The sequence below is a fragment of the Nonomuraea sp. ATR24 genome, assembly GCF_041950485.1.
Lineage (GTDB): Bacteria > Actinomycetota > Actinomycetes > Streptosporangiales > Streptosporangiaceae > Nonomuraea > Nonomuraea ceibae.
In genome coordinates, this window is sequence record NZ_JBGNUU010000003.1 from 55,522 (window position 1) to 111,570 (window position 56,049).

Sequence of the window (56,049 nt, forward strand, 5' to 3'; positions counted from 1 at the left end):
GGCTGGAGCCGGTCGAGCCCGGCGTGGTGCACGTGCCGCTGTGGCGGCCGGAGCAGCCGGTCGAGCTTCCCCTCACGCTGGGCGGCGTCTGCATCGCGGGCGGCGTGGCCCGCAAACCCTGACCGCGCCGCCGGTGACGCGGCCGTAATCGAAACGACGCTTGACGAGACTGGTTGTTAACGTTCACAGTCTTCCCAAGCCCGGAAAGGAGCACGGCTGTGGCATCCATCCAGGGGCGCCGCCCGCCTGTCATGGCCGACGTGGCCAGGGAGGCGGGAGTGTCCCACCAGACGGTCTCCCGCGTGCTGAACGAGCATCCCAACGTGCGCGGCGAGACCCGCACCAGGGTTCTGGAGGCGATCGACAAGCTGGGCTACCGCCGCAACCTCGTCGCCCGCGCGCTGGTCACCAGGCACTCGCGCACGCTCGGCGTGGTCAGCTTTGACACCACCCTGTACGGCCCCGCCAGCACGGTCTACGGCATCGAGCAGGCGGCCCGGGCGGCCGGTTACTTCGTCAGCATCGTCAGCCTCAAGTCCATCGACAGGAGCGGCGTCCGCGACGCCCTCGACTACCTGGCTGACCAGGGCGTCGACGGGATCGTGGTGGTCGCCCCGCAGCGGTCGGCCGCCCAGGCGCTGGCCGACCTGCCGCTCGACATCCCGGCCGTCGCGGTCGAGGGCGGCGAGGCCGGCGACGTGCCGGTGGTCTGCGTGGACCAGGTCGAAGGGGGCAGGCTCGCCACCGAGCACCTGCTCTCGCTGGGACACGAGACGGTCTGGCACGTCAGAGGGCCGTCCGACTGGCTGGAGGCCGAGGGCCGGGTCGCCGGGTGGCGGGCCGCGCTGCAGGCGGCCGGCCGGGAGACGCCGGAGCCGCTGGCCGGTGACTGGAGCCCGCGTTCCGGTTACGAGGCCGGTCGCCGCCTGGCGGCCATGCGCGACGTGAGCGCGGTCTTCGTCGCCAACGACCAGATGGCGCTCGGCGTGCTGCGCGCCTTCACCGAGCAGGGGGTGAGAGTGCCCGGTCAGGTGAGCGTCGTCGGCTTCGACGACATCCCCGAGTCGGAGTTCTTCTCACCGCCGCTCACCACTGTCAGGCAGGACTTCGGCGCGGTCGGCAGGCACAGCATCGGCATGCTGCTGCGCCAGATCGAGGGCGGCGGCGAGCATGAGCGGCTCGTCGTGCCCCCGGCCTTCGTCCGGCGCGCGAGCACCGCTCCGCGCTGACGGGCGGAGCGGCCGGACGGTGAACGCCGTCCACAGAATGTTAACGCTCACAAATTTCAGAAAGGACACCCCCCACGTGTTGAAGAAGATCTCTGTGCTGGTGGCGGCCGTCGTCGCCCTGGCCGGATGCGGTTCGAACAGCGGCTCGACCGGCAGTGACCCGGCGGGCGGCGCGGGCGACTCGATCACCATGGGCTTCTCCCAGGTCGGCGCCGAGAGCGGCTGGCGCACCGCGAACACCAAGTCCGTGCAGGAGTCGGCCAAGAGCGCCGGCATCGAGCTGAAGTTCTCCGACGCCCAGCAGAAGCAGGAGAACCAGATCAAGGCGCTCCGCTCGTTCATCCAGCAGAAGGTGGACGTGATCGCGTTCTCGCCGGTGGTGGAGTCGGGCTGGGACACCGTGCTCAAGGAGGCGCAGAACGCCAAGATCCCGGTCATCCTGACCGACCGCGCCGTCGACTCCAAGGACACCTCGCTCTACAAGACCTTCCTCGGCTCCGACTTCGTCGAGGAGGGCAAGAAGGCCGGCCAGTGGCTGGTGGAGGAGTACAAGGACGAGTCCGGCCCGGTCAACATCGTCGAGCTGCAGGGCACCACCGGCTCGGCCCCGGCCAACGACCGCAAGGCCGGTTTCGCCGAGGTCATCGGGGCCGACCCCAAGTTCAAGATCATCGCCTCGCAGACCGGCGACTTCACCCGGGCCAAGGGCAAGGAGGTCATGGAGGCGTTCCTGAAGTCCAACCCGGACATCGACGTGCTGTACGCGCACAACGACGACATGGGTCTGGGCGCGATCGAGGCCATCGAGGGCGCGGGCAAGACGCCCGGCACCGACATCAAGATCATCACGGTGGACGCCGTCAAGGACGGCATGCAGGCCCTGGCCGACGGGAAGATCAACTACATCGTCGAGTGCTCCCCGCTGCTCGGCCCGCAGCTCATGGACCTGGCCAAGAAGGTCGTCGCGGGCGAGCAGGTGCCGCCCCGCGTGGTGACCGAGGAGACCACGTTCACCCAGGAGCAGGCCAAGCAGGCCCTGCCCAGCCGCCAGTACTGATCCCAAGGGGCCGGGCCGCGGCCCGGCCCCGCCACCGGAAGGGGATGGCGATGGCCACACCCGCGCCGGTCCTGCGGATGAGCGGGATCGGCAAACAGTTCCCTGGCGTGCGCGCGCTGGACGGCGTGGACCTGAGGCTGCTGCCCGGCGAGGTGCACGCGCTCATGGGCGAGAACGGCGCCGGGAAGTCCACCCTGATCAAGGTGCTGACCGGCGTCCACCAGGCCGACGAGGGCGCGATCGAGCTGGCCGGCCGGCCTGTCGCGTTCGGCAGCCCGCTGGAGGCCCGCCAGGCCGGCATCAGCACCGTCTACCAGGAGGTCAACCTCTGCACCAACCTGTCGGTCGCGGAGAACATCCTCATCGGCCGCGAGCCCCGCAGGTGGGGCCGCATCGACTGGAAGCGGATGCGGGCCCGTGCCCGCGAGCTGCTCGCCAGGCTGGAGCTGGACCTGGACGTGTCGGCGCCGCTGTCGGCCTACTCGCTGGCGATCCAGCAGATGGTGGCGATCGCCCGCGCCCTCGACGTCGAGGCCCGGGTGCTCATCCTGGACGAGCCCACCTCCAGCCTGGACGCCGACGAGGTGGGCCAGCTCTTCCAGGTGATGCGCAGGCTCAAGGACGACGGCATCGCGATCCTGTTCGTGTCGCACTTCCTGGACCAGGTGTACGAGATCTCCGACCGGATGACGATCCTGCGCAACGGCCGGCTCGTCGGCGAGTACCCGACGCGCGAGCTCAGCCAGGTCGACCTCGTCGCCAAGATGATCGGCCAGGAGCTGGCCGCGCTCGACCGGCTGCACGGCGAGGCCGCGGCCTTCGACCGGCCCCTGGTGGAGGCCCGCGAGCTGGGCCGCGCCGGGGCGATCGAGCCGTTCACGCTCACGATCCACGAGGGCGAGGTCGTCGGGCTCGCCGGGCTGCTCGGCTCGGGCCGCACGGAGGTGGCCCGGCTGCTGTTCGGCGCCGACCACGCGGGCGGCGGCCGGGTGGCGGTCGGCGGCGCGCCCGCGTCGCTGCGCACCCCGCGCGCCGCGATGGGCCACGGGATCGCGTTCTGCTCGGAGAACCGCAAGGCCGACGGCCTCATCCCGGACCTGACCGTCCGCGAGAACATCATCCTCGCGCTCCAGGCGACGCGGGGCTGGACCAGGCCGGTGCCGCGCGAGCAGCAGGACGAGCTGGTCGAGCGCTACGTCAAGGCGCTGCGCATCAGCCCGCCCAACCCCGAGCACCTGGTGCGCGACCTGAGCGGCGGCAACCAGCAGAAGGTGCTGCTGGCCCGCTGGCTGATCCTGGAGCCGCGGCTGCTCATCCTTGACGAGCCCACCCGCGGCATCGACGTGGGCGCCAAGACCGAGATCCAGCGCCTGGTCGCCGAGCTGTCCGGCGGCGGCATGGCGGTGCTGTTCATCTCCGCCGAGCTGGAGGAGGTGCTGCGGCTCAGCCACAAGGTCGCCGTGCTGCGCGACCGGCGGCTGGTCGCCGAGCTGCCCAACGGGCCCGAGCTCACCACGGACGTGCTGATGGAGACGATCGCGAGCGGAGGCCGTACGTGATGGCGGCGATGCGGCGGCTGATCTGGCCGCTCCTGATCCTGGCCGCGCTGTTGCTGGTCAACGTGGCCTTCATCCCCGGCTTCCTGTCGGTGGAGGTGCGTGAGGGGCACCTGTACGGGAGCCTGATCGACATCCTGCGCTTCGGCGCGCCGCTCATCCTGGTCTCGCTCGGCATGACGCTCGTCATCGCGACCGGCGGCATCGACCTGTCGGTGGGCTCGGTGGTGGCGATCTCCGGCGCGCTGGCGTGCCTGCAGCTCAGCCAGGACCAGGGCGTGTTCACCGCGATCGTGCTGGCGCTCGGGCTGAGCACGCTGCTGGGCGCCTGGAACGGGTTCCTGGTGGCCGGGATCGGCATCCAGCCGATCATCGCGACGCTGATCCTCATGGTCGCCGGGCGCGGCCTGGCCCAGCTCATCACCGACGGGCAGATCATCACCGTCAACGACCCGGCCTACAAGCTGATCGGCGGCGGCTACTGGCTGACCGTGCCGTTCGGCGTCCTCGTGGTGCTGGCGGTGCTGGCGATCACCGCGTTCCTGACGCGGCGGCTGGCGCTGGGCCTGCTCATCGAGTCGGTCGGCGGCAACGCCGAGGCCAGCCGCCTGGCCGGCATCCGCGCGCGCGGGATCATCGTCATGGTGTACGCGTTCGCGGCCCTGTGCGCGGGTGTCGCCGGGCTCATGATCAGCTCGAACGTGTCGAGCGCCGACGGCAACAACGCCGGGCTCTGGATCGAGCTGGACGCCATCCTGGCCGTGGTCATCGGCGGCACGTCGCTGGCCGGCGGCCGGTTCTCGCTCGGCGGGACCGTGCTCGGCGCGCTCATCATCCAGACGCTGACCACGACGATCTACTCCGTCGGCGTGCCGCCCGAGACCACGCTGCTGTTCAAGGCGCTCGTGGTGGCGGCGGTCTGCCTCGTGCAGTCGCCGGCGTTCCGCGAGAAGGTGTTCCACCGCCGGCGGCGGCCGTCCTCCGCCCGTCCGGCCGAGGAGAAGGTGCGGGTGACGGCATGACGACGCTCTCCCTGGGCGGCGGGCGGGCCGTCCCCGCCAGGTATGTCCCGGTCCTGGTGACGGGGTGCCTGTTCGTGGCCATGTTCGTGGTGGGCGGGATCCGCTACGAGGGGTTCGCCAGCGGGCAGGTGGTGCTCAACGTCTTCATCGACAACGCGTTCCTGCTGGTCGTGGCCGTCGGGATGACGTTCGTGATCCTGACGGGCGGCATCGACCTGTCGGTGGGCTCGGTGGTGGCGCTGTCGACGATGATCTCGGCGAGCCTGATGGCCGGGCCGGGCTGGCCGCCGTACGTGGTGGTGCCGCTGGTGCTGCTCGTGGGGTCGGGCCTGGGCCTGCTCATGGGCTGGCTGGTGCACGCCTTCGACATCCAGCCGTTCATCGTCACGCTGGCCGGGATGTTCCTGGCCAGGGGGCTGTGCTACACGATCGGCACGGAGTCGATCCCGATCGAGGACGCCACGTTCACGGCGTTCGCGCAGACCAGGATCGACCTGTTCGCCGATCTGTGGATCTCGCCGAGCGTGGTGATCGCGGCCGTGGTGGTGCTGGCGGCGGCGTACGTGCTGCACTACACGCGGCTGGGCCGGGCCGTCTACGCCACCGGGGGCAGCGAGCAGTCGGCGCTGCTCATGGGGCTGCCGGTGGGCCGGACGAAGGTCGCCGTCTACACGATCTCCGGCTTCTGCTCGGCGCTCGGCGGGGTCCTGCTGTCGTTCTACATGCTCTCCGGGTACGGCCTGCACGCGGTGGGCATGGAGCTGGACGCCATCGCGGCGGTCGTCATCGGCGGCACGCTGCTGACCGGGGGCACCGGGTTCCTGTTCGGCACCGTGCTGGGCGTGCTCGTGCTGGGGCTGATCCAGACGATCCTCAGCTTCGAGGGGACGCTCAGCTCGTGGTGGACGAAGATCTTCATCGGCCTCCTGCTGTTCGCCTTCATCCTGCTGCAGCGGCTGTTCTCGGCCCGGAGACGCCCCTGACCTGGCCACCTGTGGTTACCGGACCGTTTCCGGGAGGTTACCGTCGTCCATTGACACCAGCGTTGTTAGCGATAACAATCAGCCCAGACGTAATGCGAACTTTGTTCCGGTTTATCACGGTTTAGCACCGCAACCCCCATACGAGGAGAGTCAAGGATGAGGTTGGGACGAATCGGGGGCGTGGTGTCCGCCATCGCGCTCGCCGCGACCATGACGGCCTGCGGCTCCGCCCAGAAGACCATCGACGCCGAGGCGTCCGAGGCCGCCGCGGGCGGCAACGCCGGCGCCCTCGTCGGCGTCACCATGCCGACCAAGTCGTCCGAGCGGTGGATCCACGACGGCGACAACGTCAAGAAGCAGCTCGAAGCCCTCGGCTACAAGGTCGACCTGCAGTACGCCGAGAACGACATCCCCACCCAGGCCAACCAGATCGAGAACCAGATCACCAAGGGCGCCAAGCTCCTGATCGTCGCCTCGATCGACGGCACCGCGCTGACCTCCCAGCTCCAGCAGGCGGCCGACAACAAGATCCCGGTCATCGCCTACGACCGGCTCATCCGCAACAGCCCCAACGTCGACTACTACGCCACCTTCGACAACTTCAAGGTCGGCGTCCAGCAGGCGACCTCGCTGCTGCAGGGCCTCGGCGTCGACAAGGGCGAGAAGGGCCCGTTCAACGTCGAGCTGTTCGGCGGTTCGCCCGACGACAACAACGCCACGTTCTTCTGGAACGGCGCCATGTCGGTGCTCCAGCCGAAGATCGACGACGGCACGCTGAAGGTCAAGAGCGGCCAGACCGACTTCAAGACCGCCGCCATCCTCCGCTGGGACCCGGCCACCGCGCAGAAGCGCATGGAGGACATCCTCACCAAGACCTACACCGGCGGCGCCGAGGTCGACGGCGTCCTGTCGCCCTACGACGGCCTGTCCATCGGCATCCTGTCGGCGCTCAAGAGCAGCGGCTACGGCACCAGCGGCCAGCCCTACCCGGTCGTGACCGGCCAGGACGCCGAGCTCGCCTCGGTCAAGTCGATCGTCGCCGGCGAGCAGTACTCCACCATCTTCAAGGACACCCGCAAGCTCGCGGAGGTCACGGTCAAGATGGCCGACGCCGTGCTCAAGGGCGGCAAGCCCGAGGTGAACAACACCAAGGACTACGACAACGGCACCAAGGTCGTCCCCTCGTACCTGCTCGACCCGGTGATCGTGGACGAGAGCAACTACAAGGACGTCATCATCGGCGGCGACTACTACACCGAGGACCAGCTCAAGTAGGAGCGCGCTCCGGGGGCGGCACGCCCCCGGGGCCCTCCCGGGCGAGGGGCTTGAGACATGACCGACCACATCTTGCGGATGAGCGGGATCACCAAGACGTTCCCCGGCGTGAAGGCGCTGCAGGACGTCACCCTGTCGGTGCGACGGGGCGAGATCCACGCCATCTGCGGCGAGAACGGCGCCGGGAAGTCGACGCTGATGAAGGTGCTGTCCGGCGTCTATCCGCACGGCACGTACGAGGGCGAGATCCACTTCGACGGCGAGCGGGGGGAGTTCGGCGGCATCCGCGACAGCGAGCGCGCCGGCATCGTCATCATCCACCAGGAGCTCGCGCTCAGCCCGCAGCTCTCGATCGCCGAGAACATCTTCCTCGGCAACGAGCGGGCCAGGCGCGGCTTCATCGACTGGAACCGCACCAACTACGAGGCCGCCCAGCTCATGGCGCGCGTCGGCCTGCGCGAGAACCCGACGACCGTCGTCTCCGACATCGGCGTCGGCAAGCAGCAGCTCGTCGAGATCGCCAAGGCGCTGTCGAAGGAGGTGAAGCTGCTCATCCTCGACGAGCCGACCGCCGCGCTCAACGACGACGACTCGGCCCACCTGCTCGACCTGCTGCGCGGCCTGCGTGACGAGGGCATCACCTGCGTGATCATCTCGCACAAGCTCAACGAGGTCACCGCGATCGCCGACTCCGTCACGATCATCCGCGACGGCCGCACGATCGAGACCCTCGACATGGCCACCGACGCGGTGACCGAGGACCGGATCATCTCCGGCATGGTCGGCCGCGCCCTCGACAACCGTTACCCGCCGCACGAGCCGACCATCGGCGCGGAGGTGCTGCGCATCGAGGACTGGACCGTGCACAGCCCCAGCCAGCCGGGCCGCAAGGTCGTCGACGGGGCGGCGCTCACGCTGCGCCGCGGCGAGATCGTCGGCCTGGCCGGGCTCATGGGCGCGGGCCGCACCGAGCTGGCGATGAGCCTGTTCGGCAGGACGTACGGGGTGAACATCTCCGGCAGGGTCTTCAAGGACGGAAAGCCGATCGAGATCCGCACCGTGCAGGACGCCATCCGGCACGGCATCGCGTACGCCACCGAGGACCGCAAGCGCTACGGCCTCAACCTCATCGAGGACATCAAGCGCAACGTCTCGGCCGCCGCGCTGTCCGGGCTGTCGCGCCGGGGCTGGGTCGACGAGCACGAGGAGTACGCGGTCGCCCAGCGCTTCCACAAGAGCATGAACATCAAGGCGCCGAGCGTGTCGAGCGTCGTCGGCAAGCTGAGCGGCGGCAACCAGCAGAAGGTCGTGCTGTCCAAGTGGATCCTGACCGAGCCCGACGTGCTCATCCTCGACGAGCCCACCCGGGGCATCGACGTCGGCGCCAAGTACGAGATCTACACGATCATCAACAGGCTCGCCGACGAGGGCCGGGCCGTGCTGGTGATCTCGTCGGAACTGCCCGAGCTGCTCGGGCTGTGCGACCGCATCTACACCCTCTCCGAGGGCCGCATCACCGGTGAGGTGCCGCGCCGGGAAGCGACGCAGGAACGCCTCATGCATCTCATGACCAAGGGACAGGAGTAGCTCCAATGAGCAGCATCACGCCCGCCGGCGTCCAGGCCGGCACTCAGGGCGGCGGGGGAGGGGAGCCGCGGCGGCCCGGCCGGGTGTCACTCGGCGGCCTGTCGCTCAACCTGCGGGCCAGCGGCATCTACATCGCCTTCGCGCTCATCGTCGTGTTGTTCTCGGTGCTCACCGACGGGGCCCTGCTCACGCCGCAGAACATCTCCAACATCATCGTCCAGAACTCCTACGTGCTGATCCTGGCGATCGGCATGATCCTGGTCATCATCGCCGGGCACATCGACCTGTCGGTGGGCTCGGTGGTCGCGGTGACCGGGGCGCTGGCCGCGGTGCTCATGGTCAACATGGGCCTGCCGTGGCCGCTCGCGCTGGCGCTCACCGTGCTGGCCGGCGGGCTCATCGGCGCCTGGCAGGGCTACTGGATCGCCTACTTCGGCATCCCGGCGTTCATCGTGACGCTGGCGGGCATGCTGCTGTTCAGGGCGCTGACGCTGACCGTGCTCGGCAACCGCGGCATCGGCCCGTTCCCCGACCAGGTCCGCACCCTGGCCAACGGCTTCACCAGCGGCTACCTGGGCAACGTGGGCCTCGGCGCGCTCGGCGGCGCCGACCTGTTCAGCCTGCTCATCGGCGTCGTCGCCATCGCCGGCATGGTCACCGCCCAGTGGCGCTCGCGCGCCGCCCGGGCCGGCTACGGCCAGAGCGTCGAGCCGATGGCGCTGTTCGCGCTCAAGATGGCCGCGGGCGCCGCCGTCATCCTCTTCCTGGTCGTGCAGCTCGCCCGCTTCCACAACCTGCCCTGGGTGCTGGTGCTGCTGGCGATCCTGGTGCTGGCGTACTCGCTGATGGCCAACCGCACGGTCTTCGGCCGGCAGATCTACGCGATCGGCGGCAACCTCCAGGCGGCGGTCATGTCCGGCGTCAAGGTCAAGAAGGTCGTCTTCTGGATCTTCGTCAACATGGGCGTGCTCTCGGCGATCGCCGGCATCATCTTCGCCGGGCGCCTCAACCAGGCGGGCCCGACGGCGGGCAACAGCTTCGAGCTCGACGCGATCGCGGCGGCCTTCATCGGCGGCGCGGCCGTGCAGGGCGGCGTGGGCAAGGTCGTCGGCGCGATCACCGGCGGCCTCATCATGGCCGTGATCAACAACGGCATGTCCCTGATCGGCTCCCCGAGCGAGCGGGTCATGCTCGTCAAGGGCGCCGTCCTGCTGGCCGCCGTCGCCTTCGACGTGTGGACCAAGCGCAGGGCCGGCGCCGCGGGCTGACGGCCGCGCACTACGATCTGCTAGCCGACGGAAGGAGAGAGCGTGGGAGCGATCCCCAGGCGACGCCTGCCTGTCATGGCCGACGTGGCCAGGGAGGCGGGCGTGTCGCACCAGACGGTCTCCCGCGTGCTCAACGACCATCCGAACGTCAGGGCCGACACCCGCGCCCGCGTCGAGGCGGCCATCACCCGGCTCGGCTACCGGCGCAACCTGACCGCCCGCGCGCTGGTCACCCGGCGCTCGCGCACGCTCGGCGTGATCAGCTTCGACACCACCCTGTACGGGCCGGCCAGCACGATCTACGGCATCGAGCAGGCGGCCAGGACGGCGGGCCACTTCGTCAGCATCGTCAGCCTGAAGTCGATCGACGCCGACAGCGTGCGCGACGCCATCGCCTACCTGACCGACCAGGGCGTCGACGGGATCGTGGTGGTCGCGCCGCAGCACTCGGCCAGCCAGGCGCTGGAGAGCCTGCCGATCGGCACGCCGGCCGTCGCGGTCGAGGCCACCCACCGGGCCGACATCCCGGTGGTCCGCATCGACCAGGCGGAGGGCGCCGGGATGGCCACCCGCCACCTGCTCGACCTGGGCCACGAGACGGTCTGGCACGTCAGCGGCCCGGCCGGCTGGCTGGAGACCGAGGGGCGGCTGCGGGGCTGGCGCGAGGCGCTGGAGGAGGCGGGGCGGCCGGTGCCGGAGCCGCTGACCGGCGACTGGAGCCCGCGCGCCGGCTACGAGGCTGGCCGGCGGCTGGCCGCGACGGCCGGGGTCACGGCCGTCTTCGCCGCCAACGACCAGATGGCGCTCGGCGTGCTGCGCGCGCTCTCCGAGGAAGGAGTGAAGGTGCCCGGCCGGATCAGCGTCGTGGGCTTCGACGACATCCCCGAGTCGGCGTTCTTCTCGCCGCCGCTCACCACCGTCAGGCAGGACTTCGACGTCGTGGGCCGCCACTGCATCGAGATGCTGCTGCGGCAGCTCGACGCCGGGCCCGGCCCGTACGAGAGGCTGGTCGTGCCGCCCGGCTTCGTCGTCAGGTCCAGCACCGCACCGCCGGCCGCCGCCGCAGGGTAGGAACCACGTGGCGGCCGTCCCCATCGAACCCCCATGGAGTCACATGTGAACGCTAACAAGTTCGTGGTCGGCGTGGACTTCGGCACGCTCTCCGGACGCGCCGTGGTGGTCCGCGTGTCCGACGGCGCCGAGCTGGGCAGCGCCGTCCACGAGTACGCCCACGGCGTCATCGAGCGCGAGCTGCCCGGCTCGGACGTCCGGCTCGGGCCCGACTGGGCGCTGCAGTCGCCGCAGGACTGGATCGACGTGCTGCGCGTCGCCGTCCCCTCGGCCGTCGCGGCGGCCGGGGTGTCACCCGCCGACGTGATCGGCATCGGCACCGACTTCACCGCCTGCACCGTGCTGCCCGCCACGGCCGACGGCACGCCGCTCTGCTTCGAGACCCCCGAGCTGCCGCACGCCTGGCCCAAGCTGTGGAAGCACCACGCCGCCCAGCCGCACGCCGACCGCATCAACGCGCTGGCCGCCCGGCGCGGCGAGAGCTGGCTGCCCCGCTACGGCGGCAAGATCTCCTCCGAGTGGGAGTTCGCCAAGGCCCTCCAGGTCCTGGAGGAGGACCCCGGCACGTACGAGCGCGCCGAGCGGTGGATCGAGGCCGCCGACTGGATCGTCTGGCAGCTCACCGGCGTCGAGAGCCGCAACATCTGCACCGCCGGCTACAAGGGGATCTTCCAGGACGGCGGCTACCCGTCCGAGGACTTCCTCGCCGAGCTGAACCCCGCGTTCGCCGGCTTCACCGGCAAGCTCGCCACCGGCCAGGTCGGCGAGGACGCCGGCAAGGGCGTCCGGCTGGCCGCGCTCGGCGCGCCCGCCGGCACCCTGTCCGCGCGCGCCGCCGCCTGGACCGGGCTGCCCGAAGGCGTCGCCGTCGCCGTCGGCAACGTGGACGCGCACGTCACCGCCGCCGCCGCGGACGCCGTCGCCCCAGGCCGGATGGTCGCCATCATGGGCACCTCCACCTGCCACATCATGCCCAGCGACCGGCTCGCCGAGGTGCCCGGCATGTGCGGCGTCGTCCGCGACGGCATCGTGCCCGGCCTGTGGGGCTACGAGGCCGGGCAGTCGGCCGTGGGCGACATCTTCGCCTGGTTCGTCGACGCGTTCGTGCCCGCCGCCTACACCCGGCGGGCCGCCGAGCAGGGCGTCAGCGTGCACGCCCACCTGACCGCGCTGGCCGCCGAGCAGGCCGTCGGCCAGCACGGCCTGGTCGCCCTCGACTGGTTCGGCGGCAACCGGTCCGTCCTGGTGGACCACAACCTGTCCGGCGTCGTCCTCGGCCAGACCCTCGCCACCAGGCCCGAGGACGTCTACCGGGCCCTCATCGAGGCCACCGCCTACGGCGCGCGGACCATCGTGGAGACGTTCGAGAAGTCCGGCGTCCCCGTCGAGGAGTTCGTCGTCGCCGGCGGCCTGCTGAAGAACCCCTTCCTCATGCAGGTCTACGCCGACGTGCTGCGCCGCCCGCTGTCGGTGATCGGCTCCGACCAGGGCCCCGCCCTCGGCTCGGCCATCCACGCCGCCGTCGCGGCGGGCGCCTACGACGACATCCAGGCCGCCGCCGCGGCCATGGGCAAGCGCACCGAGGCCGCGTACGTGCCGGACGAGGCCAGGGCCGACGCCTACGACCGGCTCTACGCCGAGTACCGGGACCTGCACGAGCACTTCGGCGACGGAAAGGCGCTGCACCGGCTGCGCGCGATCAGGAACGAGGCCAGAGCATGAGGAAGACCGTCAGCGACCTGCACGCCGAGCTGGTCCGCTACAACCTGGTGGCCTGGACGGCGGGCAACGTCTCCGGCCGCGTCCCCGGCGAGGACCTGTTCGTCATCAAGCCCTCCGGCGTCTCCTACGACGAGCTGTCGCCGGAGAACATGGTGGTCTGCGACCTCGACGGCAACCTCGTCGAGGGCGCGCACGCGCCGTCCAGCGACACCGCCGCGCACGCCTACGTCTACCGCAACCTGCCCGAGGTCGGCGGCGTGGTGCACACCCACTCCACCTACGCCTCGGCGTGGGCGGCGCGCGGCGAGGCCATCCCGTGCGTGCTGACCGCGATGGCCGACGAGTTCGGCGGCGAGATCCCCGTCGGGCCGTTCGCGCTGATCGGCGACGACTCCATCGGCCAGGGCATCGTCGAGACGCTCAAGGGCCACCGCTCGCCCGCCGTGCTCATGCGCAACCACGGCGTGTTCACCATCGGCAAGACGCCCGAGGCCGCCGTCAAGGCCGCCGTGATGTGCGAGGACGTGGCCCGTACCGTGCACGTCGCCCGCCAGCTCGGCGAGCCGCTGCCGATCGCCCGCGACGACGTCGACCGCCTGTACGACCGCTATCAGAACGTCTACGGACAGAGGAGCCCGCGTTGAACATCTGGTTTCTGACCGGCAGCCAGGGGCTGTACGGCGAGGACACGCTGCGGCAGGTCGCCGAGCAGTCGCGGCGCATCGCCGAGGCCCTGCCGGTGGCCGTCGAGTGGAAGCCCGTGCTCACCGACGCGGCCGCCATCCGGCGCGTCATGCTGGAGGCCAACGCCGACGACTCCTGCGCCGGCGTCATCGCCTGGATGCACACCTTCTCCCCGGCCAAGATGTGGATCGCCGGGCTCGACGCGCTGCGCAAGCCGCTGCTCCACCTGCACACGCAGGCCAACGTGGAGCTGCCGTGGAGCTCCATCGACATGGACTTCATGAACCTCAACCAGGCCGCGCACGGCGACCGCGAGTTCGGCCACATCCAGACGCGGCTCGGCGTGCCCCGCAAGACCGTCGCCGGGCACGTCAGCGACCCGGCCGTGGGCGAGCGCATCCTGGCCTGGGAGCGCGCCGCCAAGGGCGTGGCCGAGGTGCGCACGCTGCGGCTGGCCCGGTTCGGCGACAACATGCGCGACGTGGCCGTCACCGAGGGGGACAAGGTCGAGGCACAGCTCCGCTTCGGCGTCTCCGTCAACACCTACGGCGTCAACGACCTGGTCGAAGCCGTGGACTCCGCCTCCGACGCGGACGTGTCGGCGCTGGTCAAGGAGTACGCCGAGCTGTACACCGTGGCCCCCGAGCTGCTCGGCGAGCGCAACGAGTCGCTGCGCTACGCGGCCAGGATCGAGCTGGGCCTGCGCCGCTTCCTGGAGGACGGCGGGTTCCGGGCGTTCACCACGAACTTCGAGGACCTCGGCGGCCTGCGCCAGCTCCCCGGCCTGGCCGTGCAGCGGCTCATGGCCGACGGCTACGGCTTCGGCGGCGAGGGCGACTGGAAGACCTCGGTGCTCCTGCGCACGCTCAAGGCGATGTCTGACAAGGAGCGGCCCGGCGGCACGTCCTTCATGGAGGACTACACCTACGACCTGACGCCCGGCGGCGAGCTCATCCTGGGCGCGCACATGCTGGAGGTGTGCCCGTCGATCGCGGCCGGCACCCCGTCGTGCGAGATCCACCCGCTCGGCATCGGCGGCCGGGAGGACCCGGTCAGGCTCGTGTTCGACGCCGAGCCCGGCCTCGGCATCGTCGTCGGCCTGGCCGACATGGGCGACCGGTTCCGCCTGGTCGCCAACGAGATCGACGTGGTGACGCCGCCCCAGCCGCTGCCCAAGCTGCCGGTGGCCCGCGCCGTGTGGCGCCCGCGCCCCAACCTGCGCACCTCCACCGAGTCGTGGCTCACCGCCGGGGCGCCGCACCACACGGTCCTGTCCACGGCCGTCGGCCGCGAGGAGCTGACCGACCTGGCCGAGATGCTGGGCGTCGAACTCGTGATCATCGACGCGGAGACCACGACCGAGCGGTTCACCAAGGAACTGCGCTGGAACCAGGCCTACTACCGCCTGGCCCAGGGGTTCTGACCGTGTGGGAAGGTGGGGCCGTGACGCTGACGAACTGGGCTGGAAACACCACGTTCCGGGCAAGCCATCTGCACCGTCCCACCTCCCTCGACGAGCTCCGGCGTGCCGTCACCGGCGCGCCCCGGGTGCGGGCGCTGGGCAGCGGCCACTCGTTCAACGACGTCGCCGACACCCCCGGCGAGCTGGTGTCCCTCGACCGGATGCCGTACCTGGTGGAGATCGACGAGGCCGCGCGCCGGGTGCGGACCGGGGCGAGCACCACCTATGCCGCGCTCGCGCCCGAGCTGCACGCGCGCGGGCTGGCGCTGGCCAACCTGGCCTCGCTGCCGCACATCTCCGTCGCCGGCTCGGTCGCCACCGGCACCCACGGCTCCGGCGTCGCCAACGCGAGCCTGTCGGCGGCCGTGTCGGAGCTGGAGCTGGTCACGGCCGACGGATCGCTCGTCACGCTGCGGCGCGGCGACGACGGCTTCCCCGGCGCGGTCGTGGCCCTCGGCGCGCTCGGCGTCGTCACCGCGCTCACGCTCGACCTGGTGCCCGCCTTCGAGCTGCGGCAGTACGTACGCGAAGGCGTGCCCGCCGACGCGCCGTTCGGCGAGCTCATGGCCGACGGCTACAGCGTCAGCCTGTTCACCGACTGGCGCGACACCCGCGCGTGGGTCAAGCGTGACGCCGAACTCAGCGGCGACTGGTTCGGCACCACCGCCGCCGGCGGGCCCCGCCACCCGGTGCCCGGCATGCCGCCCGGGAGCTGCACCGGGCAGCTCGGCGTCCCCGGGCCGTGGCACGAGCGGCTGCCGCACTTCCGGGCCGACGCGCCGCCCAGCAGCGCGGGCGACGAGCTGCAGTCGGAATGGCTGATGCCGCGCGAGCACGCCGCCGACGCGCTGCGCGAGCTGCGCGCCGTGGGTGGGCGGATCCGGCCGGTGCTCCAGATCGCCGAGGTGCGCACGGTCGCCGCCGACGACCTGTGGCTCAGCCCCTCCTACGGGCGCGACAGCGTCGCCGTGCACTTCACCTGGGTCAAGGACCCCGCCGCCGTGCTGCCCGTGATCGAGCTGGTGGAGGACGTGCTGGCGCCGTTCGGCCCGCGGCCCCACTGGGGCAAGCTGTTCACCCGCCTGCCGGCGTGTCCCGAGCGGTTCGGCGAGCTGGTGCGCCGCTACGACCCGCACGGCCGCTTCGCCAACGACTTCACCCGCCGGCTGCTGGGGGAGTAGCGCCCCGGCTACTGCCGGGGGAGTAGCGTGCGCGGCCGGGCTTGCGTCCGGCGGCGTACGGCGGGACCGGTCCGGCGGACGATGCGCCGGGGCGGCCGGCGGGCGATCGTATAGGGCATGATCCCCCATGCCTTCCGGTTCGGCGTCGTCGCCGGCCGCTCGCCCGACTGGGCCGGCCTCGCCCGGCGCGCCGAAAGCCTCGGCTACTCGACGCTGCTGGTCCCCGACACGCTCGGCACGCTGGCGCCGTTCGCCGCCTGCGCCGCCGCGGCGACCGCCACCACCACGCTGCGCGTCGGCACGTACGTGCTCTGCGCCCCGCTGCGCCACCCGCAGGCCGTCGCCTGGGAGGCGGCCACGCTGCGCGAGCTCAGCGGCGGCCGCTTCGAGCTCGGCCTGGGCGCCGGCCGGGCGCACGCCGAGGCCGACGCCGCCCGGCTCGGCCTCTCCTTCGGCACCCCCGGGCAGCGGATCGAGCAGGTCGCCGCCACCGCCGACGCCGTCGAGGACGTGCCGGTCCTCATCGCCGCCGCCGGCTCCCGGCTGCTGCGCGTCGCCGCGGCGCGGGCGGCCACGGTCGCGGTCGCGCTGCCGCCCAACGGCACCGAGGCGCAGCTCGCCGCCCGCCTCGACGAGCTGTACGAGCTGGCCGGCGACCGCTTCGACGACCTGGAGCTGAACGTCAACGTCGCCGCCGTCGGCGAGGAGCTGCCCGCCTGGCTGACCGCCCGGTTCGGCCCGCCCGGCGACGACGCCGTCGGCGTGCTGCCCGGCGGCCCTGACCAGATCGTCGAGACGCTGACCAGGCGAAGGGACAAGCTCGGCGTGTCGTACGTGACCGTCCCGGCCGACCGCATCGACGCCTTCGCGCCCGTCGTGGAACGCCTCGCCGGTACCTGACCGGATCTGACAGGTATGACCGGCATGCTGGGCGCATGATCGCACAAGGACCCTTCGACACCGCCGGCTGGAACGCCGAGCCGCCCTTCGACGACCGCGACGGCGTCTCGCTCGGGCGCGTCTCGATGAGCAAGACTTTCCACGGCGACCTGACCGCCACCAGCGTCGTCCACCTCACGGTGGTTTCCACGCCGGTGGCGGAGTCGAAGGCGTACGTGGCCGTCGAACGCGTCGACGGAGTCCTGCACGGCCGCAAGGGCTCCTTCGTCGTCCAGCACAGCGCCGCCGACGACCGGGGCGCCCAGTCGCTGCGGGTCAGCGTCGTCCCCGACTCCGGCACCGGCGAGCTGGCCGGGCTGCGCGGCGAGATGACGATCGGCATCGCGCCCGACGGCGCCCACTCCTACACCTTCGACTACACGCTGGCAGGCTGAGCCGCCCCCGCCGTCAGAGCCCTTCGGGGACCGTGGTCAGGCGATTGAGCAGGGGGACGAGCTGCTCCTCCTCGTAGTCGAGGTGCGCCTCCAGCTCGGTGGCCAGCCGGTCCAGCTCCTCCCGGACGCCGTCACCGGCGCCGCTGAGGGCGCGGACGCGGGCGAGCAGCCCGGCCACCACGTGATGTTCCGCCCGCAGCCGCGCCAGCACCTCCGCCAGCTCGGGGTGCTCGCCGTCCAGGTGCGGGAACAGCACCGAGTCCTCGCCCTCGTGGTGCGCGTGCAGCGCGTCGCAGAACGCCAGGCAGTGCTCCCGCAGCTCCGGCGCCCCCTGAGTCCCTTGGCGCAGGGCGGCGAGCTGCCGCCGGAACCCGTCGTGCAGCTTCACCAGCTCATCACCCAGCGCGACCATCCGCTCCGTCATACTGCCCCTTCCGTCTATTTTTTATACGCGTATAGAAAGTAGCATCCGGGAGAACCGCTCGCCACGCCCCCTCCGGCGTGAAACGGCCGAGACCTGATGATTCGGTGGACAGAAGCAGGACGACAATGCGAAGCGGCCTGGCGATCGGCCGCCGGAGCGCGACCACCCGCCCGCATGGCGCCGGCCTGCGACCGGACGAACGCCGCCACCGCCTACCGGCTGGCCTGCGAAGGCACCGCCCTGCTCTGGCGGGGCGACTTCCACAACGCCCGCCAGCTCCTCGGCGCGCTCGGCCGCCGTCTTCTCCCCGGTACGCGGCGAGTACGTGAACCTGGTCGCCGAGGCCCCCTGCCGTCCGGACGCGCCGCTTCCGACATTGGCACCGGCACCGGCGTGCTGGCGGCCCTCCTGGCCCGTCGCGGCGTCCGGCACGTCGTGGCCACCGACCTCGACCCCCGCGCCGTCGCCTGCGCCGGCGAGAACGCCGACCGCCTCGGACCCCAGGGACCTCTCAGAGCCGACCGCTCAGAAGGGACCACCACCCTCTGGCGCCTCACCGACGGCTGACACCATGTGCGCAGCCGTCACGGGATGAGCCGATACAGGCCACGGTCGACCCGTTCCAGGTCGTCGTAAGTCCTCGCCGCGTTGTCCGGCGCGTTTCGGCACATGTGCCCGGTGACCATGGTCCGGATGGTCGTATCCGCGTACCGAGTGCCGCGATCTTTCATCTCACTGAGGACCTGGGCCGGAGTGAAGGAGGCGCCTCCGCTTCGGGTGAGCAAGGCGCGGATCGCCATGAGAATCTCCTGCCGCACACCCTCCCGGCTCCCGGCTGACATCTCGTGAGGTTGTACGAGCGCAGGCATCGGGTCGTCGGAAGCATCGTCGGCGGCAAGGCTCGCGGAGGCCGGATCCGGAGGCGCCCCCAGCGGATCCACCTCGTACACGGCCAGCCGTAGCTCGTCATCCACCTCGATCAGCACGTCGCGCCACGCCTGGACGTGGTGGGCGGCCAACTCGGTGCCGATGATCTGGGCAGCGGTCGTCGGCAGCTTCGCCGTGTCGGCCGGGCGCAGGCTGATCCGCTCGCCTTCGATGGCCATGCCGTACCGCCGCGCGGCGCCGGTCATGTATCGGCGCAACCGTGCCGTCTCCACGTAGACGAAGAGACGCTTCGCAACCCCTGGGAACGCGGCGAGCCGATAGAAGTCCTTGAGCGCCTCGCCCAGCGCCATGGTCCACGCCGCGTTCTTCTCGTGCGGTTCCCGTGGGAACTTGAACTCGATCACGACGGGCGGATGATCGTCGACCACCAGATCGATACGCGAGCCCTTGAGCGCCGGATGGGGCCATTCCGCGTGAAGGGCGGCAGGGGCGACGCCCGCGTCGGCCAGAGCCCGTGCCGAGGCGAACCGGACGGTGTCCTCCGTCAGCAGCGGGCCCAGGCCATTGTGCCGATGAGCACGAAGCTCGGCGGCGACCGCCTCCCAAACTGGGCGGGCGATGCTCTCGTTCACCGGGCTCATCTACGCGTCGATCTTGAAGTATTGGGTGGCCTGCTCGATGCTGAACTTCGACCGGAGTCTGCAGGCTGAATTCTGGTTGGCGAACATGCCGGGCTTCCACAACGCCTGGGCGCGTGGAACCGTCGCCTGCCAGTCCACTGGCACGACCCACTCACGGCGATCTTGCCCGTCCTGGGGCGCCTCGGTGTGGACGTAGCTGCCCGCCAGGTCGAGTTCCTCCATCCTCCGGGTGACTCCGCCCGTGCTGAGAAGGGCCTCCGGGTAGGGACGTGCCTCAGCCGTGACGGTTCCGACGCCGACGTACCCTGACTGCGGTATGTGGACGAACACCCGGGCGCCGACGGGCAGCGCCCGCAGGGTTCTCGAGTAGAAGTCTCCGCCGCCGGCGGAGACGAAGCCGTAACGGCGCGCGTCTTCCCAGTTGCGTCCCCCCGGCTCGTCACCGAAGGCGACGTACCAGTCCTGCCCGTTCCAGGGCTCCTTCTTGCCGCGGCTCGTGGAGTTGGCGGCCGGGCTGGCGGCTTTGACGTCGTCCATCAGCCAGGTGCGCGCCAGGTAGGACCGCCCATCGTCTTCGAAGTAGCGGAAGAACAGCACGTTGACCGGAACCTGGTGCTCCGTGGCCAGATAGGTGACGATTCGCTCGGTAGCTGCGTCAATCTCACTGGCGACGACCGTCAGCGTGTGACCGGTGTTCAGCGATTCGGGAGGATTTGTGCCGAACCATTCCGCAAAAGCCTGATCGAACACGCCGCTGTGTCCTCGTCTTCTCGCGTAGTCATCGTAGATGGCGCGGATCTCCTCATTGGTCAGGTTCCGCACCCACGAGCCGTAATCCAGAACCTGCGCCACGACATCCCGCGGAGTCCGGTCGCGCTTCAGTTCCAGGACGTGCAGCGCCCCCTCGGCGTCGATGCCGAGGAGGTCGATGAACTTGCCGTGTGCCGTCGGGACCTGCCTGCCGATGAGGAGCACGGGCAGCCCCAGGATGCCCGGGTCGGTCTCCAGCAGCTCTTCCAGCCGTGATTCCCGGGGCATCTTCGACGTCCCCACCTTGACCGGCTTGCCATCGACCCGCCACAGCCCGATCTCCAACGGCACGGCACGCACCTCCAACGCCCTGGACCGAAACCTGGCCCCGATCGAGGCGGAGCAGGCAATGGCGTCGATACCCCCGTCAAGGGCGAGGAGTGTTTCCGTCTGGCGATCGTCATCAAGTCGCAAGCAACTCCGATGGGCACCACCCGTGTCAAGAAAGCGGGGTGCGGGGGGTGAAGGTGCGGCGGTAGGCGGAGGGGGTGGTGTGCATGGCCCGGGTGAAGTGGTGGCGGAAGGTGACCGGGCTTTCGAAGCCTACGGCGGCGCCGACCTCCTCGACCGGGGCGGCCGTGGACTCCAGGAGGGGGAGGCTGGCGGCGATGCGCTGGGCGATGACCCAGCGGAGCGGGCTGGTGCCGGTCTGACGCTTGAAGTGCCGGATGAAGGAGCGTTCCGAGAGGCTTGCCGCTCTGGCCAGGTCGGCGACGGTGATGGGGTGGGCCAGGTGGGCCAGGGCCCAGGACATGGCGCGGGACACGGCGTCGTCGCCGCCGACCGGCGTCACCGCCGCCTCCACGTACTGGGCCTGGCCGCCTTCCCGGTGCGGGGGGATGACGAGGCGGCGGGCGACGGCGTTGGCGACGCGGGGGCCGTGGTCGGCGCGGATGAGGTGGAGGAGCAGGTCGAGGCCGGCGGCGCTGCCGGCGCTGGTCAGCACGTCGCCGCCGTCCACGTACAGGACCGAGGGGTTGACCTGGACGGTGGGGAAGCGTTCGCGGAGGAGGGGCGCGTACTTCCAGTGGGTGGTGGCCTCGCGTCCGTCGAGGAGGCCGGCGGCGGCGAGGGCGAAGGCGCCGGAGCAGATCGACACCATGCGCGCGCCGCGCTCGTGGGCCTGGCGCAGGGCGGCGACGAGGGGCGCGGAGACGGGGCCGCGGACGTCGGCGACGCCGGGCACGATGACGGTGCCGGCCGAGGCGAGCGTGTCGAGGCCGTGTTCGGCGTGGAGGGTGAAGCCGCCGACGGCGCGCAGCGGCCCGGCGGTCTCGGCGCACACCTTGAGGTCGTACCAGGGGACGCGGAGCTCGGGCCGGGGCAGGCCGAAGATCTCCACCACGCAGCCGAGCTCGAACGGCGACATCCTGTCGAAGGCGAGGACGGCGACCGTGGGAGGCGGAGCGGGCGGGGGCATGTCCGGATGTTAGCCCGCGCCTCTCAGCGGCAGAGAACTGGTCATGTACATACAGGGCGTGCAGACCGTTCTGCCGGACCACCGCTACGAGCAGGAGGAGATCACCGAGGCGTTCTCCCAGCTCACGGCGGCGGACGGGGAGCTGCTCAAGCGCTTCCACAGCGCCACCGGCGTCACCGGGAGGAACCTGGCGCTGCCGCTCGAGGACTATCCGAAACTCGACTCGTTCGAGCGGGCCAACGAGATGTACGTCGAGATCGCCCTGGACCTGGGGGAGCGGGCGATCGCGGGGGCGCTGGAGAGGGCGGGGCTGCCGCCGGAGAAGGTCGACCATCTGGTGTTCTGCTCCACGACGGGGCTGGCGACGCCGTCGCTGGACGCGCGGCTGGCCAAGCGGGCGGGGTTGCGCGCGGATGTGAAGCGGGTGCCGGTGTTCGGGCTGGGCTGCGCGGCGGGGGCGTCCGGGCTGTCGCGGTTGCACGACTATCTGCGTGGCTGGCCGGAGCAGACGGCGTTGCTGGTGTGCGTGGAACTGTGCTCGCTGACGATCCAGCGGGACGACACCTCGATCGCGAACCTGGTCGCGAGCGGGCTGTTCGGCGACGGGGCGGGGGCGGTGGTCGCGACGGGGCACGGCGAGGGCCGGGAGGTCGTGGCGACGCGCAGCAAGCTCTATCCGGACACCGAGCACCTGATGGGCTGGGAGGTGGGCGGTCACGGCTTCCGCATCGTGCTGGACGCCGAGCTGCCCGCGTTCGTGGAGTCGGTGCTGGCGGGGGACATCAGGACGTTCCTCGCGGATTACGGGCTGACGCCCGACCAGGTGGGCACCTGGATCTGCCATCCGGGCGGCCCCAAGGTGATCGACAAGATCGTGGCGAATCTGGCGCTGCCGCCGGAGGCGCTGGAGGTGACCTGGCGGTCGCTGCGCGAGCACGGCAACCTGTCGTCGGTGTCGGTGCTGCACGTGCTGCAGGAGACGCGCGGCCGCACGGGGGAGCCGGCCGTGCTGCTCGCCCTGGGGCCGGGGTTCTCCGCCGAGCTGCTCCTGCTGCACTGGTGAGCGCGTACCTGGTCCTGATCGGGCTGGTCGTCGTGGAACGGCTGGCCGAGCTGGTGGTGGCCCGCCGCAACCTGGCGTGGGCGCGCTCGCGGGGCGGGGTCGAGCACGGCGGGCGGCACTATCCGTGGATCGTCGCGGCGCACGTGGGCCTGCTGGTGGCGGCGCCGGCGGAGGTGTGGCTGCTGGGGCGGCCGTTCCTGCCGGCGCTGGGCTGGCCGATGCTCGCGCTCGTGCTGCTCGCCCAGGCGTTGCGCTGGTGGTGCATCGCCAGCCTGGGCAGGCGCTGGAACACGCGGGTGGTCGTGCTGCCGGGCGTGCCGCTCGTCACGTCGGGGCCGTACCGGTGGCTGCGCCATCCCAACTACGTCGCGGTGGTCGTGGAGGGGATCGCGCTGCCGCTGGTGCACACCGCGTGGCTGACCGCGCTCGCCTTCACCGTGGCGAACGCGGCCCTGCTCACGGTGCGGATCAGGGTGGAGGAGCGGGCGCTGGCCTGATCAGGGCTTGGAGACGGGGATCCGTTCCAGGCCCTCGGGCTCCTTGCCGGGGTACGTGCCGGTCAGGAGGGTGCTCACCGTGTAGAGGTGCCAGGCGGTGGCGGGCTTCTTGACCACCGGGTCGGCGAACAGGGCGCGCACCTCGTCCGGGTTCACGACGGTGGTGAGCGCGTCGAGGTGGCCGAGCACCTGCTGCCGCAGCACGTCGGTGAGGTCGGGGCCGGGGCTGGTGCGCCAGCTCCAGCCGCCGCCGGTCTTGGTCGTCGGCATGTGGGGCGGCGGCACGTGGGTCCGTTCCCACCAGCGGGGCGGCTTCATCCCTTCGACGAACCGCCACGGCTTCCCTTCGATGGGGACATCCCGCAGCTCGGGGGCGAATCTCAAAATAAGCGAATAAATCACCTCTTCCGAGAGTCGCCAGCCCTGGTCCAGCGCCAGCGCGGCCCGTACCACCCGGTTGTCCAGGAACGGCCGGACCGGGTCACCCCGCCGCAGCGACCCCGCGCGGGCGCTGGCCTGCCAGCGGCCGACCTTGTACCAGATGTAGATGTGGTCCAGCGCCTCCAGTCGGTTCTTGCGCGCCTGCCACGGCTTGGCGAGGGCGCGGGCGTGCTCGTTCGCCTCGGTGGTGAACAGCTTCTCGTCCTTGTAGAACGTGTTGTTGATCCGGCGCAGCAGGGCCTTGTCGCTCAGGTCGGTCTGGAGCAGGTTCAGGCTGCCCGCGCGCAGGGTCTCACCGCTCTGCCCGGACATGGTGGGCTTGCCGGAGTAGGGGAGGTAGCTCACGATCGTCTCGTACGCCGACGTCATGCCCTCGCAGGTGCGCAGCGTCTCCCACGCCCGGCTCAGCGGGTGCTCCACCAGCACGGCGTCCCGCTCGGCGGTCTGCTGCGGGGCGATCACCGTGTGCTCGACCTTGAGCTGGGTGGCGATCTGCCGGGCCAGGATCACGTCCGGATGCGTGTCGAGCCCGTTCGTGGTCACCCGGAACGGCACCCGCGCGGCGTGCAGCAGCGCGGCCAGGATGCGGGTGTCGCGCCCGCCGGTCAGCGCCAGGTTGACCGGCTCGCCCAGGTCGCGCAGCGGCGCGACGGTCGCCAGCAGCGCGTCGGCCAGCTCGCCGATCGCCGCCCGCTTGCGCCGCGCCGTGTCCGGCGCGCCCGCCGCCTCCGGCAGCGGCGTCTCGGTGATCGTCCGCTTCCCGTCGCGCACGTCGATCCGCGAGCTCGGGCGCAGCGCCGTCACTCCCCGGTACGGCGTCTCGTCCGACAGGAAGAAGCCCTGGCGGATCATCGTCTGGAGGGCGAGCACGTCGTGGTCGATCCGGTCGGCCTGCTGCGCCGCCAGGTGCACGAGGAGCGCCCGGCTGCCCACCACGTGCAGCTCGGGCGTCTCGGCGTAGAAGACCGGGCAGACGCGGTTGATCGCGGTCGCGGCCGACAGCTCGCCGTCGCGCGCCACCCAGGCGGAGAAGCAGCCGCCCACGTCGCCGGCCGACGGGTCGCCGAGCAGCCGGTTGGCGTCGGCCGGGTCGGCCAGGTGGCCGTTCAGCCCGAGGACCCGCCCGCCGCTCTCGGTGAGCAGCGGGGGCTGCCGGGAGTCGTCGGGCTCGTTCGACCAGCCGAACAGCGACACCCCCCGGCCGTGCCACTCGCCGCCCCGGATCACCTCGGGAGGCACCGGGAAGGCGGTCTCGATAACGGATCGGACCTTGTCCAGGACACGGGCGGGGATCTCGTGGCCCTTCGCGGCCAGCCCCAAATAGACGCGCACGACGACCATGCCTACCGGATATCACCGGTTCACCACAATCGATCACGTGTGGATCGCGGTTTGCCGTCGCTTGCGTCACCGGCCCGGCCACACCGGGGATCGGAGCCGTCATACGGCCTGGAGGTGGCAAAAGCGATGAAATTCCGTCCGTTAATGGCAACTGTCGGAATCGCCGGGCTGCTCGCGCTCGCCGCATGCGGCGGCCCCGGAGGTCAGCCCAGCGCCGGCGAGCGAGCGGCCCCCCAGGAAGCCCCCCGGGCCACGGCCCAGGCCGAGGACCAGACAGGGCAGGACCGGACCGGGCAGGACAAGGACGACCGGAAGAACGAGGAACAGGACACGGCCCAGGCGCAGATCTCCACGTTCGCCCTGGACGTGGACACCGCCTCGTACGCCTACACGCGCCGCGTCCTCCAGGAGGGCCGCTGGCCCGAGCCCGCCCGGATCCGGCCCGAGGAGTTCGTCAACTCCTTCAAGCAGGACTACGCCGAACCCCCGGACGACGGCTTCACCGTTCACACCGACGGCGCCCGCCTCGACACGCCGGGGCAGGCCGTCCTGCGCGTCGGCCTGCAGACCCGCCGCTCCTCCGCCGAGGCCCGGCGCCCCGCCAACCTCACCTTCGTCATCGACGTCTCCGGCTCCATGGCCGAGACCGGCCGCCTGGACCTGGTCAAGCAGGCCCTGCACACGCTGCTCGACCAGCTCGCCCCCGGTGACCAGGTCTCCGTCGTGGCCTTCAGCGACCAGGCCAGGGTGCTGGCCACGATGACCCCGCTCACCGCCAGGGACGACCTGCACCGGGCCGTCGACCAGCTCACCACCGAAGGCGGCACCAACCTGGAGGCGGGCCTCGTCCTCGGCTACCGGGAGGCCGCCGCCGCGCACCGCCCCGCCGCCACGAACCGCGTCATCCTGCTCTCCGACGGCCTGGCCAACCAGGGCAGCACCGCCTGGCAGGCCATCCTCGACCGGGTCAAGGAGCACGCCGGGCGGCGGATCACGCTCCTGACCGTCGGCGTCGGCCGCGAGTACGGCGACGAGCTGATGGAGCAGCTCGCCGACAACGGCGACGGCGCGGCCGTCTACGTCTCAACCCAGGAGGAGGCCGACAAGATCTTCGCCGCCCAGCTGCCCGCCAGCATCGAGCTGCGCGCCCGCGACGCCAAGGCGCAGGTCGTCTTCAACCCGTCGGTGGTGGAGAGCTACCGGCTGCTCGGCTACGAGAACCGCGCCCTGGCCACCGAGGAGTTCCGTGACGACTCGCGTGACGGCGGCGAGATCGGCCCCGGCCACGCGGTCACCGCGCTGTACTCCGTACGCCTCAAGGCCGGAGCCGAAGGCCAGCTCGCCACCGCCACCGTGCGCTGGCAGGACCCCGACACCCGCGCCCCCAGCGAGGCCACCGGGGCGGTGACCGTCGCCGACCTGGCGGAGACCCTGTGGCAGGGCGCGCCGCTGCGGCTGCAGGTCGACGTGCTGGCCGCCGCGTTCGCCCTCCACATGCGCGACGGGGAGGCGTTCGGGCTCGGCCTGCCCGCGCTCGGCGAGCACGCCAGGCGGCTGGCGGGCGCGGCCGAGGACCCGATGGTGGGCGAGCTGGCCGATCTCATCGCCAAGGCGGGCGCCGTGACCTCCTGAAACGCCGTCCGGCGGCGCGCGGGCCGGGCGCGCCGCCGGATAAAGGCGTACAGAGGGGTGGCTGGAGTCCGTTAGACTGATGCACGCATCGCAAGGGGCTATGGCGCAGTTGGTAGCGCGCCTCCATGGCATGGAGGAGGTCTGGGGTTCGAATCCCCATAGCTCCACCCCTCATCGCGGCCCTCTCGGGGCCGCCGTCCGTCACAGACCCAGAGAGGCGAGTTCCGCCCTGGTCGTGACGCCCAGCTTGGGATACGCCTTGTAGAGATGGTGCCCGACGGTGCGCGGGCTCACGAACAGCCGCTCGGCGATCTCCCTGTTGCTCAGCCCGGTCGCCGCCAGCCGCACGCTCTGCAGCTCCTGCGGGGTGAGCCGGTCGGCCAGCCCCGCCGCGTGGTCGCGCGCCGCACGGGTCTCCCCGGTGGCGCGCAGCTCGGCCCGCGCCCGCTCCGCCCAGGGACGCGCGCCCAGCCGCTCGAACGTCTCGGCCGCGCCGCGCAGGTGCGCGCGGGCGTCGGCGGTGCGCCGGTCACGCCGCAGCCGCTCGCCGTAGAGCAGCGCGGTCCGTGCCTGCTCGAACGGGTAGGTCCGCATCCGTACGGCCTGCTCGAACAGGCCGGCGTCGTCGGCGATCAGCGCCCGGCAGCGCAGCGCCACGGCCTCGGCCCATGGCTGCGCGACCCGGCCGGCCCAGGACGCGAACAGCCGGGTCGCGGCCTCGGCAGGCCCCCTGCGCCCGAGCCGCACCGCCGCCTCGACCAGGATCGGCAGGTGCCCCATCACCCCCATCGGCCGCGAACCGGACACCACCGACTCCATCCGGTCCAGCGCCGCCTCGTGCCGCCCCAGGCCCAGGTCGAGCAGGCTCAGCGCGACCACCGCGTGCACCGCGCTCGGCGCGAGGTCACGCTCGATCGCCTCGGCCGCCAGCTCCCGGCAGCGCTCCTCGTCGCCCTCGACGGCGGCCAGCTCCGCCAGGGTCACCGACAGCTCGATGCGCGGCATGCGCTGGCAGGTGTCGGCGGCGATCTGCAGCCCGTCGGCCAGCGTGGCACGCGCGTCGGCGTGGCGGCCGGTGAACAGCAGGGTCCGCGCCAGCACGGCCTGCACGGCGGGCAGCACGCCGAGCGCCCCCCGCGCCCGGCACTCCCGCTCCAGCGCGGAAGCCAGGCGTATCGCGCCCTCCATGTCGCCGATGACCAGGTGCAGCCGGGCGAACAGCAGCCGGTCCTGGAGGTCGTCGTGCGGCGGCCCGGCCAGCAGCTCCCTCAGCGTCTCGATGCCGCCGTCGTCGAGCCGGTTGGTGGCCAGCGCCGCCGTGGCCAGCCGGTGCACGTCGGAGTCAGGCGGCACGCAGGCGGCGATCCGGTCGAGCGCCGCGAAGTCGTTGGCCCGCCAGGCCGCCCGCGCGGCGCCGCGCAGCAGGGCGGGCAGCTCCGCCGGGGTGACCTGCCCGGCCGACTCGAACAGCAGGGCGTGCGCCTCCTCCGTCCGGCCCAGCCCGTCGGCGATCACCGCCTTGAGCGCGGCGGCCTCCGCCGAGGCGCCGACCTGGCCGGTCAGGCGGTCGGCCCGCTCGAACTGGCCCGCGTCGGCGGCGGCGCGGGCCGCGGCCAGCAGCCTGCGCTCACGCGTGACCGGGTCGGGGGTGAGGGCGGCGGCGCGTTCGTAGGCGGCGGCGACGGCCGCGTGGCCGCGCCGCTCCCCGGCCCGCAGCGCCGTGCTCTCCAGAGCGGCGGCCACCCGCTCGTCGGGGCCCGTCGCCGCCGCCGCGAGATGCCAGGCCCGCCGGTCGCCGTCCAGGACCTCCGCCAGCGCGCGGTGCGCCTCGGCCCGCCGGCTGGCCGTCGCCCCCTGGTAGGCGGCGCTCCTCATCAGCGGATGGCCGAAGACGAGCCGGTCGCCGTCGATCCGCAGCAGCCCGGCCGCCTCCGCCGGGTCGAGGTCGGGCAGGCCCGCGCCCAGCCGCCCGGCGGCCCGCAGGACGGCGGCCGGCTCGCCGGTGTCGTCGGCCGCCGCCACCAGCAGCACCGTCCGCGTCGCCGCGGGCAGCTCGCCGATCCGGTCGCCGAACGTCCGCACGATCCTGTCCTGTACGGGGACGGGCCCGGGACCCGGCGTGATCCCGCCCGCGTCACGACCCCGGCGGGCCCGGGCCAGCACGCGCAGCGCCAGCGGGTTGCCGTCCGCCTCGGCCAGCACCTCCTCGCGCACGTGCGGCGGCAGGTCGCCGACCAGCGCCCGCGCCGCCTCACCCGTCAGGCCGCCCAGGCGCAGCTCCGGCAGCCCCGTCGTGGGGAAGCCGGGAGCGTGCGGCTCGCGTACGGCGAACATCATCACCACGCCCTCGGCCCGCAGCCGGCGCGCGGCGAACAGCAGGGCGGCGGCGGAGGCGCTGTCGAGCCACTGGGCGTCGTCGACCAGGCACAGCAGCGGCGCCCGCTCGGCCAGCAGGCCGAGCACCGCCAGCCCGATCATGAACGTGTCGCCGTCACCGTCACTCTCGGCCAGCCCGAGCGCGCCCGCGAGCGCGGCGGCCTGGCGGGGCGGGAGGGCGTCGAGGCGGTCGAGGAGGCCGCCGGTGAGCAGGCTGAGCCCGGCGTACGGCAGCTCGCTCTCCGCCTCGATCCCGGTCGCGCGGAGCACCTGCATGTCGTGGGCTCGGGCCAGGCCGGCGGTGTGGTCGAGCAGCGCCGTCTTGCCGATGCCCGCCTCGCCGCGGACGACCAGCGCCCCGCTCGTGCCCTCGCGGGCGGCGGCGAGCAGGGCGCCGACCGCCGCCTTCTCCTCCGTCCGCCCCCGCAGCATGCCTCAGAGGCTACCGCCAGTGATCGGCCGCCCAATCGCGGTAGGTCCTGGCCGGGCGGCCGGTGAGCTCCTCGACGGTCGCGGTGACCGGCTCGGGCTCAGGAGCCGGGCCCGTCATCCTGGCGACCAGCCCCTCGGCCACCTCGGCTCCGAAGACGGCCGTGTACTGCTCCCTGACCTCCTCCGGGGACGGCTGCTCGAAGCGCAGCTCGCGCCCCAGCACCTCCGACAGCACGGCCACCCGCTCGGGCGCGGTCAGCGCCTGCGGCCCGGTCAGCACGTGGGCCGTCCCGTCGTGCCCCTCGCCCGTGAGGACGCGCACGGCCGCGGCCGCCACGTCGGCCTCGTGGATGTGGGACCGCGCCCACCCGGCGGACGGCTCGCGGACCACGCCGTCGCGCCGGATGCCGTCGGCCCACTTGAGGTCGTTGGCCGCCAGCCCGGTGATGCGCAGGAACGTCCACGCCGAGGCGTGCTCCCTGATCAGCCGCTCGATCTCGGCGTGCGAGGCGTTGATCGGGTCGGCCGCGCCCGCCGCCGCGGAGGAGAAGTAGACGACGTGCCTGCCCGCCAGCCTCTTGATCGTCTCGGGCGCGGCGTGGTCGGCCCGGAGCGTCGGCCAGACGAGGAAGACCTTGCCCACGCCCTCCAGCGCCGCGTCGAGCGAGCCCGGCACGGCCAGATCGCCCTCGGCCACCGGCACGGGCAGCCGCGCCCGGCCCCCGTCGCGGGCCAGCGCCCGCACCCCCGGCACCCCGGCCGCCGTCAGCTGCCTGACGACCTCGCCGCCCACGCGGCCTGTCGCCCCTGTCACCAGAATCATCCCTCGACGGTAGGAGCGGCCCTGCCCGGTCAGCATCAGTCGATCGACTGATGCTGACGGTCCCGGCGCGACCGTAGCGTCGGCGTCATGAACGAGACGATTCTGGTGACAGGCGCCACCGGCCACACCGGCGGGCACGTGGTGCGGCAGTTGCACGAGCGCGGCGGCGTGACGATCAAGGCGTTGACCAGGGACCCCGCCAAGGCGGAGTTCCCCGAAGGGGTGCTGGCGGTCAAGGGCGACCTGAGCGATCCCGCCTCCCTCGACGAGGCGCTGGAGGGCGTGAGCAAGGTCTTCCTGGTGTGGCCGACGATGTTCGCCGAGCGGTCGCCCGGTGTGGTGATCCCGAAGCTGGCGGCCCGGGCACGCCGGATCGTCTACCTGTCGGCGGGCGGCGCCGAGACCAACGACGACCCGGACAACGCCTCGCACGGCCGGATCGAGCAACTGATCAGGCAGCACGCCGAGGAGTGGACGTTCCTGAGGTCCGGCGGCCACATGAGCAACGACCTCGGCTCCCCGGTGCCCGCCGACGGCGTGGTGCGCGGGCCGTTCCTGAGCTGGGCGCGCTCGCAGATCCACCCCCGTGACCTCGCCGCGGTGGGCGTGCGGGCGCTGCTCACCGACGACCTGCTCAACACGGCGACGCCGATGCTGACCGGCGAGGAGCTGATGACCGGCGCCGAGCGGATCCAGGTCGTGGCCGAGCTGGTCGGCAGGCCGGTGAAGAGCGTGGAGGAGCTCGCGCCCGAGGAGGCCAGGGAGTGGTTCCTGGCGTGGGTGCCGCCGGAGGACGTGGACGCCGTCATGGCGACCATGAAGGAGGTCGCCTCGCGGCCCGAGCCGGTCGTCCTGGCCGTCCGGGAGATCCTCGGCCGGCCGGCCACGCCCTACCGGGAGTGGGTGCTCGACCACCTGCCGGCGTTCGTGGAGCCGACGGCCGAGGGTGTCGGCCTGGCCTTCGTCAGCCTGGTCAACCGGGGCGAGAGCGCCGCCGTGACCCGCCACCTGATGACGTCCGGCCAGGTGAGCGGGCCCGTCGAGGGGCCCTACCTGCGGGCGGGCGACGACCGGTTCGCCGTGCGGTTCACCGCCGAGTCCGCCGTCGGCCTCTACACCGTGCGCGACGGGCGGATCGTCGCCGAGGAGCGCTTCTCCACGCCGTGAACCCCGGGGCCCGGCTCGCCCGGCCGGCGCGAGGACTGCTATGAAGGCAGGCCGGGAGAAAAGGGGCGTCTTGCTGGAGACCTTGACCTTCGTGCTGCTGATCGGCCTGTTGCTGCTGGCGCTGGCCTGGCCGGTGGCGGTGCTCGCCGTTCTCGCGCTCGCCGCCCTGTCCTGGTGGCGCCACGGGCGGCGGCCGGCGTGGGCGCCGCCCGCCGTGGCGGCGGCCACGGCCCTCGCCGCCTACGGCTACGGGCTGAGCACGACGACGTTCGGGGCGTGGACGGACCCGGACGACCGGTGCGGGCTGGCCAGGCCCGACCTGTACGCCTACGGCCATCGCGGCCCGGAGTCCGGGGCGCTGAGCATGTGGCCGCTGGGCGACACCACGTGCGGCCCCGACCTGGTGCCCGGCTTCGTCAATCCGCTGATCGCGGTATCGGTTACGGTGGCGGTGGCGGCCACGGTGGCGCTGGTGGCCCGGCGCCGGCGGGCGGAGCTCGCGGGGGAGCGGGGCTAGTCCTTGGGGCTGGTATTCGAGTCGAGCCAGTCGTCGATCAGCGCGGTGAAGTCCTCGCCCGTGTGGTGGTTGACCCAGGCGGTGAACGACGCCCGGTCCTGGCCGGTGTTGCGGTGCTCCTGGGCCCAGGCGCGGGTCATGGCGAAGAACCGCTCGTCGCCGATCCCCTCGCGGATCTCGTGCAGCATCAGCGCGGGGCCGTAGTAGATGTTGCTCCCCGCGAACCAGTCGCGCCGGTAGTCGCCGGGCGGGCCCTGCCTCTTGCGCAGGTCCCTCTCGTGCACGCGCATGTCGGCCATGAGCTCGTCCATCGTGCCCGGCTCGTGGTCGGCGTGCCACTGGAGCTCGAAGTACATGGCGAAGCCCTCGTTCAGCCACACGTCCTTCCAGGTGCGCGGGCCGACGCTGTCGCCGAACCACTGGTGGGCGAGCTCGTGCAGCACCACGGAGGGCTTCAGGTACTCGCCGCCGAGGGTGATCATCTGCTGGGTCTCCATGCCGGTCTCGCTGGTGGAGACCAGACCGGCGCTGGGGAAGGGGTACGGGCCCACCCTCTTCTCCATCCAGCGGATCAGCTCCGGCGTCCGGCGGGCCACCGGCAGGGCGGTCCTGGCGTCGCCGGGGCGGATCCAGTAGGTGATCGGGAGGCCGCGCGGCCCCTTGTCCCGGTGCAGCCGGTACCGGTCGGCGGTGAACAGCGTCAGGTAGCTGGCGACCGGGTCGGTCGACCTCCACAGGTAGGTGGCCTTGCCGCCCTTCTCGCTCCTGCCCCGGTACGTGCCGTGCGCGACGCCCGCCCAGCCCTTGGGTACGGTGATGGCGACGTCGTAGAGCGCCTCGTCCGACGGGTGGTCGTTCACCGGGAACCAGGTGAAGGCGCCGTAGGGCTCCTGCAGCGCCCAGATGGACCCGTCGAACTGCGGCTGGGCGCCGAGGTATCGGAGGTCGTAGCGCCGCTGCCCGGAGGCGTGCGGCTCGGGCATGCCGTGATAGCGGACGACGACCCGGGCGCCCTGGTCGGCGGCGAGCTGGGCGGGCAGCGGGATCGTCAGGTCGTCCTTGCGCCGCTGCGGCTTGACGGCCCTGCCGTCCACGGTCACCTTGTCGATCTTGAGGGCGTGGCCGAAGTCGAGCCTGATCTCGCTGATCGGCTCCACGGCCCGCAGGGTGAGCGTGGCGGTGCCCGTCAGGGTGTGGGCGGACGGCTTCCAGCCCAGCTTGAGGTCGTAGTGGAGCACGTCGATCGACGGGTTGCCGTAGGCCGGGTAGACGGGATCCTCGACCGGCTGCGAGCGTCCCTTGGCGTAGGGGGTCAGGTCCACCGGTGGGGAGGCGGTGACCGCCGAGGCGGTGCCGCCGCTGGTGGCGGTCAGCGCCGCAGCCAGGACGAATATGGATAATCTCCGCATCCGCGTCAGCCTAGGGATCTTGGGAGCGCGTGTCGAGACGCGTCAGGACATGACGTACAAGACCCTTTTGGTATGGGGTGGGACGGTGGAGCCGCGTTACCCTGCGCTCAGAATCGGGTTCTGAGCCATAGGGAGAGCCATGCCGGACAACCTCGTCTTCCGCCAGCCCCCGACCTTCGACAGCCTGGAGGAGGAGCGACTGCATCGCAAGCAGCGGCTCGCGGCGGCGCTGCGCATCTTCGGCAAGTTCGGCTTCGAGGAGGGGATCGCCGGGCACATCACCGCCCGCGACCCGGAGTTGACCGACCACTTCTGGGTCAACCCGTTCGGCATGTCGTTCAAGCACATCACGGTCAGCGACCTGCTGCTCGTCGACCACGACGGCAACGTGGTCGAGGGTGACCGGCCGGTCAACCGGGCGGCGTTCGCCATCCACTCCCAGGTGCACCAGGCCAGGCCCGACGTGGTCGCGGCGGCGCACAGCCACTCGGTCTACGGGCGGGCCCTGTCGGCGCTCGGCCAGACCATCGAGCCGATCACCCAGGACGCCTGCGCCTTCTACCGGGACAACGCGCTGTTCGACGACTACACGGGCGTGGTGACCGAGGTGGAGGAGGGCAAGCGCATCGCCGCCGCGCTGGGCGGCAACAAGGCCGTCGTGCTGCGCAACCACGGCCTGCTCACGGTCGGGGAGACGGTCGACTCGGCCGTCTGGTGGTTCGTCACGATGGAACGCTCGGCCCAGGTGCAGCTCGTCGCCAAGGCCGCCGGGCAGGTCGTGCCCATCGAACCGGCCAACGCCGCGCTCACCCATTCGCAGGTCGGCACCGAGCTGGCCGGCTGGGTGAGCTTCCAGCCGCTGCACGACCAGATCGTCCGCGAGCAGCCCGACCTGTTCGACTGACGGCTAGGCGCGGGCCACGCCGGCCAGGATGCCCGGCCGCTTCAGGTCGGGCGCGGCCGGCGGCGCCTGCGGGTCCCAGTCGGCGACCGGGACGAGGCCCGGCTCCAGCAGGTCGAGGTCGCCGAAGAAGCCGGCGATCTGGTCGCGGTCGCGCCGCGCGATGCCGCCCGCCGCCGTCGCCGCGTAGACCTGCTGGCCGGAGCGCGCCACCCCGTCGTCGGCGTCGCCCGCGTAGATGTGCGACAGCACCAGGTGGCAGCCCGGCCGCAGCCGCTCGCGGATCCGCGCGGTGACGCGCGCCGCCTCGGCGTCGTCGGTGACGAAGTGCAGCACCGCCACCAGCAGCACCGCGTACGGGCGCGTCAGGTTGAGGTGGCCGGTGACGCGCGGGTCGTCGAAGATCGCGTCGGGGTCCCTGAGATCGCCCTCCACGGCGATGGCGCCCGCGTCGCCGGCCAGCAGCGCCCGCGCGTGGACCTGGACGATCGGATCGTTGTCGACGTAGACGACGCGCGAGCCGGCGGCGTGCCGGCGGGCCACCTGGTGCACGTTGTCCTGGGTGGGCAGGCCCGCGCCGATGTCGACGAACTGGCGGACGCCGGCGTCGGTCAGCTCGCGGACGGCCCGGCCCAGGAAGGCGCGGTTGGCGCGGGCGATCTCGCGGGCGTCATTGCCCATCTGGCGGCCGATCTCGATCATCCGCTCGGCCGCCTCCCGGTCCGAGGCGAAGTTGTCCTTGCCGCCGAGGTAGTAGTCGTACATGCGCGCGACGCTCGGCACCCGCACGTCGATCCCGGCGGGCGCCTGCTCGGGGCCGCTCACGCGACCACCCCTCTCGTGGACGACACGTAGACGATCTTCCCGGAGGCGATTCTAGGCACGCCGGAACGTGTGCCGATAGGCCAGCGGCGAAACCCCCACGGCGGCGTGCAGGTGCTGGCGCAGCGACACCGCCGAGCCGAACCCGGCCCGCCGCGCCACCTCCTCCACGCCCAGATCGGTCGTCTCCAGCAGGTGGCGGGCGTGCTCGACGCGCTGCCTGGTCAGCCAGCGGGCCGGGCTCATCGCCGTCTCCTCGCGAAAGCGCCTGGTGAACGTCCGCACGCTCATCCCGGCGTGCCCGGCCAGCGCCTCCAGGTCGAGCGGCGCGTCGAGCCGCGACAGCATCCACGCGCGGGTGGCGGCGGTGCCGTTGCCGGAGGCGGGCGGCAGGTGGCGCTCGATGTACTGGGCCTGGCCGCCCTCCCGCCACGGCGGCATGACGCACCGCCTGGCCGCGCGGTTGGCCACCTCGCTGCCGTGGTCGCGCCTGACCACGTGCAGGCACAGGTCGAGCCCGGCGGCGACCCCGGCCGAGGTGAGCACGTCGCCGTCGTCGATGAACAGCACGTCGGGATCGAGCCTGACCTTCGGGAACAGGGCGGCGAAACGGGCGGCGTCGCGCCAGTGGGTGGTGGCCCGGCGGCCGTCGAGCAGCCCCGCCGCCGCCAGCACATACGCGCCGGTGCAGATCGACATCACCCGGGGCCGCCCGCGCAGCGCCTCGCGAAGCTCGCCGGGGATCGTGCCGTCGCGCATCACCTGGCCGCCGTGCACGCCCGTGACCACGACCGTGCCGGCGGTGTCGAGCACGTCCAGGTCGTGATCGGGCAGCACGCTGTAGCCGGCCGAGCAGCGCACCGGCGCCCGGCCCGGCGAGCACGTCACCACCTCGTACAGCTTCTCCCCGGCCGGCGACTCCGCGGTCCAGAACACCTGGCCCGGCACGCCCAGGTCGAGCGGGGCGAACTGGTCGAGCACGACGACCGCGATCCGATGCGCCATGGCCGGATTCTTTCACATCATGGCCAACCGGCCACTCGCGGCCATATCGGCAGTTGTCCAAGGATGGACGCATGACTGTGAGCACCACCCCCACCAGGCGCGTCCGGGTGCACCGGGCCTGGTTCGTCGCGGCCGTCGCGTTCGTCGCCATCCTCGGCGCCGCCGGCTTCCGCGCCACCCCCGGCGTCCTGATCACGCCCCTCCAGGAGGAGTTCGGCTGGGGCAGGGGCGTGATCTCGCTGGCCGTCTCGATCAACCTGGTGCTCTACGGCCTGACCGCGCCGTTCGCCGCCGCGCTGATGGACCGCTTCGGCATGCGCCGCGTCGTCTCGCTGGCGCTGCTGCTCGTCGCCGTGGGCAGCGGGCTCACGGTGCTGATGACCGCGACCTGGCACCTGATGCTGCTGTGGGGCGTGCTCGTCGGGCTCGGCACCGGGTCCATGGCGCTGGTGTTCGCGGCCACGGTGACCGACCGGTGGTTCGTCCGGCACCGCGGGCTCGTCACCGGCGTGCTCACCGCGGCGGGCGCCACCGGGCAGCTCGTCTTCCTGCCCGTGCTCGCCCACCTGGCCCAGGGGCCCGGCTGGCGGGCCGCCTCGCTGGCCGTCGCCGGGTCGGCCCTGGCCGTGGTGCCGTTCGTGTGGTGGCTGCTCCGCGACCGGCCCGAGGACGTGGGCACCACCGCGCTCGGCGCCGACCCGGACGCGCCCCGTACCCCGGCCCCCACCGTGAACGCCGCCGTCCGCGCGCTCACCGTGCTGCGGTCGGCGGCCCGTACGCGTCCGTTCTGGTATCTCGCGGGCGGGTTCGCGATCTGCGGCGCCAGCACGAACGGGCTCGTCAGCACCCACTTCATCCCGGCGGCGCACGACCACGGCATGCCCGAGCCGATGGCCGCCGGGCTGCTGGCCGTGATCGGGATCTTCGACATCGTCGGCACCGTCGCCTCCGGCTGGCTCAGCGACAAGGTGGACCCGCGCATCCTGCTCGGCGTCTACTACGCGCTGCGCGGGCTGTCGCTCATGGTGCTGCCGAGCCTGTTCGCCGCCACCGCCGAGCCCAGCATGCTGATCTTCATCGTGTTCTACGGGCTGGACTGGGTGGCGACCGTGCCGCCCACGGTCGCGCTGTGCCGCAGCGTCTACGGGTCCGACGGGGCCGTGGTGTTCGGCTGGGTGTTCGGCGCGCACCAGGTCGGCGCCGCCATCGCCGCCGTCGGCGCCGGGCTCGCCCGCGACCAGCTCGGCGCGTACGACGTCGCCTGGTACGCCTCCGGCGCCCTCTGCCTCCTGGCCACCGGCATGTCCCTGGCGATCAGGCATAGTAAGGGGCGATGAACGACGCAGAGCTGATGGTCCTGCCCCTCGTGGTCAGGATCGAACGGGCCACGCCCCCCGAGCGCACCGACGCCCTGGAGGCCGCGGCGACGGCCGTGCTGAGCCTGCTCGACGACCCCGGCGAGTGGGCCGCCGAGCTGCATGCTTGGCAGTCCACCGGCAAGATCCGCAAGGTGGTCCGGCGGGCCAGGGGCGCCGAGTGGCGCCGGGCGCTCGCGCTGCCCGGCCGCACGATCGAGCACCGCAGCGCCGAGGTGCGCGTGCACCCGCCGGTGCCGCTCGATGACTGGCCGCGCGACCTGGCCCGGCTGCAGGTGTCCGGCACCGAGCTCGCCGACACGCGCGAGCCCGGCCCGGCCGAGCCGCCGGTCCTGTGGGAGAACGCGCGCCTGGCCATGTCCGCGGGCAAGGCGATGGCGCAGGCCGGGCACGCCGCCCAGCTCGCCTGGTGGGCCAGCGACGACGCCGGGCGGGCGGCCTGGCGCGAGCGCGGCCTGACCGTGTCGGTGCGCGCCGCCGCCCGCGAGCCGTTCGACGCCCTGGCCGCCGCCGGGCTGCCCGTGGTGCGCGACGCCGGGTTCACCGAGATCGAGCCCGGCTCCAGCACGTTCGTCGCCGACGTCCCGTGGCTGCGGGCCGACTCGGCTAGAGCGTGAAGACGTCCGCCAGCACCCCGCCCGCGGGCGTGATCCGCGCCGGTGACGGGCTGTCGTAGACGACCATCAGCCGCCCGTCGTCGAGCAGCGCCAGGCCCTCCGGATGGTCGCAGCCGACCCCGTACGGAAGCTCCAGGACCGTCTCCAGCTCGTCCGCCGGGACCAGGAGCTCGCGCCGGGCGCCGATCCGCCAGCGCACCACCCGCACCGGCCCGTCCAGGTCCATCGTCGGCCCGGCCAGCAGCAGGAGCGAGCCCCGGTCCGGGCACATGTCGCGCACGCCGAGCCCGCCCAGGTCCAGGAAGTGCTTGCGGCACGGCTCGGCCAGGCTCAGCCGGCCCAGGCCCGCCTCCTGCGGCCGCAGCTCCAGCACCACCGCCCAGCCGCGCAGCACCGGCCCGCGCAGTCCCAGGTAGACGCGGCCGGCGGTGACCGCGATGCCCTCCACGTCGAAGCCGTTGTCCTTGCCCGGCAGCGCCAGGAACGGCCCCAGGTGCGGGTCGTCGCGCAGGTGTCCGGTCAGCTCGCGCGGCCCCGACATGATCGCGCCGGGCTGCGGCGCGCCGGTCCGCGGGTCCAGCGGCAGCCGGACGAGGATGAACCGGTTCTCCTCCCGCACCACCGTGGCCAGCCGGGCGGAGGCGCGTCCGGGGTCCTTGGACTTGACCTTCTTGCGCTTGAGCGCGTGCGAGCCGGTCAGCCACAGGAAGCCGTCGGACCTGGCCAGGCCCTCGATGTCGGCCTCGTCGTCCGGCCCGGCGGGCAGGTCCACGTAGTCGGCCAGCCGGTGACCGCGCTGGTCGCCGTAGTGCTCGCCCGTCCACGACAGGTGCTCGAACGTGGCGGTCTCGTCGCCGGCCACCCACAGCCCGTGCGGGCTCTGCCGGATCGCCGACAGGTTCGTGTGCGTCCGGGCGGTCCGGGACGCGAGGTCGAAGCGGAGCTCTACCTGTTCCACGCAGTCATGATGACACTTCGATAGCTTCCGCCACTTAAAGGGCTGTTATGCCGTACGCTCCCGTCGTGCTCGATGGGGAAGACGGGACAGAGGGTGCCCGAGTGAAGACCAAGATCCGGCCTGGCAGCCCTCCGCCCAAACGCTCCCGCATCGGGGACCTGCGCATGGGGGTGGTCTACCGCGGGCTCGCCGTCGTGGCGGTCGTGGCCGTCGCCGCCGTCACCGTGGTGCTCGTCCGCCCCTCCGACCCGGACGAGGCAGGGCAGCGGCCGATCGCCGCGCCATCGGCCGTGCCCGCCTCGTCCGCGCCACCCGCGTCCACCCCGCCGGCCTCGCTCGACCCGGCCCCGACGCCCGTCGCCGTCGACTCCACCCCCACCCCCAAGCCGGGCTCGTCGCTCGCGCCCGGCTACACGGCGATGGAGGCCCTGTACGCCGACGACCGCCTGCCGAGACTGCCTGCCAAGATCCGGCGGCTGAAGCTGCCCGCCCCCGCCAAGCGCCTGCTGAAGGACAAGCGCGCCGGCCTCGCCCTGCCGGACCTCGGCCGCCCCTGGAAGACGTACGGAGCCGCGCCGTTCACCAGCAAGCAGGTGCTGCCCAAGCTGCGCGGCGACAGCAGGCGCGGCATGCTCGTGAGCTGCCCGGTGCCGATCAAGCCGCAGAAGTCCCCCCGCGACACCGCGCTGCTGGCCGCCCGCTGGACGCTCAACCACCACCCCGAGGGCGCCAAGGTCCGCTGGCTGGCCTCCCAGCCGGTCAAGCGCGGCTGGATGCTCGTCTACCAGGTCTCGTACGGCAAGCGCAGCTCGCGGGCGGCGGTCGTGGTGGCCGACAGCGGAATGGCCAAGCCGGGTTTGGCGTTTGTGACAGTGCCTGACTCGCAGCGCAAGAGGTGGCGCGACATCACGCGCGTGGTCTCCGGGGTGCGTGTCCTAGGCTAATTGATCATCATTGCGGCGATTTGGGGGAGTGGCGCCGTGGAAGAACGGACTGGATCGCCGCAGGTGCCGAAGAAGGGCAAGGTCAAGCCGCCCTGGCGGGCCGAAGGGCTGCCCGGCACCCCAGGCGGCCGCCCGAAGATCAACTGGTGGCGGTTCGCCGTCACCCTGCTGGTCGTCTACGCGGCGTTCTTCTTCGTCTCGTCCTTCTTCGACAGCAACCAGGTCGAGACCGTCTCCTACACCGAGTTCACCAAGCAGGTGAACGGCGGGAACGTCAAGGAGATCTACGCCACCGGCCTGTCGGTCGAAGGCCATCTCAAGAGCGCGGCCAAGGACCCCGGCAGCGGCAACCAGTCCTATACGGACTTCCGCACCGAGATCCCCACCTTCGCCAACACCGACCAGCTCTCGCAGCAGCTCAACGCGGCAGGCGTGGAGATCAAGGCCGAGCCGCTCACCTCGGGCCGCGGCTTCTTCCTCAACCTCCTGCTGTCGCTGCTGCCCGTGCTGCTGCTGGCCGGGCTGTGGATCTGGATCATGCGCCGCGGCGCCAGCATGATGGGCGGCGGCGGGCTCGGCGGCCTCGGCAAGTCGAAGGCGGCCAAACCCCTCGAAGCGGGGCAGGTGCGGGTCACGTTCGAGGACGTGGCGGGCATCGACGAGGTGGAGAACGAGCTCGTCGAGATCGTCGACTACCTCAAGGACCCCGACAAGTACCGCAGGCTCGGCGCCAAGCTGCCCAAGGGCGTGCTGCTCGCCGGCCCGCCCGGCACCGGCAAGACGCTGCTCGCGCGGGCCGTCGCCGGCGAGGCCAAGGTGCCCTACTTCTCGGCCAGCGCGTCCGAGTTCATCGAGATGATCGTCGGCGTCGGCGCGTCCCGGGTCCGCGACCTGTTCGAGGAGGCGCGCAAGGTCGCCCCGTCGATCGTGTTCATCGACGAGATCGACGCCATCGGCCGGGCGCGCGGCGGCGCGGGCGGCATCGGCGGCCACGACGAGCGCGAGCAGACGCTCAACCAGATCCTCACCGAGATGGACGGCTTCTCCGGCGCCGAAGGCGTCATCGTCATCGGCGCCACCAACCGGCCCGAGGTCCTCGACCCGGCCCTGCTGCGGCCCGGCCGCTTCGACCGCACCGTCCAGGTCGGCCTGCCCGACCAGGCCGGCCGCACCGCCATCCTCGGCGTCCACAGCAGGGGGGTGCCGCTCGACGGCGCCGTCAGCCTCGACCAGCTCGCCAAGACCACGCCCGGCATGACCGGCGCCGACCTGGCCAACCTCGTCAACGAGGCGGCCCTGCTCGCCGCCAAGCGCGGCAAGGAGAAGGTCGGCATGGCCGACTTCGCCGACGCGCTGGAGAAGCTCCAGCTCGGCGCCGCCCGCAGCATCGTCATGCCCGAGGACGAGCGCACCCGCACCGCCTACCACGAGGCCGGGCACGCCCTGCTCGGCATGCTCCAGCCCGGCGCCGACCCGGTCAGGAAGATCTCCATCATCCCGCGCGGCCGGGCGCTCGGCGTCACGCTGTCCACCCCCGACACCGACCGCTACGCCTACGACGAGAAGTACCTGCGCGGCCGCATCACCGGCGCGCTCGGCGGCATGGCGGCCGAGGACGTCATCTACGGCGTCATCACCACCGGCGCCGAGAACGACCTGGAGCAGGTCACCATGATCGCCCGCGGCATGGTCGGCCGCTGGGGCATGTCGGCCAAGGTCGGCCCGCTCACCATCCTGCCCAGCGACGGCCAGCCGCAGGCGTCGCCCGCCACCCTCGCCATCGTCGACGAGGAGGCGCGGCGGATCGTGGACGAGTGCTACGCCGACGCCGTGCGCATCCTGCGCGAGAACCGCGACAAGCTCGAAGGCATCGTCGCCGCCCTGCTGGAGCACGAGACCCTCGACGAGGCCACCGCCTACGGAGCCGCCGGTTTGGCCAAAAGTTAGCGAGGGGCCGACGTAGGCTCGGCCCGCGCCGGGGAACGACCATCGGAACGACGATCGGGAGGACTTGGCGTGACTCTGACGGACCAGCTCGTCGCCGAGCTCGGCGATCCCGGCCTGGAGCAGCTCGCCGGGATGCTCGGCACCGACCCGGCCACGGTCCGCGAGGTCCTCAGGGCGGCGACCGGCGTCGTCGTCGCCGGCATGGTCCGCAGCTCCGAGCACCCCGACGGCGCCGAGGCGCTGCGCGGCGCGCTCGACGACCACGTCGATGCCGACCCCTTCAACGGCGACGTCGCCACCCTGGCCCGCGACGGGCAGAACATCCTCGCCCACGTCCTCGGCGGCCAGGGCGCCGACCACGCCGCCGACGCGCTCGCCGACCTGACCGGCCTCGACTCCGCCGCCCTGGTCAAGGTGCTGCTCCTGCTCGCCCCCATGGTCATGTCACTGCTCGCCGACCGCGCCGAACGCGCCGGCATGAGCACCCAGGACATGACCGCCGAACTCCGCCGCGAGCGCGCCGCCGTCCCCGCCGCCCTCGAACCCCTGCTCGCCGACCTCCTCGGCGCCCCGTCCTCGCCCACGCGGTCGCCGCACGCCGAATGGTGACCGGTAGGCTGACCCGGTGATCGTTCTGGCCTCAGCTTCTGCCGCCCGCCTGGCCCTGCTGCGCAGCGCCGGACTCGACCCCAAGGTGATCGTGAGCGGGGTCGACGAAGAGGCGTTCACCGCCCACACCCCCGCCGCCCTCGCCCTCGTGCTGGCCAAGGCCAAGGCCACCGCCGTCGCCGAACGGCTGGACGAAGGGCTGGTCATCGGCTGCGACTCCATCCTGGAGCTCGACGGCCGCCCCTACGGCAAGCCCGCCTCCGCCGAGGAGGTCGCCGAGCGCTGGCGGATCATGCGCGGGCGCACCGGCAGGCTCGTCACCGGCCACTGCGTCATCGACGTCGCCGCCGGCCGACAGGCCGCCGAGACCGCCACCACCGTCGTCCACTTCGGCCAGCCCACCGAAGAGGAGATCGCCGCTTACGCCGAGACCGGCGAGCCGCTCAACCTCGCCGGCGCGTTCAGCATCGAAGGACGCGGCGGCTGGTTCGTCGACGGCATCGAAGGCGACCACGGCAACGTGCTCGGCCTGTCGCTGCCGCTGCTGCGCCGCCTGCTCGACGAGCTCGGCTACGCGGTCACGCCGCTCTGGCGCTAGCGTTTGCGACATGCGATCAATGCGCGACTTCGCCGCCGGCGTCGGCTTCTTCCTGCAAGGCGTGGGCTGGGTCGCCAGAAACGGGCGGTGGTGGCTGTTCGGGCTCATCCCGGCGCTCATCGCGTTCGCCGTCTACGTGGCGGCGCTGTACCTTCTCGGCACCAACGCCGGCACGCTGGCGGAGTTCCTGACGCCGTTCGCCGACACCTGGTCGTGGCGTGAGGCGTTCCGCACCGCGATCGCCGTCGCGCTCTTCCTCGGCGGGCTCGCCCTGGCCGTGCTCACGTTCACCGCGCTGACGCTGGCCATCGGGGAGCCGTTCTACGAGAAGCTGTCGGCCGCCGCCGACCCGCTGCCCGACGCCGAGGAGCAGCCCTGGTGGCGCACGCTGCCGCGCTCCATCCGCGACAGCCTCGTCACGCTGGGATACGTGCTGCTGTTCACGATCCCGCTGTTCTTCCTCGGGTTCGTGCCGGTGATCGGGCAGACCGTGGTGCCGGTGGTGGGGGCGGCGGTGTCCGGGTTCTTCCTCACCGTCGAGCTGACCACGCTGGCGCTGGAGCGGCGCGGGCTCGTCAGGAAGCAGCGGTTCGCGCTGCTGCGGGGCAGCAAGGCGGCGTCGCTCGGGTTCGGGGTGGTGGTGTTCGTGCTGTTCCTGGTGCCGTTCGTGGCGGTGATCGCGATGCCGGCGGCGGTGGCGGGCGCGGCCCTGCTGGTCAGGCACCGCCTCGCCCCCGGCACGCCTACCACCCCGCCCCCGGCCCACCCGTGAGCGAGCTGTAGCACCTTGTCCGCAGGGCGCCCTTGCCGTTTGTTCACCGGGGTGCCCTCGCCACGCCGCTTGTCCACAGGCCGCACCCCCGCTGTGCCGCCTGTCCACAGAACCCGTTCCACCGGCCTCCCGCGCCCCTCGTCCCCGGCATCCTCCATGCCATGACGACGAACACCTCCGAGCCCTGCCTCACCCTGACCAGCCCCGCCGACATCCTGGCCGCCGTGCCCTACCTGGTCGGCTTCCACCCGGCCGACAGCCTCATCGTGCTCGGCATCGCCCAGGGCCAGGCCAAGGTCGCCGCCCGCTGGGGGCTGCCGTTCCCGCCCGGCACCCTCGACCCCCTGGCGGCGCTGATCGCCCGCGAGAAGCTGGCCCAGGTCGTCGTGGTCGGCTACGGCCCGGGTGAGCGCGTCACCCCGGCCGTCGACGAGGCCAGGGCCGTGGCGGCGAGGGCGGGCGTGGAGGTCGCCGAGGCCATGCGCGCCGACGGCGGCCGCTACTGGTCCTACGTCTGCGACAGCACCCGCTGCTGCCCACCCGAAGGCACCCCCTACGACCCGACGTCGAGCCGCGTCGCCGCCGAGGCGACCGTGCGCGGCCTGGTCGCCCTCCCCGACCGCCAGACCCTCGAACGCACCCTCGCCCCGGTCACCGGCCCCGTCCGGATGGCGATGCGCCGGGCGACCTCAGCCGCCGTCGCCGAGCTGACCAGCGGGCTCGCGGCAGACCCCGACCCCGACGCGTACGCCCGCCGCTTCGTGACCGGCGGCCTGGCCCGGCTCCACGCCGCCCTCGCACGCGGCGACTGGCTCAGCGACGCCGACGCCTCCCGGCTCGGCCTCGACCTGGCCGTCATCCGGGTGCGCGACGAGGCGTGGACGCTGATGGACGGCTCCCACGCCGCCCTCTGGAAGGACCTCACCCGCCGCCTGGAGCCCCGCTACGTGCCGCCGGCGGCCACGCTGCTGGCGATGGCGGCCTGGCGGGCGGGCGACAGCATCACCGCCACCATCGCCCTCGAACGCGCCCTGAAGGCCGACCCGCACTACTCGATGGCCAACCTGCTCATGCACGCCCTGCAGAACCTGCTCTCACCCGGCATGGTCGACGCCCGCCTCCCGACGCCGGCGGAGCTCGACACGGCGATGGGCGAGCCTCACATCGGCTGGCTCGTCCCCCTGCTCGCCACCCTCGACGACGGCGACCAGGCCTGCGCCTGAGCCGCTCGGAAGTGGTTGCGGGTCAGAGCCCGCCCTCCTCGCGCCGCCGCCGCTCGTTGTAGGCCCGCATCCGGGCCGGATACCCGGTCAGCTGCACGTCGTAGACCGGGAGGGCGAGGTCACGTGCCACCTTGTGGATCACGGCGGGCGAGCCGACCCGGCGCCGCGTCCACTCCCCGTCGTCGGCGACGGCCACGGCGGTGGTGTCGGTCGCGAACGTCTCGGGCTCGACGTAGAACTCCACGCCGCGCCGCGACCGGGCGAAGGCGATCAGCGCTTCGATGTCGGCGTCGGTCGCCTCACGATCGAACTTAGCGATCTTCGGGCCGCGCCGCCGCCGGAGGCCGTAGCGGTCTCGCCATCTCATGCATCCTTTTTATACCGTCAAGTGGTACTAGTGCGCATGCCAAGCGTTGCCCCACCCCCGCGAAAAGCGCCCATTCCCGCCATCCGCCCAGCTCAAGCCCCGATCCAGCCCCTCCGCATTAACCAAATTGCCTGCCACGATCCCCTCGCCGGATGACGATTTCCGAAGCCCCGTTTCTTGCGCCCACCCCGAATATCACCCCCAAACACCGCCACCCCGAAGACCATTCGCCCACACAGGACGAATCCGGTCACCCATCACCCTGAATCCCGGGGCCGCGATCTCGGGGATGCCTCGGGGTATCACCCGATGCCACGACCGGCCGCCGTGACGCAGTATGTGAGGAGACCGTCAGCGCTGCGGCCGGCAGGTTCCGGCGAGGGGGCGGCGCTACCGAAGGAGAGGCATGGGCGTTATGGCTGGGGTACCGACACCCCCGGGGCAGCTGCCGCCGGCTCATCTGCGCGTCACCAACGAGGACCGCGAACACGTCGTCGAGCACGTCAAGGCCGCCTACAGCGAGGGCCGCTTCGACAAGCTCGAGTTCGACGAGCGGCTGGAGCGCGCGATGACGGCACGCACGCACGGCGACCTGATGCCCATCATGACGGAGCTCTACGGCGCCAACGCCGTGCCCCGCCTGGCCGCGCCCCCGCGCATGCCCGCCGCCCGCCCGGAGGCCCCGCCGGAGAGCAACGAGCGCCTCGGCGCCTCCGCCGCCCACCTGCTGGCCCTCGTCGGCTTCCCCATCCTGGGCCCGCTCGTCCTGCTCCTCACCGGCGGCAAGACGTCCCCGTACATCCGACGCCACGCCATGGAGGCGCTCAACTTCCACCTGACGGTCACGGGCGCCACGTTCCTGCTGCCCTTCACCGTCATCGGCGTCGTGCTCCTGCCGTTCATCTGGGTGGGCGCCGTCATCCTCTCCATCGTCGGCGGCGTCTCCGCCCTCTCCGAAGGCACCTTCCGCTACCCCTTGACCCTCCGCCTGATCAAGTAGCCCACACTCCGCCACCCCGAGGCCCCTGGCCCCACCACCGACCCCCCAACCGCCGCCACCCGGCTGCCAGCCCGCGCCCCCGCTGCCCACAACGGCCCCGGCCGGCGGCATCCTGGGTGAGCAGTTCGCGGTTGGGGAACTACGGTCGCCTGCCTGCTCGCGGTTGGGCCCTGCGATCGCCGGTCAGTCCGCGATATCGCAGCCCGCAGCGCCTCCCTCTGGCACCTCGTAGCCGTACCCGGTCCCAGCATCGGGCGTGCCACACCACGGCTCACGCTGCCTCGCCTTCGCGGCACCACCGCTCACGACGTCTCGGCTTCCGGGCCCGCGGCACCGCGCGGGCCCGGCGTCCCACGCTGCGCGCACCTGCACCTGCCCTACACACCCGCGCGCCCCTGTCCCGAGCGCCGCCCGCCGAGCGCCCGCCCGCGCTTCCCACCCCGCACCCCTGTGGCTCGCTCCGCGCACGCGCACCCGCGCTAGGTGCGCAGCACGGCCGCGCACATGCGCCCTTAGGTGCGTGCGCGCCCGCACTGGCGTACCAAGTTCCCGCCCCACGCTCCGCGCGCCTGCGCCCGCACCCCGTACTGGGCCCGCCTGGGCTCGCGCCCGCACCCCGTGCGCCTGCGCCAGAACCCCGCATGCCGCGCGGCACACTCCCCGCACCCGCACCCGCACCCGCACCCGCACCCGCACCCGCACCCGCGCGTCGGCTGCCTCGTCCTCGCGGCTGCACTAGCACGGCGCTCCCCGCCCTGCGGCGTTCCGCGCCTCCGCCTCCTGCGCTGCGTTCGCGTCCCGCCGTGACCTCGTCCCGTGGGTCGGGCCCGGAACGCGCGGTCCACGGGCGGTGCGGGCAAGTCCGGAGGCAGTGGTGCGCCCGTTTGCGAGGGCGGTGCGCCCGCGCTGGGGCCTTCCGTGCCCCAGGACGGCCACGACGGTCGGGACGGCCACAACGGCCACGACGGCCAGGGCACCAGGATGGTCGGGCCAGCGGGGCGGGCGGGTGTCGGGGTCACCGGGGCCGGTGGGGCCAGCGGGGTGGCCGAGGGTAGCCCGGCGCGGCCGGGGCCAGCAGTGTGCCCCTGAATGCGGGCACGGGCTGCCCTGGTGCAGCGGGCTCCGTGGTCTAGGGGCGGGGAGGTCAGGGGGTGCCGGGGTGGGCGGGGTGGTGAGGAGGCCAAGGGACAGCGGGAAGGCAAGGGGGCGAGAAGGCAAGGGGGCGGGGAGGCAGGGGACGGCCGGGAGGGTAAGGGACGGGGAGGCGAGGGACGGCGGGGCAAGGGACAGCGGGGGCAAGGGCCAGCAGGGCGGGAAGGACGGTGGGAGGTCAGGGGGAGGTGGGGAGGAAGGCCGTGGCGTGGGATTGGGCCCACTGGTGGAAGGTGCGGGGTGGGCGGCCGGTTACCGTTTCGACGTCGGGGTGGACGATCGATTCGTCCAAGGTGCCGGTGACGTAGAAGTCGAAGAAGGCGTCCACGTACTCCTCCGGCGTGGTGCGCAGCATCTCGGCGCGGGCCTCGTCGTCGGGCAGGGCGTGGGCGGTGAGGTCGCGGCCGAGTACGGTGCCGAGGATGCGGACCCGGTCGGCGGGCAGCAGCGGTTCGGGCCCGGTCGGCTGGTAGACGCGCTCGGCGTGGCCGTCGTCCAGCAAGGCGCGCACCGCCACGGCGGCGATGTCGGCCGGGTCGACGACCGCTTGGCGGACGCCCGCGAACGGGACCCGTACGACGTCGCCCGCGGCGAGCTGCGGCAGCCACTGGAAGGCGTTGGACATGAACGCGCTGGGCCGCAGGAAGGTCCAGGCCAGCCCGGACTCCCGTACGACGCGTTCGGACTCGGCCATGTAGCGGGTGATGGCGTTGGCAGGGTCGCCGAGGGCGGCGGAGCCGCCTGACAGCAGCACCACGCGCTGGACGCCGGCCTGGCGTGCGGCGGCCAGGAGGGCGGGCGCGCCGGGGTAGCCGGGCAGCAGGAAGAGCGCGCGGGCGCCGTCGAGCGCGGGGCGCAGGGACTCCGGCTCGGTGAGGTCGCCGGTGACCCATTCGACGCCGGGCTCGGGGGCCCGGTGGGAGCGGGTGACCGCGCGTACGGGGGCGCCTTCGGCGGCGAGCGCGCGCACCACCTCGCCGCCGACGTTGCCTGTGGCGCCGGTTACCAGGATCATGACGTCTCCTCTTGCCGGGAACTGCATGACACGGGGGACATCCTGGTACGGGACCGGCTCGGAGATCCAATACCTGCTCCCATAGCCGGTGGCTATGGCGGAGCGGTCAGATCTGCCAGGCGTCGTCGCGCAGCAGCTCGACGGTGGTGCCGTCGTGGGTGATGCCGGTGACGGTGACGTCGGGGCCGCCGACCATGAAGTCGACGTGCACGGCGGAGACGTTGATCCCGGCTGCCGCGCGTTCGGCGGGGGCGAGGTCGCGCAGGTGGACGGGCACGCCGGGCGGCAGCCCAGCGCCCCAGGCCAGGTGGCAGGTGGCGTTCTCGTCCAGCAGCGTCTCCAGGTACGTGACGCCGGACTGCCCCACCGGCGAGGAGCCGTCGACGAGCGCCAGTTCGCCGAGCCTGGCGGCGCCCGGGTCGGTGGCCTGGTGGGTGCGTACGACGTCGGCGCCGGAGGTGGCGCGCACCTCGGTCACGACGCCGCCGGCGAAGGTCAGCTCCAGGTCGCGGATGAGGCTGCCGTCGAGCGAGAGCGGGCGGGTCGAGCGGACGGTGCCTTCCACGCGCCGGTGGTCGGGCGTGGTGAACACCTCCTCGGTGGGCAGGTTCGCCTGGAACGCGTGGCCCTGGACCGATTCCAGCCGGGCGGCGGTCCAGTGCGCGCCGGGCAGCAGGCCGACGGTCAGGTCGGTGCCGGGGCCCTGGAAGCGTACGGCGTCCAGGCGCAGGGAGGTGAGCGTGGCGGCCCGGTCGAGCAGTTCGGCGATCCGCTGCTTCCAGGCGGCGACGGGGTCCGGGTGGTCGAGGCGCAGGATGGGGCGCAGGCACTCCCACAGCCGGGTCACGTCCGGCTCGCCGAAGATCGCGCGGGCCCACTCGGCGGTCGGGCAGGGCACGATGACCCAGCGGACCAGGTTCTCCAGTTGCAGCCGCTGCCTGGAGATCAGGTGCGGCATGCGGTCCAGGCCGGCGCGGACCTGGTCCTGCCCGGCGAGCAGGTCGGGGGCGGCGGCGCCGCGCAGGTTGAGCAGGACGCCGCACTGCCGGGCCAGCTCCTCGTTGCGGGCGTCGAGCCAGGCCGGGACCTCGCCCAGCGTCCCGTCGCCGGCGTGACGGACGCGGGAGAGCTTGGCGTACGGGTCGAAGTACCAGATGTCGACATAGCGGGCGCCCCGGGCGTAGGCGGCCTCGGTGAGGGCGCGGGCCAGCGGGGCGTGCTCGATCTCGGCGTTGATCAGCACCAGGTCGCCGGCCGTGATCGGGGCGGCGACGTCGAGCACCACGTCGGCGTAACGGGACAGCTCGGCGGCGGGAACGGTCATGGCGTGCTCCTGGGGGGACGGCCGGCGGGAAGGGTGCCCGGGAGTTCGAGGAGCAGCGCGGTCATGCTGACCTTGACCCGGTCGCCGGACCGGGGCGGGCCCGCCTTGCCGTGGACCAGGGCGACGGCCTGGTCGATCAGGCCCACGACCTCTTCCCAGACCTCCCGGTCGAGCCACACCTCGGCGTCCATCGACAGGCGCTGCTCGGTGGCCTCGGCCAGCCGCCGCGACAGGTCGGCGCTCAGCGCCTCGTGCAGCAGGCGGCGGCCGTCGGCGCGGTCGAGCCGGGCGGCGCTGGAGGGGTCGTAGCGGTAGCGGCGGGGCGGGCGCCCCTTGCCCTCGCGGGGCTGCTGCTCGTCCACCCGTTCCAGGAACCCGGCGTCGGCGAGCTGGCGCAGGTGGTAGCTGGCCGAGGCGTGCGCGATGCCGAGCTCGTCCGCGACCTCGGCGGCCGACAGCGAGGCGCCGGTCAGCAGGGACACGATGCGGATCCGGAGCGGGTTGGCCAGGGCCCGCAACGGGACGAGACCCTGGTCCGTTTCCCAAGACATGTTGGGATTATGGCATTTCCCAACGAGTCTTGGGAATATCTCGCGTCAGCGGGCCAGGACCTCGTACGTGACGCGCATGTGGCCGGCGTTCGTGTTGCCGATCCGGGCGAAGGCGGCCCGGGACAGGTCCAGGCAGCGCCCGCCGATGTACGGGCCGCGGTCGTTGATGCGCACCGTGACCGACTTGCCGGTGGACGGGTTCGTGACGCGGACCTTGCTACCGAGCTTCAGGGTCTTGTGGGCGGCCGTCATGGCCGACGGGTCGAAGCGCTCGCCGCTGGCCGTCATCTGCGGCTCGTGGTAGAACGACGCGCCGCAGGAGCCCGAGGAGATCACGCGGGGCTTCCTGGCAGCGGCCTTCCGCGCCGCCGTCGCCGATCTGGTGGGTTTGGCGGAGGCGGAGGCGGAGGCCGAAGGGGAGGGGGAGGTGGTGGTGGGGGCGGGGGCCGCGCCGAGAGCCGGGGCGTCGTCGGCCGGAGCCGGGGTGCCGGAAGGGGTGCCGGTAGCGGGGCCGGTGGGGGCGTCGGCGGGGGAGAGGGCGGTGGGCTGCTTGTGCGAGTCGTCGTGGGAGACGGCGGCCCAGGCGGTGGTGGAGGCGACGGCGATGACGGCAGCCCCTGCCGCGACGGCCACCCAGCGGCGCCTGGCGGGGGACGTACGGCTGGAAGGGGGTTGGGGGAGGTTGTGCTGGCCCAAGGTAAACCACGGTCCTCGGTAGGGGAAGGGGCACGGAAAGGCCAGAACCGGGGCAGATGGGGGCGCACGTCGGCCGATCCACGGGCGGGGAGGGGGATGCCCCGCGACGTGCACGAACATACGCGACAAACAACAGGCAAAGGCAACCTAATGCCTGGTTAAGTGACGTAAGTCACTCAAATGGGGATAAATCGCCCAAAGTGGATCAAATCATCAAAGAGCGGACGGTCTCCACCGTGTCGGCGTCGGCGGCCCGCTTGTCGAGCCGGTAACGCAGCACGCGGGCGAACCGCAGCGCCATGCCGCCCGGATAGCGCGGCGACCGCTGCACGCCGTCGAAGGCGATCTCCACCACCAGCTCCGGCCGCAGCGTGACCGTCCACCCGTCGACGGGACCGTCGGCCAGCTCCAGGAAGCGCTCGGTCTGCCAGGCGAGCAGCTCGTCGGTCAGGCCCTTGAACGTCTTGCCGAGCATGACGAAGCCGCCCGTCTCCGGGTCGCGGGCGCCCAGGTGCAGGTTGGACAGCTTGCCCTCGCGGCGGCCGTGACCCCATTCGGCGGCCAGGACCACCAGGTCGAGCGTGTGGCGGGGCTTGACCTTGATCCAGCCCGCGCCCCGGCGGCCGGCGGCGTAGGGGGAGGCCAGGGACTTGACCACCAGGCCCTCGTGCCCGGCCTTGACCACGTCGGTGAAGAACTTCTCCGCCTCGCCCACGTCGGAGGTGACCAGGCGGGGCGTGAGCAGGCCGGGCGGCACGGTGCGGGCCAGGATCTCCTGCCGCTCGGAATAGGGCAGGTCGAGCAGGTCGGCGCCGTCCACCCGCAGCGCGTCGAAGAAGAACACGTGCAGCGGCGTCTTCTCGCGCAGCTCGGCCACGTTGGTCCGGCTGCTGGTGCGCGCGGCCGTCACCTGGAACGGATGCGGCCGGCCGTCGGGGCGCAACGCGATCACCTCGCCGTCGAGCACCAGGTCGTCGGCGGGCAGCGCCAGCACCGCCTCGGCCAGCTCCGGCACCTGCGCGGTGATGTCGTCGAGGGTGCGGGTGAACACGCGGACCTCGGCCCCCGAACGGTGCGCCTGCACGCGGATGCCGTCGAGCTTCCACTCCAGCGCGGCCGGGGTGCGGGCCTTCTCCAGGGCGGCGGCCACGTTGGGCGCGCTGCCCGCGAGCATCGGGGAGACGGGCCGGCCCACCTCCAGGCGGAACGCGCGCAGCTTGTCCACGCCGCCCGCCAGCGCCGCCGCGCCGACCGCGGGCAGCCAGCCGCGCAGCGTCAGGGCCCGGCGGACGTCGGCCGACGGCGCGCCGGACGCCTTGGCGACCGCCTCGATCATGACGCCGTCGAGCGCGCCCTGCCGCAGCTCGCCGCCGAGCAGCTTGAGCATGAACGCCTGCTCCTGGCTCGTCAGCCCGGCGAACAGCTCGGCGACCAGCGCCTTGCGGGCCGCCTGGGAGCCCTGGCCGGAGACGGCCTTGATCCTCGTGAGCAGGGCGTCGACGGTGGTGAGGGTCGCGGTGGCGGCCAGCTTGGGGCCGGGCAGCTCCTGGAGCGTGCGCCAGCCCACGCCGATCTGGCGCTGCGGCAGCTCGCCCGACAGATAGGCGATGGCGATCTCCGCCTCGCCGGGGCCGACCCGGCCGAGCAGCTCGGCCAGATGGCCGATCTTGCCGAGCCGCGCGGACGTGCGCGTCACGGCCTCCGACACTCGCACCACGTCGATCAGAAGCACACCGCTATCGTGCCTCACCCAGCCGACAAATTCCGCTGCCGGGCACCCACGAAACCGCCGAATGTCCTGCGGCGACCGCCGGACGTGCCGCGGCGAACGGTCGGCGAGCTGCCGGAGGTGCCGCGGCGCAGGAGCGGACGGGGGCCGCCCCTGCGCCGGTGCCGCGTGCTGTCAGCGAACGCCGAGCAGGTCGACCACGAAGATGAGGGTCTCCCCGCCCTTGATCCGCGCGCCCGCGCCGGCGGCGCCGTAGCCGAGGTGCGGCGGGATGACGAGCTTGCGCCGGCCGCCGACCTTCATGCCCGCCACGCCCTGGTCCCAGCCCGCGATGACGCGGCCCGCGCCGAGCGGGAACTCGAACGCCTGGCCGCGGTTCCACGACGCGTCGAACTCCTCGCCGGTGGAGAAGGCGACGCCCACGTAGTGGACGCTGACGTTCTGACCAGGCTTGGCCTCGGGGCCGTCCCCCACGGTGATGTCCTCGATCTCCAGGTCGGCAGGCGGGTTGCCCGCCGGGAAGTCGATCTCCGGCTTCTCGAGTGCCACGAAGTGCTCCTGTTGACGATGTGAATGAACCTGACGACTCTATGCCGTCGGGATATCGTCATCGTCCATGCCCGCCCTTTCACCCGATGCGATCATGCTGTCCGGGCGCGTCGCCGTGGTCACCGGGGCCGCCTCCGGGAGCGGGCGGGCGATCGCCGAGACCCTGCGCGCCCTCGGCGCCCACGTGGCGACCTGCGACCGCGCCACCCCCCGGCACGACCCCCGCCCCACCCCGCCGGACGCCGGCCGTCCCGCGCCGCCGGACGGCTCCCGGCGCGGCGGCTCGTACGACGGGGTGAGGCCCGAGCCGGCGGGCGGGCCGGCGATGACGGTGGACGTACGGGATCCGGTGGCGGCCGGGGTGTTCGCGCGGGCCGTGGAGGAGCGGTGGGGCCGGGTGGACGTGCTGGTCAACGCCGGGCCGGAGGCGAGGCCCGTCCCGCTCGCGGAGCTGCCGGAACGGGACGGGCGCCGGCTGGTCGACGAGGGGTTCACCCGCGTCACCGGCATGGTGCGGCGCCTGCTGCCGCTGATGGGCGCGGGCGCGTCGATCGTGAACGTCGTGTCAGGCGACGGCCCGGTGCGCGCCCTGGTGGAGAGCCTGACCGGGTCGCTGGCGGCGGAGCTGCGCCCGCGCGGCGTCCGCGTGAACGCGCTCGTCCTGGAGACGCCGGAGGCCGACCCGGCGGGCCCGGCGATCTTCCTGGCGGGCCCGCTGTCGGCCGGGGTCTCCGGCGTCACCCTGCGCGTCAGAGGCTGACGTCACCAGCTCTGGTGCAGCGGCATCCCCTCCGCGTAGCCGGAGGAGCTCTGGATGCCGACGACGGCCTGCTCGTGGAACTCCTCCAGGGTGCCCGCCCCGGCGTACGTGCACGAGGAGCGCAGCCCGGCCACGATGGCGTCGATCTGGTCCTCCACGCTGGGCCGGCGCGGGTCGAGGTACATGCGGGAGGTGGAGATGCCCTCCTCGAACAGCGCCTTCCTGGCCCGGTCGAACGCGCTGTCCTCGGCGGTGCGCAGCCGGACGGCGCGGGCGGAGGCCATGCCGAAGTTCTCCTTGTAGCGGCGGCCGTCGGCGTCGGTGCGGGCGTCGCCCGGCGACTCGTACGTCCCGGCGAACCAGGAGCCGATCATGACGTTCGCGGCCCCGGCGGCCAGGGCGAGCGCCACGTCGCGGGGGTGGCGGACGCCGCCGTCGGCCCACACGTGCCGGCCGAGCCGGCGCGCCTCGGCCGAGCACTCCAGGACGGCGGAGAACTGCGGCCGGCCGACGCCGGTCATCATGCGCGTGGTGCACATGGCGCCCGGCCCGACGCCGACCTTGACGATGTCGGCGCCCGCGTCGACCAGGTCGCGGACCCCGGAGGCGGTCACCACGTTGCCGGCCGCGACGGGCACGCCGGGTTCGAGCGCGCGCACGGCGCGCAGCGCGGCGATCATCTTCTCCTGGTGCCCGTGGGCGGTGTCGACGACCAGGCAGTCGACCCCGGCGTCGAGGAGCTCCTTGGCCTTGGCGGCGACGTCGCCGTTGACGCCGACGGCGGCGGCGATCCGCAGCCTGCCCTGGCTGTCCACGGCGGGCTGGTAGAGGGTGGCGCGCAGCGCGCCGGTGCGGGTGAGGATGCCGACGAGGCGGCCCTCGGCGTCGACGATGGGGGCCAGCCGGTGGCGTCCCTCGTGCAGCCGGTCGAAGGCGGTGCGCGGGTCGAGCCCGGCGGGCAGCGTGAGCAGCTCGCTGGACATCACCTGGGAGAGCTGCGTGAACATGTCCACGCCCTGGCAGTCGGCGTCGGTGACGACGCCGACGGGCCGGTTCTCCCAGTCGACGACGATGACCGCGTTGTGCGCCCGCTTGGGCAGCAGTTGCAGCGCCTCGCCGACGGTGTCGTGGGCGGTGAGGGTGAGGGGGGTGTCGTGCACGAGGTCGCGCTTCTTGACCCAGTCGACGACGTCGGCGACCACGTCGAAGGGGATGTCCTGCGGGATCACGGCGATGCCGCCGCGGCGGGCGATGGTCTCGGCCATGCGGCGGCCGGCGACCGCGGTCATGTTGGCCACGACGACCGGGATCGTGGTGCCGGTTCCGTCGTGCGTCGACAGGTCGACCGCGAGACGGGAGTTGACCGAGGAACGCGACGGCACCATGAAGACGTCGCTGTAGGTCAGGTCGTACTGCGGCTCCATGCCGTTGAGAAATTTCACGTTCATCCATCTTATGAGGTAACAGGTCCTACCTAGGGAATTCCCCCTTTGTGGTGGGCTTATGATCGGCCCGGACACTTCTGGGGGATGGAGGGGCGTGTGGACGTCACCAATCGGGACGAGATGCTCGTCGTGGGGTTCGCGGTGCGCACCACGAACGCCGACGAGATGGATCCCGCGCGGGCCAAGCTGCCCGCGCTGTGGCAGCGGGCGGGGGCGCCGGGCGCGTTCGCGCACGTGCCGGGCCGGGTGGACGAGAACCTGTACGCGGTGCTGACCGACTACGAGAGCGACCACCACGGCGCCTACACGCAGATCGTCGGCATCGCCGTCCGCACGGTGCCGAGGCTGCCGGAGGGCATGGTGGCGGTGCGGGTGCC

At 72.5% G+C, this 56,049-nt stretch carries 53 protein-coding genes and 1 tRNA gene (2 of these 54 cut by a window edge); 35 read left to right on the forward strand and 19 right to left on the reverse strand.

Going from position 1 to position 56,049, the window contains the following annotated elements; genetic code table 11:
* From ACBI99_RS07950 to ACBI99_RS08025, 16 genes are all read left to right on the forward strand, one after another.
* Positions 1 to 122, forward strand: the final stretch of a protein-coding gene (locus ACBI99_RS07950; protein WP_375071986.1) for an SAM-dependent methyltransferase. Its footprint begins 706 nt before the window's first position; the window shows 122 of its 828 coding nt (coding positions 707–828); the start codon falls outside the window, past its left edge; it ends in the stop codon at positions 120 to 122.
* Positions 123 to 251: 129 nt separating this feature from the next.
* Entirely contained in the window at positions 252 to 1,229 is a 978-nt protein-coding gene (locus ACBI99_RS07955) for a LacI family DNA-binding transcriptional regulator (protein WP_375072234.1), read from the forward strand.
* A 76-nt stretch (positions 1,230 to 1,305) separates the two neighbouring features.
* Positions 1,306 to 2,286 carry an ABC transporter substrate-binding protein gene (locus ACBI99_RS07960; RefSeq protein ID WP_357588640.1) on the forward strand — a complete coding sequence of 327 codons (981 nt, stop codon included), beginning with the start codon at positions 1,306 to 1,308 and terminating at the stop codon, positions 2,284 to 2,286.
* Between the two features lie 50 nt (positions 2,287 to 2,336).
* Positions 2,337 to 3,845, forward strand: a complete 1,509-nt coding sequence (locus ACBI99_RS07965) for a sugar ABC transporter ATP-binding protein (RefSeq protein WP_375071987.1) — start codon at positions 2,337 to 2,339, stop codon at positions 3,843 to 3,845.
* Positions 3,846 to 3,853: 8 nt separating this feature from the next.
* Positions 3,854 to 4,864 carry an ABC transporter permease gene (locus ACBI99_RS07970; protein ID WP_219506802.1) on the forward strand — a complete coding sequence of 337 codons (1,011 nt, stop codon included), beginning with the start codon at positions 3,854 to 3,856 and terminating at the stop codon, positions 4,862 to 4,864.
* Positions 4,861 to 5,847 carry a galactofuranose ABC transporter, permease protein YjfF gene (gene yjfF / locus ACBI99_RS07975; RefSeq protein ID WP_219506800.1) on the forward strand — a complete coding sequence of 329 codons (987 nt, stop codon included), beginning with the start codon at positions 4,861 to 4,863 and terminating at the stop codon, positions 5,845 to 5,847. Before ACBI99_RS07970 ends, yjfF begins: the two co-directional genes overlap by 4 nt.
* A gap of 156 nt (positions 5,848 to 6,003) precedes the next feature.
* On the forward strand, positions 6,004 to 7,122 hold the full coding sequence (gene chvE, locus ACBI99_RS07980; protein WP_246645166.1) for a multiple monosaccharide ABC transporter substrate-binding protein: 1,119 nt from the start codon (positions 6,004 to 6,006) through the stop codon (positions 7,120 to 7,122).
* A 57-nt stretch (positions 7,123 to 7,179) separates the two neighbouring features.
* Complete coding sequence (mmsA, locus tag ACBI99_RS07985) at positions 7,180 to 8,709, forward strand: multiple monosaccharide ABC transporter ATP-binding protein (RefSeq protein ID WP_219506799.1); 1,530 nt, start codon at positions 7,180 to 7,182, stop codon at positions 8,707 to 8,709.
* Between the two features lie 5 nt (positions 8,710 to 8,714).
* Positions 8,715 to 9,977, forward strand: coding sequence for a multiple monosaccharide ABC transporter permease (mmsB, locus tag ACBI99_RS07990; RefSeq protein WP_357588638.1), 1,263 nt, complete (start codon positions 8,715 to 8,717; stop codon positions 9,975 to 9,977).
* 75 nt (positions 9,978 to 10,052) lie between these two features.
* Complete coding sequence (locus tag ACBI99_RS07995) at positions 10,053 to 11,048, forward strand: LacI family DNA-binding transcriptional regulator (protein WP_375072235.1); 996 nt, start codon at positions 10,053 to 10,055, stop codon at positions 11,046 to 11,048.
* A gap of 33 nt (positions 11,049 to 11,081) precedes the next feature.
* Positions 11,082 to 12,770: a ribulokinase gene (araB, locus tag ACBI99_RS08000; RefSeq protein WP_219506797.1), complete on the forward strand. Its 1,689-nt coding sequence runs from the start codon at positions 11,082 to 11,084 to the stop codon at positions 12,768 to 12,770.
* The gene (locus tag ACBI99_RS08005; protein WP_219506795.1) at positions 12,767 to 13,414 is read left to right on the forward strand and encodes an L-ribulose-5-phosphate 4-epimerase; all 648 of its coding nucleotides are present in this window, start codon (positions 12,767 to 12,769) and stop codon (positions 13,412 to 13,414) included. The genes araB and ACBI99_RS08005 overlap by 4 nt, the downstream gene beginning before the upstream one ends.
* Complete coding sequence (gene araA / locus ACBI99_RS08010) at positions 13,411 to 14,877, forward strand: L-arabinose isomerase (RefSeq protein ID WP_375071988.1); 1,467 nt, start codon at positions 13,411 to 13,413, stop codon at positions 14,875 to 14,877. Before ACBI99_RS08005 ends, araA begins: the two co-directional genes overlap by 4 nt.
* A gap of 20 nt (positions 14,878 to 14,897) precedes the next feature.
* The gene (locus ACBI99_RS08015) at positions 14,898 to 16,097 is read left to right on the forward strand and encodes an FAD-binding protein (protein WP_375071989.1); all 1,200 of its coding nucleotides are present in this window, start codon (positions 14,898 to 14,900) and stop codon (positions 16,095 to 16,097) included.
* Positions 16,098 to 16,214: 117 nt separating this feature from the next.
* On the forward strand, positions 16,215 to 16,997 hold the full coding sequence (locus ACBI99_RS08020) for an LLM class flavin-dependent oxidoreductase (protein WP_375071990.1): 783 nt from the start codon (positions 16,215 to 16,217) through the stop codon (positions 16,995 to 16,997).
* A 35-nt stretch (positions 16,998 to 17,032) separates the two neighbouring features.
* Positions 17,033 to 17,431 carry a DUF3224 domain-containing protein gene (locus ACBI99_RS08025; RefSeq protein WP_219506791.1) on the forward strand — a complete coding sequence of 133 codons (399 nt, stop codon included), beginning with the start codon at positions 17,033 to 17,035 and terminating at the stop codon, positions 17,429 to 17,431.
* A 13-nt stretch (positions 17,432 to 17,444) separates the two neighbouring features.
* Here ACBI99_RS08025 and ACBI99_RS08030 read toward each other — a convergent pair whose 3' ends face one another.
* A complete protein-coding gene (locus ACBI99_RS08030) occupies positions 17,445 to 17,855 on the reverse strand; it encodes a hemerythrin domain-containing protein (protein WP_375071991.1) in 411 nt (136 codons plus the stop codon).
* A 174-nt stretch (positions 17,856 to 18,029) separates the two neighbouring features.
* On the opposite strand from ACBI99_RS08030, the gene ACBI99_RS08035 reads away from it, so the two are divergent.
* Positions 18,030 to 18,422, forward strand: a complete 393-nt coding sequence (locus ACBI99_RS08035; protein WP_375071992.1) for a 50S ribosomal protein L11 methyltransferase — start codon at positions 18,030 to 18,032, stop codon at positions 18,420 to 18,422.
* A gap of 17 nt (positions 18,423 to 18,439) precedes the next feature.
* On the opposite strand, the gene ACBI99_RS08040 is transcribed toward ACBI99_RS08035, so the two are convergent.
* The 3 genes from ACBI99_RS08040 to ACBI99_RS08050 all read right to left on the reverse strand — a co-directional run bounded on the left by ACBI99_RS08040 (position 18,440) and on the right by ACBI99_RS08050 (position 21,614).
* The gene (locus ACBI99_RS08040; protein ID WP_375071993.1) at positions 18,440 to 19,375 is read right to left on the reverse strand and encodes a hypothetical protein; all 936 of its coding nucleotides are present in this window, start codon (positions 19,373 to 19,375) and stop codon (positions 18,440 to 18,442) included.
* A gap of 9 nt (positions 19,376 to 19,384) precedes the next feature.
* Positions 19,385 to 20,485 carry a hypothetical protein gene (locus ACBI99_RS08045; RefSeq protein WP_375071994.1) on the reverse strand — a complete coding sequence of 367 codons (1,101 nt, stop codon included), beginning with the start codon at positions 20,483 to 20,485 and terminating at the stop codon, positions 19,385 to 19,387.
* Positions 20,486 to 20,633: 148 nt separating this feature from the next.
* Positions 20,634 to 21,614, reverse strand: a complete 981-nt coding sequence (locus tag ACBI99_RS08050; protein WP_375071995.1) for a helix-turn-helix domain-containing protein — start codon at positions 21,612 to 21,614, stop codon at positions 20,634 to 20,636.
* A gap of 58 nt (positions 21,615 to 21,672) precedes the next feature.
* Here ACBI99_RS08050 and ACBI99_RS08055 point away from each other — a divergent pair, with 58 nt between their 5' ends.
* On the forward strand, positions 21,673 to 22,677 hold the full coding sequence (locus tag ACBI99_RS08055) for a 3-oxoacyl-[acyl-carrier-protein] synthase III C-terminal domain-containing protein (RefSeq protein WP_364180960.1): 1,005 nt from the start codon (positions 21,673 to 21,675) through the stop codon (positions 22,675 to 22,677).
* Positions 22,674 to 23,174, forward strand: a complete 501-nt coding sequence (locus tag ACBI99_RS08060) for an isoprenylcysteine carboxyl methyltransferase family protein (RefSeq protein ID WP_219506778.1) — start codon at positions 22,674 to 22,676, stop codon at positions 23,172 to 23,174. Before ACBI99_RS08055 ends, ACBI99_RS08060 begins: the two co-directional genes overlap by 4 nt.
* Here ACBI99_RS08060 and ACBI99_RS08065 read toward each other — a convergent pair whose 3' ends face one another.
* A complete protein-coding gene (locus tag ACBI99_RS08065) occupies positions 23,175 to 24,956 on the reverse strand; it encodes an asparagine synthase-related protein (RefSeq protein ID WP_375071996.1) in 1,782 nt (593 codons plus the stop codon). It lies immediately after the preceding gene.
* A gap of 144 nt (positions 24,957 to 25,100) precedes the next feature.
* On the opposite strand from ACBI99_RS08065, the gene ACBI99_RS08070 reads away from it, so the two are divergent.
* Positions 25,101 to 26,588: a von Willebrand factor type A domain-containing protein gene (locus ACBI99_RS08070; protein WP_375071997.1), complete on the forward strand. Its 1,488-nt coding sequence runs from the start codon at positions 25,101 to 25,103 to the stop codon at positions 26,586 to 26,588.
* Between the two features lie 94 nt (positions 26,589 to 26,682).
* Positions 26,683 to 26,755 (forward strand) — tRNA-Ala (locus tag ACBI99_RS08075).
* A 34-nt stretch (positions 26,756 to 26,789) separates the two neighbouring features.
* Here ACBI99_RS08075 and ACBI99_RS08080 read toward each other — a convergent pair.
* Positions 26,790 to 29,396, reverse strand: a complete 2,607-nt coding sequence (locus tag ACBI99_RS08080; protein ID WP_375071998.1) for an AAA family ATPase — start codon at positions 29,394 to 29,396, stop codon at positions 26,790 to 26,792.
* A gap of 10 nt (positions 29,397 to 29,406) precedes the next feature.
* On the reverse strand, positions 29,407 to 30,219 hold the full coding sequence (locus tag ACBI99_RS08085; protein ID WP_219508286.1) for an NAD(P)H-binding protein: 813 nt from the start codon (positions 30,217 to 30,219) through the stop codon (positions 29,407 to 29,409).
* An 87-nt stretch (positions 30,220 to 30,306) separates the two neighbouring features.
* Here ACBI99_RS08085 and ACBI99_RS08090 point away from each other — a divergent pair, with 87 nt between their 5' ends.
* Together ACBI99_RS08090 and ACBI99_RS08095 are read left to right on the forward strand one after the other, a co-directional pair.
* Positions 30,307 to 31,386, forward strand: coding sequence for an NAD(P)H-binding protein (locus ACBI99_RS08090; RefSeq protein ID WP_357588615.1), 1,080 nt, complete (start codon positions 30,307 to 30,309; stop codon positions 31,384 to 31,386).
* A gap of 70 nt (positions 31,387 to 31,456) precedes the next feature.
* Positions 31,457 to 31,903, forward strand: a complete 447-nt coding sequence (locus ACBI99_RS08095) for a hypothetical protein (protein WP_375071999.1) — start codon at positions 31,457 to 31,459, stop codon at positions 31,901 to 31,903.
* Here the strand turns inward: ACBI99_RS08095 and ACBI99_RS08100 are convergent.
* Positions 31,900 to 33,312 (reverse strand): M1 family metallopeptidase, encoded by a 1,413-nt coding sequence (locus ACBI99_RS08100; RefSeq protein ID WP_375072000.1) that lies wholly within the window; start codon positions 33,310 to 33,312, stop codon positions 31,900 to 31,902. The two genes, ACBI99_RS08095 and ACBI99_RS08100, sit on opposite strands and share 4 nt — an antisense overlap.
* A gap of 139 nt (positions 33,313 to 33,451) precedes the next feature.
* Here ACBI99_RS08100 and ACBI99_RS08105 point away from each other — a divergent pair, with 139 nt between their 5' ends.
* Entirely contained in the window at positions 33,452 to 34,216 is a 765-nt protein-coding gene (locus tag ACBI99_RS08105; RefSeq protein ID WP_219508290.1) for a class II aldolase/adducin family protein, read from the forward strand.
* 3 nt (positions 34,217 to 34,219) lie between these two features.
* Here ACBI99_RS08105 and ACBI99_RS08110 read toward each other — a convergent pair whose 3' ends face one another.
* Both ACBI99_RS08110 and ACBI99_RS08115 read right to left on the reverse strand, forming a co-directional pair.
* A complete protein-coding gene (locus ACBI99_RS08110; protein ID WP_375072001.1) occupies positions 34,220 to 35,038 on the reverse strand; it encodes an SAM-dependent methyltransferase in 819 nt (272 codons plus the stop codon).
* A gap of 51 nt (positions 35,039 to 35,089) precedes the next feature.
* Positions 35,090 to 36,040 carry a GlxA family transcriptional regulator gene (locus ACBI99_RS08115; protein WP_219508292.1) on the reverse strand — a complete coding sequence of 317 codons (951 nt, stop codon included), beginning with the start codon at positions 36,038 to 36,040 and terminating at the stop codon, positions 35,090 to 35,092.
* A 71-nt stretch (positions 36,041 to 36,111) separates the two neighbouring features.
* On the opposite strand from ACBI99_RS08115, the gene ACBI99_RS08120 reads away from it, so the two are divergent.
* Entirely contained in the window at positions 36,112 to 37,377 is a 1,266-nt protein-coding gene (locus ACBI99_RS08120) for an MFS transporter (RefSeq protein WP_219508293.1), read from the forward strand.
* Positions 37,374 to 38,033 (forward strand): peptidyl-tRNA hydrolase, encoded by a 660-nt coding sequence (locus ACBI99_RS08125; RefSeq protein ID WP_246645586.1) that lies wholly within the window; start codon positions 37,374 to 37,376, stop codon positions 38,031 to 38,033. The genes ACBI99_RS08120 and ACBI99_RS08125 overlap by 4 nt, the downstream gene beginning before the upstream one ends.
* On the opposite strand, the gene ACBI99_RS08130 is transcribed toward ACBI99_RS08125, so the two are convergent.
* Positions 38,023 to 38,991: a DUF3616 domain-containing protein gene (locus ACBI99_RS08130; RefSeq protein WP_219508294.1), complete on the reverse strand. Its 969-nt coding sequence runs from the start codon at positions 38,989 to 38,991 to the stop codon at positions 38,023 to 38,025. The two genes, ACBI99_RS08125 and ACBI99_RS08130, sit on opposite strands and share 11 nt — an antisense overlap.
* 101 nt (positions 38,992 to 39,092) lie before the next feature.
* Here ACBI99_RS08130 and ACBI99_RS08135 point away from each other — a divergent pair, with 101 nt between their 5' ends.
* The 6 genes from ACBI99_RS08135 (at position 39,093) to ACBI99_RS08160 (ending at position 45,084) form a co-directional block, all read left to right on the forward strand.
* Positions 39,093 to 39,935: a hypothetical protein gene (locus tag ACBI99_RS08135; RefSeq protein WP_357588609.1), complete on the forward strand. Its 843-nt coding sequence runs from the start codon at positions 39,093 to 39,095 to the stop codon at positions 39,933 to 39,935.
* Between the two features lie 36 nt (positions 39,936 to 39,971).
* Entirely contained in the window at positions 39,972 to 41,882 is a 1,911-nt protein-coding gene (ftsH, locus tag ACBI99_RS08140) for an ATP-dependent zinc metalloprotease FtsH (protein WP_308125898.1), read from the forward strand.
* 69 nt (positions 41,883 to 41,951) lie between these two features.
* The gene (locus ACBI99_RS08145) at positions 41,952 to 42,491 is read left to right on the forward strand and encodes a DUF937 domain-containing protein (RefSeq protein ID WP_219508296.1); all 540 of its coding nucleotides are present in this window, start codon (positions 41,952 to 41,954) and stop codon (positions 42,489 to 42,491) included.
* Positions 42,492 to 42,507: 16 nt separating this feature from the next.
* Positions 42,508 to 43,089 (forward strand): nucleoside triphosphate pyrophosphatase, encoded by a 582-nt coding sequence (locus ACBI99_RS08150; protein WP_219508297.1) that lies wholly within the window; start codon positions 42,508 to 42,510, stop codon positions 43,087 to 43,089.
* A gap of 10 nt (positions 43,090 to 43,099) precedes the next feature.
* The gene (locus ACBI99_RS08155; protein WP_246645588.1) at positions 43,100 to 43,861 is read left to right on the forward strand and encodes an EI24 domain-containing protein; all 762 of its coding nucleotides are present in this window, start codon (positions 43,100 to 43,102) and stop codon (positions 43,859 to 43,861) included.
* A gap of 161 nt (positions 43,862 to 44,022) precedes the next feature.
* On the forward strand, positions 44,023 to 45,084 hold the full coding sequence (locus ACBI99_RS08160; protein WP_375072002.1) for a DUF4192 domain-containing protein: 1,062 nt from the start codon (positions 44,023 to 44,025) through the stop codon (positions 45,082 to 45,084).
* Positions 45,085 to 45,106: 22 nt separating this feature from the next.
* On the opposite strand, the gene ACBI99_RS08165 is transcribed toward ACBI99_RS08160, so the two are convergent.
* A complete protein-coding gene (locus ACBI99_RS08165; protein ID WP_375072003.1) occupies positions 45,107 to 45,451 on the reverse strand; it encodes a hypothetical protein in 345 nt (114 codons plus the stop codon).
* A 415-nt stretch (positions 45,452 to 45,866) separates the two neighbouring features.
* Here ACBI99_RS08165 and ACBI99_RS08170 point away from each other — a divergent pair, with 415 nt between their 5' ends.
* The gene (locus ACBI99_RS08170) at positions 45,867 to 46,451 is read left to right on the forward strand and encodes a DUF1707 and DUF4870 domain-containing protein (RefSeq protein ID WP_219508299.1); all 585 of its coding nucleotides are present in this window, start codon (positions 45,867 to 45,869) and stop codon (positions 46,449 to 46,451) included.
* Positions 46,452 to 47,781: 1,330 nt separating this feature from the next.
* On the opposite strand, the gene ACBI99_RS08175 is transcribed toward ACBI99_RS08170, so the two are convergent.
* The 6 genes from ACBI99_RS08175 to ACBI99_RS08200 form a co-directional block, all read right to left on the reverse strand.
* On the reverse strand, positions 47,782 to 48,618 hold the full coding sequence (locus ACBI99_RS08175; RefSeq protein WP_375072004.1) for an NAD(P)H-binding protein: 837 nt from the start codon (positions 48,616 to 48,618) through the stop codon (positions 47,782 to 47,784).
* Positions 48,619 to 48,724: 106 nt separating this feature from the next.
* Positions 48,725 to 49,942: an aminopeptidase gene (locus ACBI99_RS08180; RefSeq protein ID WP_375072005.1), complete on the reverse strand. Its 1,218-nt coding sequence runs from the start codon at positions 49,940 to 49,942 to the stop codon at positions 48,725 to 48,727.
* On the reverse strand, positions 49,939 to 50,493 hold the full coding sequence (locus ACBI99_RS08185; protein WP_375072006.1) for an ArsR/SmtB family transcription factor: 555 nt from the start codon (positions 50,491 to 50,493) through the stop codon (positions 49,939 to 49,941). The genes ACBI99_RS08180 and ACBI99_RS08185 overlap by 4 nt, the downstream gene beginning before the upstream one ends.
* Before the next feature lie 45 nt (positions 50,494 to 50,538).
* On the reverse strand, positions 50,539 to 51,126 hold the full coding sequence (locus ACBI99_RS08190) for a septal ring lytic transglycosylase RlpA family protein (RefSeq protein WP_357588598.1): 588 nt from the start codon (positions 51,124 to 51,126) through the stop codon (positions 50,539 to 50,541).
* Positions 51,127 to 51,394: 268 nt separating this feature from the next.
* Complete coding sequence (locus ACBI99_RS08195; RefSeq protein ID WP_375072007.1) at positions 51,395 to 52,921, reverse strand: ATP-dependent DNA ligase; 1,527 nt, start codon at positions 52,919 to 52,921, stop codon at positions 51,395 to 51,397.
* 171 nt (positions 52,922 to 53,092) lie between these two features.
* Positions 53,093 to 53,467, reverse strand: a complete 375-nt coding sequence (locus ACBI99_RS08200) for an FKBP-type peptidyl-prolyl cis-trans isomerase (protein WP_219508305.1) — start codon at positions 53,465 to 53,467, stop codon at positions 53,093 to 53,095.
* A gap of 67 nt (positions 53,468 to 53,534) precedes the next feature.
* Between ACBI99_RS08200 and ACBI99_RS08205 the strand changes: the two genes are divergently transcribed.
* Positions 53,535 to 54,227: an SDR family NAD(P)-dependent oxidoreductase gene (locus tag ACBI99_RS08205; protein WP_375072008.1), complete on the forward strand. Its 693-nt coding sequence runs from the start codon at positions 53,535 to 53,537 to the stop codon at positions 54,225 to 54,227.
* A 2-nt stretch (positions 54,228 to 54,229) separates the two neighbouring features.
* Here ACBI99_RS08205 and ACBI99_RS08210 read toward each other — a convergent pair whose 3' ends face one another.
* Positions 54,230 to 55,669 (reverse strand): GuaB1 family IMP dehydrogenase-related protein, encoded by a 1,440-nt coding sequence (locus ACBI99_RS08210; protein WP_375072009.1) that lies wholly within the window; start codon positions 55,667 to 55,669, stop codon positions 54,230 to 54,232.
* A 99-nt stretch (positions 55,670 to 55,768) separates the two neighbouring features.
* On the opposite strand from ACBI99_RS08210, the gene ACBI99_RS08215 reads away from it, so the two are divergent.
* Positions 55,769 to 56,049, forward strand: the 5' portion of a protein-coding gene (locus tag ACBI99_RS08215) for an effector binding domain-containing protein (RefSeq protein WP_364181031.1). It continues 172 nt past the right edge of the window; the window shows 281 of its 453 coding nt (coding positions 1–281); it begins with the start codon at positions 55,769 to 55,771; the stop codon falls past the right edge of the window.

Coding starts and splice junctions, on each gene's coding strand:
- ACBI99_RS07955 (WP_375072234.1), top strand. CDS start 252: ATGGCCGACGTGGCCAGGGAGGCGGGAGTGTCCCACCAGACGGTCTCC.
- ACBI99_RS07965 (WP_375071987.1), top strand. CDS start 2,337: ATGGCCACACCCGCGCCGGTCCTGCGGATGAGCGGGATCGGCAAACAG.
- ACBI99_RS07970 (WP_219506802.1), top strand. CDS start 3,854: ATGCGGCGGCTGATCTGGCCGCTCCTGATCCTGGCCGCGCTGTTGCTG.
- yjfF (WP_219506800.1), top strand. CDS start 4,861: ATGACGACGCTCTCCCTGGGCGGCGGGCGGGCCGTCCCCGCCAGGTAT.
- chvE (WP_246645166.1), top strand. CDS start 6,004: ATGAGGTTGGGACGAATCGGGGGCGTGGTGTCCGCCATCGCGCTCGCC.
- mmsA (WP_219506799.1), top strand. CDS start 7,180: ATGACCGACCACATCTTGCGGATGAGCGGGATCACCAAGACGTTCCCC.
- mmsB (WP_357588638.1), top strand. CDS start 8,715: ATGAGCAGCATCACGCCCGCCGGCGTCCAGGCCGGCACTCAGGGCGGC.
- ACBI99_RS07995 (WP_375072235.1), top strand. CDS start 10,053: ATGGCCGACGTGGCCAGGGAGGCGGGCGTGTCGCACCAGACGGTCTCC.
- araB (WP_219506797.1), top strand. CDS start 11,082: ATGGAGTCACATGTGAACGCTAACAAGTTCGTGGTCGGCGTGGACTTC.
- ACBI99_RS08005 (WP_219506795.1), top strand. CDS start 12,767: ATGAGGAAGACCGTCAGCGACCTGCACGCCGAGCTGGTCCGCTACAAC.
- ACBI99_RS08020 (WP_375071990.1), top strand. CDS start 16,215: ATGATCCCCCATGCCTTCCGGTTCGGCGTCGTCGCCGGCCGCTCGCCC.
- ACBI99_RS08025 (WP_219506791.1), top strand. CDS start 17,033: ATGATCGCACAAGGACCCTTCGACACCGCCGGCTGGAACGCCGAGCCG.
- ACBI99_RS08030 (WP_375071991.1), bottom strand. CDS start 17,855: ATGACGGAGCGGATGGTCGCGCTGGGTGATGAGCTGGTGAAGCTGCAC.
- ACBI99_RS08035 (WP_375071992.1), top strand. CDS start 18,030: ATGGCGCCGGCCTGCGACCGGACGAACGCCGCCACCGCCTACCGGCTG.
- ACBI99_RS08050 (WP_375071995.1), bottom strand. CDS start 21,614: ATGCCCCCGCCCGCTCCGCCTCCCACGGTCGCCGTCCTCGCCTTCGAC.
- ACBI99_RS08065 (WP_375071996.1), bottom strand. CDS start 24,956: ATGGTCGTCGTGCGCGTCTATTTGGGGCTGGCCGCGAAGGGCCACGAG.
- ACBI99_RS08070 (WP_375071997.1), top strand. CDS start 25,101: ATGGCAACTGTCGGAATCGCCGGGCTGCTCGCGCTCGCCGCATGCGGC.
- ACBI99_RS08080 (WP_375071998.1), bottom strand. CDS start 29,396: ATGCTGCGGGGGCGGACGGAGGAGAAGGCGGCGGTCGGCGCCCTGCTC.
- ACBI99_RS08085 (WP_219508286.1), bottom strand. CDS start 30,219: ATGATTCTGGTGACAGGGGCGACAGGCCGCGTGGGCGGCGAGGTCGTC.
- ACBI99_RS08090 (WP_357588615.1), top strand. CDS start 30,307: ATGAACGAGACGATTCTGGTGACAGGCGCCACCGGCCACACCGGCGGG.
- ACBI99_RS08100 (WP_375072000.1), bottom strand. CDS start 33,312: ATGCGGAGATTATCCATATTCGTCCTGGCTGCGGCGCTGACCGCCACC.
- ACBI99_RS08105 (WP_219508290.1), top strand. CDS start 33,452: ATGCCGGACAACCTCGTCTTCCGCCAGCCCCCGACCTTCGACAGCCTG.
- ACBI99_RS08115 (WP_219508292.1), bottom strand. CDS start 36,040: ATGGCGCATCGGATCGCGGTCGTCGTGCTCGACCAGTTCGCCCCGCTC.
- ACBI99_RS08120 (WP_219508293.1), top strand. CDS start 36,112: ATGACTGTGAGCACCACCCCCACCAGGCGCGTCCGGGTGCACCGGGCC.
- ACBI99_RS08125 (WP_246645586.1), top strand. CDS start 37,374: ATGAACGACGCAGAGCTGATGGTCCTGCCCCTCGTGGTCAGGATCGAA.
- ACBI99_RS08155 (WP_246645588.1), top strand. CDS start 43,100: ATGCGATCAATGCGCGACTTCGCCGCCGGCGTCGGCTTCTTCCTGCAA.
- ACBI99_RS08160 (WP_375072002.1), top strand. CDS start 44,023: ATGACGACGAACACCTCCGAGCCCTGCCTCACCCTGACCAGCCCCGCC.
- ACBI99_RS08165 (WP_375072003.1), bottom strand. CDS start 45,451: ATGAGATGGCGAGACCGCTACGGCCTCCGGCGGCGGCGCGGCCCGAAG.
- ACBI99_RS08170 (WP_219508299.1), top strand. CDS start 45,867: ATGGCTGGGGTACCGACACCCCCGGGGCAGCTGCCGCCGGCTCATCTG.
- ACBI99_RS08175 (WP_375072004.1), bottom strand. CDS start 48,618: ATGATCCTGGTAACCGGCGCCACAGGCAACGTCGGCGGCGAGGTGGTG.
- ACBI99_RS08180 (WP_375072005.1), bottom strand. CDS start 49,942: ATGACCGTTCCCGCCGCCGAGCTGTCCCGTTACGCCGACGTGGTGCTC.
- ACBI99_RS08185 (WP_375072006.1), bottom strand. CDS start 50,493: ATGTCTTGGGAAACGGACCAGGGTCTCGTCCCGTTGCGGGCCCTGGCC.
- ACBI99_RS08205 (WP_375072008.1), top strand. CDS start 53,535: ATGCCCGCCCTTTCACCCGATGCGATCATGCTGTCCGGGCGCGTCGCC.